We start from the raw sequence: 57,671 nt of genomic DNA, 5'->3' as shown, positions 1-57,671 counted from the left end.
TTGTATTAGGATTAGCTCAAGGTGATTCTGTTGTAGAAAAAGTAAAAGATTTTGCAGCTAATTTTTCAGCGTTAACCAGAAGTTTGTCTAATCGTTATCCAGAAAGTAAATTTAATGCCACGTTCGGTTTTAGCTCAAATGCTTGGGATATCTTATTTCCAGAACAATCAAAGCCTCAAGAATTAGAAACATTTCAAGAAATCAAAGGTCCAAAGTACACGGCCGTTTCAACACCAGGTGATTTATTCTTTCATATTCGTGCTGATCGACAAGCTCTCTGCTATGAATTGGGAAGTATTATCAATGAACAGTTGGGTAAAGTGACTTATCCAATTGATGAAGTACATGGTTTTCGTTATTTCGATGGTCGTGCAATTATTGGCTTTGTAGATGGAACAGAAAATCCTGAACCTGTAATTGCAGCGCAGTGGGCTCTAGTGGGTAGTGAAGATCCCGAATTTATTGGGGGAAGTTATGCATTTATTCAAAAATATACCCATGATATGGGAAAATGGCGTGCTTTAAGTGATGAAGAACAAGAAAAAGTAATTGGTCGTAAGAAGTTTAATGATATTGAACTCGGTGATGATGAAAAGCCTTTAACAGCTCATAATGTGGTAAGTAAAGCGCATGATGCGGAAGGTAATGAGCTAAAAATTATGCGTGCCAATATGCCTTTTTCTAACCCTTCAAAAAATGAATATGGGACTTTCTTTATTGGATACTCGCGTAAATTTAGTACAACCCGTCAAATGCTTGAAAATATGTTCTTAGGAAATGAGCAAGGTCATCTTGACCGCTTACTTGACTTTAGTACTGCCCAAACAGGTACTTTATTTTTCGTACCGACAGTAGATTTTCTAGATGACTTGGGTGACGAGTAGGCATTAAAAAAATAAACTTAGATGGTAGAGGTGAGTAGATTACCTCTACTATATAAATTGAAACTAATAAGATGTGATGAAATGTTTAAAAAGTTAAGCCAGCTTTTTCAAGGCTCGAAAGAGTCACCAGAGCAATTATATTTACAGGAGAATCAGCTCAGTTTTGATTCAGAGCGTGGTCCGGTTATTAAAGATGTCGTGATTAATGAAAAGTGGTCAGAGCACCTTGAATATTTTTCAAATCGTAAATTACAGAACTTTGATGATTTACGTAAGTTATTCCAAATCACACCACAAATTAATGAAAAAATTGATTTAGAAATTGCAAATCAACGCTATGTCGAAAGGTTAGGTAATACTCAAGAAAAGTTGCTTGAACTTAAAGCAATCATACAAATATTGAACCAATATTATGTGATGTTTCTACGTGATAAATAAGTTCAAACATTTGTTTAAGAACTATAAAAAAGTATCGTAAAGTAGTAGCTTGATTTCAGAAAAATAACTCAATTCAATAAAAACATCATGCTACTATTAACCTCATACCTTTTTAGCTCATAAAAGCCATATACATGTTTCAACAAGAAATCTCTCAATTGAATTTGCAACAACTCAAGGCCGGTGAAAAGCGTTGGGTGGGGTCATTATTAGGTTCATCAGCAGCTTTATTGCTTAAAGAAATTGCGAATCAGCATTCTTCTTTATTGGTATTAGTTGCTAGAAACAACCAACATGTTGCTCAATTAGAAAGTGAACTTGAATTTTATGGAGTAAAGCCGACAATTTTTCCCGATTGGGAAATTTTGCCTTATGATCGGTTATCTCCGCATCAGGATATTGTCTCGGAACGTCTTGCGATTTTATCGAATATGCCGCAGCAAGGCGTATTACTCATTTCAGCAAGTACTTTGGCTCAACGGGTTGCGCCTTACTCATGGGTTTTGGGTAAGCACTTTGATATAAGAGTGGGGCAAAAATTTGATTTAGAACAGCAAAAACTAAGATTGGTTCAGGCTGGCTACCATTTAGTAGATACAGTTTATGATCATGGAGAATTTGCTGTACGCGGCAGTATTATGGATATTTTTGGATCTGGGCAAGAAGCTCCTATCCGCATAGACCTATTTGATGACGAAATTGATTCGTTAAAATTCTTTGACCCTGAAACCCAGAGAACAACCACAACGTTAAAAAGTTTTACTGTTCTACCCGCTAAAGAGTTTCCATTAAAAAAAGGACGGTCAGTTTTTAGAGATCGTTATTCTGAGTTTTTCCCGACAGCAAATCCTAAGAAAAATCCAATTTATCAAGATGTTTTAGATGGCATAGCATCTCCTGGAATTGAATTTTATTTACCGTTATTTTTTAATAAAGAACAGATGCAATCGCAAAGTATGTTTACAACGTACTTGCCAAAGAATTGCATTGTAATTACAACTAATGATGTTGATACCGATTTAACTAGCTTCTGGAAAGAAGTTATGCGTCGTTATGAAGATCGACGTCATAATATTGATCAACCTATTCTTGCTCCTGAAGAGTTATTTATTTCTCCAAATAATTTGCTGAGTGCTTTAAATCAGTTTCCGCGTATGCTTGTAAGTGCAGAAACTATTGAAGAAAAAGCTGGTGCACTTAACCTTAAAACTGAGCAACCCCCTAAATTACCGGTCGATCCAAAAAAAGAGAAACCATTTGCAGCTGTAAAAAAATATATTGATGAAGCAAACCATCCTGTTCTATTGGTTGCAGAAAGTGCAGGGCGCCGAGAAAGTTTAAAAGATGCATTGCGTTCAAGTTTGGGTGAAATTCCGAATGTAGAGAATTTTGAGCAATTCAAAACCAGTCAATTTGCAATTGCGATTACCAATGCACCTTTAGACCGTGGCTTACTTATAACTGATCAATTAACAGTTATTTCAGAAAATCAGCTTTATGAACACCGAGTTGTACAGCGTCGTCGTAAGCGTCAACAAGAAGTTTCTGAAGAGTTTCTAATTCGAAGCTTAACTGAGCTAAGTATTGGTGCTCCTGTCGTACATATTGATCATGGTGTGGGACGTTATGCTGGCTTAATTACACTTGCTATCGAAGGTCAAGACTATGAGTTCTTGCAACTAGATTATGCTGAAGATGCCAAAGTTTATGTCCCAGTAACGAACTTACATCTGATTAGCCGTTATAGTGGCGGCGACCCAGATTTAGCACCGTTACATAAAATTGGTACTGATGCTTGGAGTAAAGCAAAACGTAAAGCATTAGAGCAAATTCATGATGTTGCAGCCGAGCTTTTGCATATTCAGGCACGTCGTCAGTCAAAACCTGGTTTTGCTTTTGAATTGGATCAGTCGCTTTATATGCAATTTGCAAGTGGCTTTGCGTATGAAGAAACACTTGATCAGGCCAATGCAATTGAAGCTACGTTGTATGATATGCAGCAAGCAAAACCAATGGATAGATTGGTATGTGGTGATGTAGGTTTTGGTAAAACCGAAGTGGCCATGCGAGCAGCATTTGTTGCAGTACAAAATGATAAACAAGTTGCAGTTTTAGTTCCTACCACGTTACTTGCCCAACAGCATTATGAGTCTTTTAAAGATCGTTTTGCTGATTGGCCTGTTCGTATTGAAGTGTTATCACGATTTGGTTCGAACAAAACTCATTTAAAAAATATTGAAGACTTGGCGGATGGTAAAGTCGATATTGTGGTAGGCACACACAAGTTATTACAAGAGAATGTTCAGTTTAAAGATCTAGGCTTAATGGTCGTGGATGAGGAACATCGCTTTGGCGTACGTGACAAAGAGCGAATTAAGGCTTTGCGTGCTGATGTTGATATGTTGACCCTTACGGCAACTCCAATTCCTCGTACGCTTAATATGGCTTTTTCGGGAATGCGTGATTTATCGATCATTGCCACTCCACCAGCACGTCGTTTAGCAGTAAAAACGTTTGTTCAAGAACATACAGATGCTTCAATCAAAGAGGCGATTTTGCGTGAGTTATTACGTGGTGGACAAGTTTACTTCTTACATAATGAAGTAGATACCATTGAGCGAGCGGCTGAAAATATTCGTATGCTTGTGCCAGAAGCACGCGTGGCGGTAGCACATGGACAAATGCGCGAACGTGAACTTGAGCAAGTTATGCAGCAGTTCTACCACAAAGAATATAATGTGCTGGTGTGTTCAACCATTATTGAAACGGGTATTGATGTTCCAAATGCCAATACAATTTTAATTGAACGTGCAGATAAGCTTGGTTTAGCACAATTGCACCAGTTGCGTGGACGTGTAGGTCGTTCACATCACCAAGCTTATGCTTACTTATTGGTGCCTTCAATCAAGCACTTGAAAGGTGATGCTGAAAAACGTCTTGATGCAATTCAACGAGCTTCTATATTAGGCGCAGGCTTTATGCTCGCTACGGAAGATTTAGAAATTCGTGGTGCTGGTGAATTGTTGGGTGAGCAACAAAGCGGTTCAATGCAGGCGATCGGATATAGCTTGTATATGGAAATGCTTGAGAAAGCGACTAAAGCAATTCAACAGGGTAAAACACCGAATTTCGATGCACCATTGTCGTTAACTGCAGAAATTAACTTACATATTCCAGCACTTATTCCGGATGATTACTTAGGTGATGTTCATCAACGTTTATTATTCTATAAACGTATTAGTAATACAGATACTCAAGAAAAACTGGATAATATTCGCATGGAGCTTATTGACCGTTTTGGTGTTCCACCGCAATCAGTTAAACACTTGTTTAGCGTGCATCAGATCCGCTTAAAAGCGGAGCATTTGGGTATTACAAAAATTGATATTAATACTCAAGGCGGCAACATTGAATTTTCACCAGATACTCCAGTTCAGGCGATTAGTATTATTCAACTCATGCAAAAGAACCCGACCTATTATCGTATGGAAGGTGGACAGCGCTTGAAAGTGATGGTGCAGCTTGAAGACTATGAAAAACGAATTCAATTTATCAATGATTTACTACAAAAATTGATGAGTGAATTACATGCCTGAGTCCAGTTTTTTGAATAAGCCATAACTGATCAGGGCATTTGTCTTGTTGTGATTGGATTTTATGTACTTTTTTATACCTTGAGATATGAATAAGTGCATAAAATCATTGTTATTTGTAAGTAAACGGACTACTAATAATATTCACATCAAAACTGATGTGATAGTATTAGCCATTATTGTTTATTGTCATTTATAAAAGATATGTTTAGTTTGCATCCACAACTTGCTCAAGATACTTTTTTTGTAGGCGATTTCCCGCTTTCAACATGTCGTTTAATGAATGATATGCAATTTCCTTGGTTGATTTTAGTACCTCGTGTACCAGGAATCACGGAATTATACGAATTAAGTCAAGCTGACCAAGAACAGTTTTTACGTGAATCAAGCTGGTTATCTAGCCAGTTATCTCGCGTTTTTCGTGCTGACAAAATGAATGTTGCAGCTTTAGGTAATATGGTACCTCAATTACATTTCCACCATGTTGTCCGCTATCAAAATGACGTAGCTTGGCCTAAACCAGTGTGGGGTACACCAGCTGTACCATACACAAGTGATGTTTTAGCTCACATGCGTCAGACCCTTATGCTTGCTTTACGTGGTCAGGGTGATATGCCTTTTGATTGGCGCATGGATTAAATCAATGTCATGCCACATGTGAGTGTGGCTACATTGAAATGTGGAGGATAGGGTGCAATTAGAGAGGTTTATAGATCGGGAACCTAAGCAGTTTGCATATTTTCATCGTTTGATGGGGTATTCAATTCTGTCATTGATTTTAGTGATCTATGCCTTTACCTCACCAAATACTAATTATCAAATCTATATTCCTCCTTTCTTTCTTTTTTTACTTTTTGTTAGTTCTAAATTAGAGCACTGGTTACAGTACCAATTTGATAAGAAAACCCAAAAAAGTGTTTTCTTTGCGATAGATGCAATTGTGGTGGCGGTTACTCTAGCAGGCGTACATCTCAATCTTGTTCCTACATTTATTGCGCTTTTTGCATTATTTTACTCAGCAATTAATAGTCGTATTTCGTTTGCAGTGATTTGTTTAACGAGTCTGCTTGGTGCGATTATTTTTTATTTAAGTACTTTTTTTCTATTTGGTTTTCATCCATATTTTGAAGCCACAAGCCAAGAATTAACGGTAATTACCTTACTTGGTTTAGTGATGTTCATCACTATTGGAAATTACTACCAACATCGCTGGGTTAAAAAAATTAGTCAGCAACGCCAGCATTATTATGACCAAATGACGCGTTATATCGCTTTTGCTAATCAGTTAAGCCGCTATGCTCCATTACAATTATGGCAGTCGATTATGCGTGGAGAGGCTGAAGCAAAAATTGAATATAAACGTAAAAAAATGACCGTATTCTTTTCTGATATTCAAGGTTTTACTGAATTGTCAGAAACCTTAATTCCAGATGACTTGGCCTTCTTGCTTAATGACTATTTAAGTCATATGACTGAAATTGCGAAGCAATATGAGGCGACTGTCGATAAATTTATGGGAGATGCAATCCTCATCTTTTTTGGAGATCCAAATTCACAAGGTGTTGAACAAGATGCCAAATCTTGTGTAGAAATGGCAATTGCTATGCGTCAGCAAATGAAGTTGCTGCGCGAGCGTTGGAAGAAAATGGGATATTCAGCCTTACATATCCGTATGGGTATTAGTACGGGTTATTGCCACGTTGGGAACTATGGGGCAACACATCGTATGGCTTATACAATTGTAGGTCGTGATGTAAATTTGGCGGCGCGTTTACAGTATGCTGCTGAAATTGATGAAATACTCATTTCTGATGATACTTATCAACTCATTAAAAGTGATTTTCTATGTGCACCGAAAACCCCAATCTATTTAAAGGGAATTCAAGGTGCAGTAAAAACATGGCAAGTCATGGAAAAATACACAGGAAATAAATCAGATCATCAACAATGGTTTGATTATGAATATAAAGGTTTCCATTTAGTCTTGAATTTAGAAGAAGTACAGAACTACGAATACCCTGAGTTGGTTGAAGTGCTTGAAAAGATGATTCAACGTATTAAAGTTCAACAAACTTTAATTAATACTCAAGGTGTTGCTCAGCTTAGACTTGAGGATGAAGTTAAGCCAATAAATATTGATCAAGAGCAAGATCAGGTATAAATCATATAAATAAAAAAAGCTGCTTAAGCAGCTTTTTTTAACATTATATTTTAATGATTTTCTGAAGCATGATTAATTGTGTATTTCGGAATCTCAATTTCAAGATCTTCGTCTACAATTTTAACCTGACATGAAAGACGAGAGTCAGGTTCTAATCCCCAAGCACGATCTAAAAGATCGGCTTCAACATCGTTCATCTCTTCTAAGCTATCAAAACCTTTGCGGACAATCACGTGGCAAGTTGTACATGCACAAGACATATCACAAGCATGTTCAATTTTGATACCTTTATTGAGCAAACTTTGGCAAAGATTTGCATTTTGTTCAACCTCAAATTCTGCACCTTCAGGGCAAATCTGAGCATGAGGAAGTACTTTAATACGTGGCATATTGATCACCTATACCTTTTAGTTTGATTTTGACCAATCGTCGAGCTTTGTGCCTTTTAAGGCATGGTCAATATGTCGGTTCATTCGTAATGCTGCAAAAGCGTCACTATGTACTTTAAGCTGTTGAACAGCATGTTCAATTGCTTGAATATCACTACCTTCGAGCTGAACTTTTAATGACTCTTTTGAAGAATTGAGTTCCGCAAGTTGCTTTTTATCAAGTAAATCAGCATCTACTTTTAAGGCTTGCTCTAGAGCTTCAAGTTCACGCTCTGCTTCAACTTTGGTTTCTTTTAAGTGGCGAAGATTTTTGTCTTCTTCGGCATGTTGGAAACCTTCAATTAATAAGCGTTCTGTATCTGCCTCAGATAAACCATACGATGGTTTGATATCGATATGAGCTTGTACACCAGAAGTTGCTTCACGAGCAGAAACAGTAAGTAAGCCATCAGCATCAACTTGGAAAGTGACTTCAATACGGGCTTGACCGGCAGTCATTGGCGGAATACCATGGAGTACAAATCTACCTAATGAGCGGCAATGTTCAACTAAATCACGTTCACCTTGAACCACATGAATTAACATGGCAGTTTGGCCATCTTGATAAGTTGTGAACTCTTGACGACGTGCAACAGGAATAGCTGTATTACGAGAGATCAGGCGCTCAACGAGTCCTCCCATTGTTTCTAAACCAAGAGAAAGAGGAGTGACATCTAGAAGAAGTGAGCCATCTTGGCTATTACCAATTAACTGGTTTGCTGTAATTGAAGCACCGATTGCTACAACTTCATCTGGGTTAATTGTGCAAAGAGGTTCTTGATCAAAAACTTCACGTACAGCTTTTTGAACTGCATAAGAGCGGGTAGAGCCACCCACTAAAACTACATTTTGAATGTCAGTCAAATCAAGCTTTGCATCACGCAATACACGCTTACAAACACTGATGGTTTTATCTAAAGCAACTTGAATAATACTTTCAAATGTAGGTCGGTCTAGTGTAAGAGTTCTATCAAGCAGTTTTAATTCAACTGAATCTTGAGTAGATAATTGCTCTTTAGCTTGACGTGCTGCAACTATAAATACTGCATAGTCTTCATTACTTAATACATCAATATTAAGCTGCTTTTTTGCCCATTTCACAATGAGGCGGTCTAAGTCATCACCACCTAAAGCGGTATGGCCGCCGGTCGCTAAAACTTCAAATACGCCTTGTGAAAAACGTAAGATTGACACATCAAAAGTACCACCGCCCAAATCGTAAATTACATAATTACGGTCGGTCTCTAAATTACTTTCTTGATCTAATCCATAAGCTACTGCGGCAGCTGTAGGTTCATTTAATAAACGTAATACGTTTAAGCCTGCAAGTTGAGCTGCATCGCGAGTTGCTTGACGCTGAGCTTCGTCAAAATAAGCAGGAACTGTAATCACAGCACCATTAACAGGATTTTGTAAGCTGTCTTCAGCACGATCTTTTAATTGTTTTAAAATTTCGGCTGAAATTTCTACTGGTGTTTTGCGCCCGGCACGTGTTTCAAAAGCAGGCATTTCATTTTCTGAGCCTACTAATTCATAAGGATGCTGAAACTTAATGTCTGCTTTTGAGCGTCCCATAAATCTTTTAACAGATACAATCGTATTTTTGGGATCTGCAATGATAAATGGTTTAGCTTCTTCACCATAATGAGTTGTATTGTTCCCATAATGAACGATAGAAGGAAGTAATCTTCTATTTTGAACATCATTGAGTACTTTAGGTTTGCCTGATAACACTGTCGCAACTAATGAGTGTGTTGTTCCTAGGTCAATACCAATCGCAATGCGATGTTGGTGTGGGGCACTGGATTGACCCGGTTCAGCAATTTGCAAAAGTGCCATGAGTTAAATCCCTTGAAAATAAAGTAGAGAAAGCAAAATTAAAAATCATCGTCTAAATCAAAGCTGTCTTCTTCATCTAACAGTTGATCTTCTGCTTTATCAATATCGTTTAAAACACGTTGAAAGAAACGCAACTTACGTACGGTATCACGTGCTTCAGCCCAATCTTCTTCGTTGTAATCAATTTTGAATTCACGAACCAAGCCATCAATCCATTGTTGTACTTCCAATCTTAACGTACGTAAATGTTCAGGTGATGTCGCTTCATCAAGTTGTTCACGAAGTTCTAATGCAGATTGTAGAAATTCAAAATCACTAATAGATTGGTCAAGATGATGATCTTGCTTTTTAAGAGCTAAAAGGTAGGCAGCGCGGCTATCAACTTGTGAAAGCGTTTTAAAAGCTTGATTGATTTCACTTGATTTGATCAATGCTTGATCTTTATCTGCGGCTTTATCTGGATGATATTGTTGTTGCAAACTCAAGAAATTTGATTTTAAGCTTGCCAAATCGATATCGAGTGCCACAGGTAAATTGAACAACTCAAAATGATTCATTAGAAATGGGGTCCACGTTAATTAAATACATTAAAACAGTGCTGTTGAAAGACACTGTTTTAATGAGAAAAAGGAAAGGAGAGGATTAAACAGTGAAAGACTCACCACAACCACATTCACCCTTTTTATTAGGATTGTTAAATTCGAACCCTTCGTTAAGGCCATTTTTAACATAGTCCATTTCTAAGCCTTCTAAGTAAACTAAGCTTTTAGGATCTACAAAAACCTTAACACCGAATTGTTCGAAAACTTGATCATGTTCATCGATATCGTCTACAAATTCGAGAACATAAGCCAACCCAGAACAACCAGAAGTTTTCACACCAACGCGAATGCCTTCACCCTTACCTCGGTTTTTAAGGTAATTGCTAATATGAGTCGCAGCATTTTCAGTTAAATGAATCATGAAAACTCCAACGTTTATAATGGTAACAAATTAAGCTTTTGACTTTTTACTACGATAATCTTCAATCGCAGCTTTAATCGCGTCTTCAGCTAAAACAGAGCAGTGAACTTTTACTGGCGGAAGAGCTAACTCAGTCGCAATATCAATATTTTTGATTGCTTGAGCTTCATCAAGTGTTTTACCTTTTAACCATTCAGTTACAAGTGAACTTGATGCAATTGCAGAACCACAACCGTAAGTTTTAAAGCGTGCTTCTTCGATTACGCCACTGTCATTTACTTGAATCTGTAAACGCATCACGTCGCCACATGCAGGTGCACCCACCATGCCTGTACCCACATTTTCAGAGTTTTTATCTAAAACACCAACATTACGTGGATTTTCGTAATGATCAATTACCTTTTCGCTATAAGCCATTTTGCTTCTCCAAACCTCGGGGTCAGCCTAATATTAATATGAGGGTTAAAACACTAATTTCAATAATTAGTGTTCTGCCCATTCAACTGTAGAAAGATCGATACCTTCTTTGTACATATCCCAAAGCGGAGAAAGTTCACGTAATTTCTCAACAGCGGCTTTGGTAATTGTAAGCACGTGGTCAATATCTTCTTCAGTCGTGTATTTACCAAAACTAAAGCGAATTGAGCTGTGTGCTAGCTCATCAGATAAACCTAATGCGCGAAGAACATATGAAGGCTCTAAAGTTGCAGACGTACAAGCAGAACCACTTGATACAGCAGCATCTTTAAGCGACATCATTAAAGACTCACCTTCAACAAAGTTGAAGCTGACATTTAAATAATTAGCAACGTTTTGAGTCGGGTGACCGTTTAAGAACACTTGTTCAAGGTCTTGTAAACCGTTCCAAAGTTTGTCACGAAGTTTACGAATACGCTCTTGTTCAGCATGCATTGTTTTGCCTGCAATTTCAAAAGCTTCACCCATACCAACGATTTGGTGAGTTGCCAAAGTACCAGAACGCATACCGCGCTCATGACCACCACCATGAATTTGTGCTTTTAAGCGAACACGTGGGCTACGACGTACATATAATGCGCCGATACCTTTTGGACCATAAATTTTATGAGCAGAGAAACTCATAAGATCAATTTTCATAGTAGATAAGTCGATATCAACTTTACCAGCTGCTTGTGCTGCATCTACATGGAAAAATGTTTTGTTGGCACGTGTTAATTCACCAATCGCCGCTACATCTGTAACCGTACCAATTTCGTTGTTTACCATCATAAGAGAAACAAGAATAGTATCTGGGCGAAGGGCAGCTTTAACCATCTCAGGAGTAATTAAACCTGTTTGTGGCTCTGGCTCTAAGTAAGTAATTTCAAAACCTTGTTCTTCTAATTCACGACAAGGGTCTAGAACAGCTTTGTGTTCAATTTTACTTGTAATGATATGTTTGCCTTTAGATGCATAGAATTGAGCAACACCTTTAAGAGCAAGGTTATCTGACTCAGTTGCACCAGAAGTCCAAACAATTTCACGTGGGTCAGCTTTAATTAAATTTGCGACTTGCTCACGTGCATATTCAACTTTTTCTTCTGCCTGCCAGCCATAAGCATGGGAACGAGATGCAGCATTACCAAAGGTACCGTCGAAAGTTAAACACTCCATCATACGTTCTGCAACTTGCGGATCTACTGGAGTGGTTGCTGCGTAATCAAGATAAATTGGACGTTTCATATCAAATACCTGTACCCGATAAAAGAGCTGAATCTGTGCCAGTCACATTTTGGCGTAATGCAACAGTTTGAACGTTGTCTCGGCTAATGAGGTCGGCAAGAGTGATTTTAGCTAAATAGTCGGCAATATGATGAGAGAGTTCTTGCCATAAATCGTGAGTAAGACACATTGCACCATTTTGGCAGTTACCTTTATGGTCACAACGTGTTGCATCAACAGTTTCATTTACGGCTTCAATAATTTCTAACACAGTAATTTCATCAGCGTTTCGAGCCAAATGGTAACCACCATTTGCACCGCGAACACTAGAAACTAACCCATGACGCTTAAGTTTTGCGAACAACTGCTCTAAATAAGCAACTGAAATAGATTGACGTGCGGCAATTTCGGCGAGCGTGATCGTTTGTTCAGTTGGCTGCAAAGCTAAATCAAGTAGAGCAGTCACTGCGTAGCGACCGCGAGTTGTAAGGCGCATGATTCGATACACATGTTAAGACTAGATAATAGGATTTTATGAATCCCGACTAAAATAGTCAAGTTTTTTTATTTTTAATTCAAGTGCAGGATCAAGATAGAAAAAATAAGTTAAGCTACCCACAAATTATATATGAAATAAGCAATAAATATTAGGCTAATTATACCAAAGCACAAGTTAATGTTGCGTTGGCGCTGCTGTAAACGTGAAATTCGATTTTGATACTGCTTAATTTCGACATTCAAAGAATTTATCTCTGAACGCTGTTGATCAATTTTTTCAAGTAAGGGGGCAATTTTTTTACGTGAAGCAAGTGCTTCGGCTTCATCATCTGGAGTATTGAACCATTGCTTCCAGTCAGCTAGAAGCTTAGGTAAAGTGAGATGTGAAATTAAATCGATGAGTTCTTTTTTAGTTTCTGCATCTCCATCAATTCGCATATTGTTTAAACTACGTTGATTTGAAAAAGCAAAAATTTTGATAAGGTCGATGAGAGTACTATTAATTTCTAAGTCAATACGACGATCATAAGAATGAATATCAAATAACAAACCTTTTTCCGTAAATTGCACATAGAAGTTGAAAAATGGCAAGTAGCTATTAATACGGATTGTGATTTTATTTGCGATAAACTTTTTCGCCTGCAAGCGAAGAACACCATCGTGGGTGAGAATAAATGAGAAAAAAGTTTCTAAAATAATTAGAACAATGTTCAGCAACAGACGTGGGTGTTTTTGTCTTTGTTGCGTTTCACTCATAAAAGTTTATCCTTAAATATTAGAGATTAATTAAGAGAATGAGACATCCTATCTCAAACTTAACACATTGTCCTGTTAAATATATTTACATGACATGATTGTTTTGTAGAACAGTTTCATAAATGTATCAAGTCTTGACTTTGTTATTATAAGAATATTTTGTGGTTAAATAAGACTTCATCTGTCTCATCCGATCAGGAGCTTAGGTCAATGGATAATGCAAATATAGAAACACCATCAGAAGAGCAAGGAGATAAAAACAAATTAAAATCAAAAAGTTCTAGAAAGTCTGCATTGGATTTTAGAAAGTATACCAAGCAAATATGGTTAGCTGGTTTAGGTGCTTTCTCTCGTGCAGAAGAAGAAGGCAATAAACTATTTGACTCACTAGTCAAAGTAGGGGAAGAACTTGAGTCTAAAACTGGTGATTTAGCCGATACAACTGTTGGCAAAGTAACCGAAAAGGCGAAAGAGTCAGTGTCTGATACAAAAGACAAGGTCGAAAAAATTTTAGATACCAGTGTAAATCATTCTTTAAATCGAATTGGTTTAGTTACTCCGAAGGACTTACAGCACATTGAACAACTGTTAGTTCAATTGCATATAAAGGTTGATGCTCTTATTGAAGAAAATCAAAAATTGAAGGCAAAATTGAATGAAAAGTAAAAAAATGTAGGGATTTAGCAAATATATAACAGTTTTTTAGCATTTATTTTTGCTAAAAGCTCTGCTCTAGTATTGCGTTTTCCCCCAAAGCATTGCTATAAAGGCGTCATGGCCTTTTAAACTATAGCCTTGGACCTTAAACAAACGATATTAAGAGGATGTTTTATTCATGAATAAATCAGAATTAATCGATGCAATTGCTGAAAAAGGGGGAGTATCTAAGACTGATGCAGGCAAGGCACTCGATGCGACAATTGCGTCAATTACTGAAGCACTTAAAAAAGGTGACACAGTAACTTTAGTTGGTTTTGGTACTTTCAGTGTTAAAGAGCGTGCTGCACGTACTGGTCGTAACCCTAAAACTGGTGAAGAGCTTCAAATTAAAGCAACAAAAGTACCTAGCTTTAAAGCTGGTAAAGGTCTTAAAGATTCAGTTGCTTAATCTTTTAAGATGATTAAACGCGCCGATATAGGCGCGTTTTTTATTAAAAATCTGAATTGACCAATATTGCTCATTCATTCATTGTGGTTTTTCAGTTAAAATTCTCCTCGAAATAAAATATTGGAATACTTATGGAATCGTTTCGTACAGTCATTAAGGGTTGGCTCGGCAAAGTCCTTTTAATTTTGTTTTTGACCCCTTTAGCGCTTGTAGGTATTAATGGATATTTTAATAGGGGAAACAAGGCAGATGTCGCAAAAACTGTAAATGGACAGGACATATCAAAAAAAGACCTTGAAACTTTAACGCAAAGGTATAAAGAACAATATTTAGCTGCTGTAAAAGGTGATGAAAGTTTACTTAATTTACCGGTTATTCAAGCAAAAGCTCTCGATATATTGGTATCTCGTAATTTACTCATTCAGCAAGCTGAAAAATTGGGTATTTCTTTGAGCGATGCTCAAATCGAGCAAATGTTAGCTCAGCAGCCAAGTTTGCAAGAAAATGGTCAGTTTTCACAAAAATTATATGAAAATTATTTGCGTTCGATTGGTATGACAAGCCAAGCCTTAATTGCGAGCTTGCGTCAAGATCACGCTTTGAAAATGTTGACTTCAACTTTTTCTGATTATGCTTTAGTGAGTAAAGTTGATGTAATGCAAATTGCGAATTTGCAAACTGAACAGCGTACATTACATTTAGCTAGTATTAAGTTAGATACCTATAAAACGGGTTTAACAGCATCTAATCAAGAAGCGACTGACTACTACAATAAACATCAAAACGAGTTTAAACAGCCTGCTTCTGTTGATGTAGATTATGTTGTTTTATCTCCGTCCTTAATGGCGAAACCTGCACCAGCAACAGATGCGGAACTCAAACAAGCCTATGCTAAATTTGTAGAAACTCAGCAAAAAAATGCTAAACGTGTTGTGAAGCATATTCTTATTACCACAGATGCTCGTGATGATGCGGCAGCTCAAAAGCTTGCTAATGAGGTATATGCAAAAATTCAAGGCGGTCTTTCATTTGCTCAAGCAGCAGCTCAGTTCTCAGAAGATCCAACTTCAAAAACGAAAGGTGGTTTAGTAGAGGCGTATGCACCTGGTGTTTTCTCTGATGCATTTGATAAAACTGTTTCAAGTCTGAAAAATGGTCAAGTTTCGCAGCCAGTAAAAACACAATATGGTTACCATATTATTGAAGCAGAGACTCCAGCGAATCAAATTCCTTCGTTTGAAGCTGAGAAGGCGCGTTTAACTGCCGAAGTTGAAAAGAATAAGGTTGCTACTGTTTATTCAGATACAGTAAATAGTTTGAATGAAACAATTGTAGGTAATGATTCTCTAGATGCAGTTGTACAGCAAGTTAAAGGTACAAAAATTGAATCATTAAATGGTGTAACTTTAGCTACTCAAAATCCACAACTAAGCGATCCAAACGTAAAAATTAAATTGTTTAATGATGATGTGAAAAATGGCGATCGTAACGCTTCATCAAATATTCAATTAGCGAATGGTGATACTGTTTGGGTTAAGGTGCGTGATTATCATGCTGCTGGCGTTAAACCACTTGCTCAAGCAATGAACGAAGCAAAAGCTAAAGTAATTGATGAGAAAGCACGCAAAGCAGCTCAAGCAAAAATTGCTACCATGTTGACTGAATTCAAAACTCAGCCAGCTGAACAAGTCGTTGCGAAAAATAAAGTATCTTTTGAATCTGCAGGTGTATTTACTCGTTCACAAGGTTTAAAACGTGCAATTGAGCGTGCAGCATTTAGTGTTCCTGCACCGAAACCTGGTATGTGGTCTGTTACAACAGCGAACTTACCTAATGAATTGGTTGTCGTTGCCGTTTCTAATGTAAATTCAGCTGCGGTAAATGCTATGCCAGCGGATCAGTTAAAGCAATTACAACAGCTTTATCGTCAATCTCGTGGTCAGCAAATACTCGAAGATTACAGCGAATACTTAAAGTCACACGCTAAAATCAAATAAAACTTATGTAATAAAAAAAGCGCTTCGGCGCTTTTTTTATTACTGATCTCTACTACCTATATAATTTTGTCTATATTGTTTAGGCGATAAATCAAATACTCTTTTAAATGCCTGACTAAATGCTGTTTCTGACGAATAGCCCACTTTATTTGAAATTTGTTGAATTGATAAATTACTTGTACGCAGATATTGGCTTGCTAAACGAAAGCGATAATGCTGTAAATAAGTGAGAGGAGGTTCCCCAATAATACTATTAAAAAGATTGGCAAACTTAGAACGTGACATGCAGCATTGTTCAGCTAATGATTCAACAGTCCAGCTTGCTTCAGGTTGGCTATGAATTGCAGATAGAGCATTACTTAACTCGGGATGAGTTAATGCTCCTAACCAGTTTTGTTGATCAGACATTTGTTGAATATGATCTCGAATACATTCAATTAAAAGAATACTAACTAAGTGATCAATAATTTTGTCATGACCAGGTTGGATTTTTTGTGTTTCGACCGCTAGAAAATAAAGCCCTATTTGCAACCATTCAGGTGGAGTTGTTTGGTTTTCATGTTGAATATGCATAATAGAGGGTAATGCATTAATAAGTGGCCCAGCCATATACGTATCAACTTGACAGCGTAGGCAGAGCAATAATGTATTTTCAGATGCTGATGAACCTAGTTCAATTGGATCGTGACGATGCCCATTAAATAACGGAGTAATATCGACAGGATCTACAAGTTTACTCGCAGTAGCTTTTGAGTCTGTAGCATGGTGAGCTTTTCCAGAGGGTATTAAAATAATATCTCCAGCTTTTGCAATTATTTTTTCGACAGTATTTATTTGAATATATACAGAACCCGTTAAAACGATATAAGCAAGTAAAGCAGATTGATCTTGTGTTTTAAAGGCCCATTCACCTTGTGCTTTTATATAGATATATTCAGACTTATTTAAGTGGATATCATCAAAAAATTTACTTAGTGCATCCATATTTATGTGATCAATCATTATTTTAATAAAATTATAGTGAGCTATAAGAATAGATCAACATGTGTTTTTAGGACAAAAAAGTGGAAGAAAATGCCAAAGACTTTGAAATAGGTTTTTTGGACAGTTACAACTGTTAAGCAAATGGTATTTCTTTAACTATATAGATATATAGAAAAAGGAAATATGACTATGAATGCACCAGTAAATGTTCAGCAAGAACTTATGCCAGTGCCAGCGTCTATGCGTGAGATAGATCGTAAGCGCTATTTATGGATGATTAGTCCGGCTCTACCTGTAATTGGTTTAGGTATTTTAGCTGGTTACCATTTTGGTCCACGCCCATTAAAGAAAGTATTTGCTTTAGGTGGCCCACTTTTATTACACGTTGTGATTCCTGCAATTGATACGATCATTGGTAAAGATGCACGTAATCCAACCGATGAAGAAATTAAACTTCTTGAGAAAGATCCATATTATTCTCGTTTAGTGAAAAGCTTTATTCCATTGCAATATGCGGCAAATGTTTATGCATGTTATTTAACAAGCCGTAAAGATACTTCATTTATTGACAAAATTTTGCTTGGTATTTCCATGGGTGCCATTAATGGTATTGCAATTAATACAGCCCATGAACTAAGCCATAAACATGATCGTATCGACCATATTTTATCTCATCTTGCTTTAGTACCTACTGGTTATAACCATTTCCGTATTGAGCATCCATATGGCCATCATAAGCGTGCAGCTACGCCTGAAGATCCCGCATCTTCACGTATGGGTGAAACATTCTATGAATTTTGGCCACGTACAGTTATTGGTTCTTTTAAATCAGCAATTGAAATTGAAAAAAATCGTTTAAAACGTAAAGGTAAAGAGTTTTGGTCACTCGATAACGAATTACTGCAAGGCTGGGGTATGAGTGCTGCTTTCCATGCTTCTATGGTAGAAATTTTTGGTAAAGGTACGATTCCTTATTTAGCAACACAAGCATTTTACGGGATTAGTCTCTTCGAAATTATTAACTATATTGAACATTATGGCTTATTGCGCCAGAAAAAAGAAAATGGTCAATATGAACGTACAATGCCAGAGCATAGCTGGAATAATAACAATGTAGTGACCAACTTATTCTTATATCAGTTACAGCGTCACTCAGATCATCATGCTTATCCAACTCGTCCATTCCAAGCATTACGTCATTTTGATGAAGCACCCGAGCTACCAAGTGGTTATGCAAGTATGTTGCTACCAGCATTAATTCCTTCATTATGGTTTAAAATGATGGATAAGCGCGTATTTGATCACTACAAAGGTGATTTAAATAAAGCGAATATTTCACCAAAACGTCGTGCAAAAATCTTCAAAAAATTTGGTGTAGTCGATAAGTCATTAGAAACTACACAAGCTGAATAAATAAAAAATATATTCCTGAAATACCGAACCCTCTACTCATGTGATTAGAGGGTTTTATTTTACCCATAAGTTATAATGCTAAGAAGCAAGGAGGTTAAACCTCCTTGCAATATTTTTATTTTAGTTCGCTTGAAGATTTTCCAAGCTCACGTCGAGCAATAATAAGTTGCTGGATTTGTTGAGTACCTTCAAAAATATCAAGAATTTTTGAATCACGTGCCCACTTTTGAAGTAGTTCATCTTCGTTATAGCCAACACTTGCTGCTAATTCGACACACTTCAAAGTGATTTCGTTGCCTACACGACCTGCTTTTGCTTTAGCGATGGAAGCTTCTTTGGAGTTTGGTTTTTTGTTGTCTGCCATCCAGGTGGCTTTCAGCATAAGTAACCGTGCAGCTTCCCATTCGGCTTCCATGCGATAAATTTGTGCGGCAAGGTTGGAAGTTTGCAAATATGGAGTCGAGTAATTGGGATCTAATTGGTCTTTAAAAATTTCTTTAATACGTTCTAAAGAAGCTTTGGCACAGCCAATTGCCATTGCGGCAACTAATGGTCGTGTATTGTCAAAGGTTTCCATTACACCGGCAAAACCTTTTGCAACATCAATTTCAGGATTACCAAGCAAGTTTTCAGCCGGAACACGACAGTCAGTAAAACTAATAACGGCTGTATCTGAAGCTTTGATGCCTAACTTATGTTCAAGTCGTTCAACTTTCATTCCGGGAGTACCTTTAGGCACTACAAATGATTTGATGGCTGCACGTCCAAGTTTTCGGTCAAGTGTAGCCCATACAACCACCGAGTCCGCACGTTCACCAGAAGTTACGAAAATCTTTTCACCATTTAAAATATAGTCATTGCCATCTTTAGTTGCCGTAGTACGGATCGCAGCAGAGTCAGAACCACAGCCTGGTTCAGTAATCGCCATAGCTGCCCATGTTCCTTTAAAACGTTCTAGTTGCTCATCATTTGCGACCGCGGCAATTGCAGAGTTTCCTAAACCTTGACGTGGCATACTGAGTAATAGCCCAGTATCGCCATAGCACATTTCAATGATGCCTAACGCTGTTGACATGTTAGTTCCGTTACGGATACCTTCATTATCAGATTCACCACGTTTTCCAGCACCGGCAGCACCAGCATTGATACCTTCACCACCTTCATTCATACCATCAATGAGTGAAGCAAGCATATCCAGCTCTTTCGGATAAGCATGTTCTGCTTTATCGTATTTACGGGAAATAGGGCGTAATACATTGATCGCAACATCATGTGCCTGATCAATCATCATTTTGAATTTTTTTGGATTTTGTAAATTCATGAAAATATCCTCTGATTGACCTTAAGCATGTAAGCCAGAATGTAAAATTGCGGTTGCGCGTAAATCACGATACCAACGTTCAACAGGGTGTTCTTTTGTAAACCCATGTCCACCTAAAATTTGTACGCCATCTGTTCCTATTTTCATGGATTTTTCTGCGCAAAGAAGACGAGCTAAATATGCTTCACGATGGAAAGGTTTACCTGCTTCGGCAAGACTTGCGGCATTTAAAATCAGCATGCGCATAGCATCAATTTCAATTGCCATATCTGCAATCATGAATGCGACACTTTGACGATGTGAAATTGGTTCTCCGAAAGCAGTTCGTTCATTGGCATATTTAATACAATATGCTTTTACAGCTTCACAGGTTCCTACAGCCATTGCACACCACATTAAGTTGCCTAAATCTAAAAAGGCGGTGTAATCAAAATCTGTTGTGCCTAATCGTAGAGCAGGTGTATGGCTGAATTTTAAAGTAGCTGTCTCTGTTGCTTTGAGACCCATAGCAGGGGTACTTTTAATGGAAATGGTATCGCCCGCTTGTACTACAAACACATCCGGCTTACCATTAAAATCTGCACTCACCAAGAACACATCAGCTAAATCACCTAAAATGACTAAGGTTTTTTCACCTTCTATAAAATATTGATTATTTTCAAGAGAAGCTTTTGTTTTTAAGATATATGGGTTAAATGCCGGAGTAGCTTCTTGTACAGCGAAAGTGGCGGTAATGTCTGAGTCTTCTGCAAAGCAAGGTAAATACATTGACTGAACTTCAGTAGAACCCCAACGTGTAATAGCATTAATAACGCTAAACGTACTTAAAAGTCCTGCTGTAAGACTAAAATCACCTTCAGCTAGTTTTTCAGCAATCAATAGATTACTTACAATATTTTGTTCAGCGGCGACACCACCTAGTGCTTCTGGAAGAGCATAATAATTTAGTCCTAAATCTTCTACATATTGCCAAAGGCTTTCTGGAAATTGACCTGCCTGATCAGCATCATGAGCTAATCCTAATAAAACTTCTTGAGCAAATTGAGACATTGCATCAGAAGTCATTTGTTGTTCTTCAGTGAGGCTTAAGTCAAATAGGTTTTTCTTCTGTTGAGGTAGACGCTGTTGGGGGATTTGCTTAGGTTTAAATGCTTTCTGAGTCTGACTTAATGCTCTAAATCCAGCTTTTGAACCCTGATAAAGAGACTTTTCAAGAAATTTACGTAGTTTGAGTTGATCAAGTACATCGCTTCCAGCTAATTTCGTGATCAGCGATAAACCCAACCCTTGGGCTTTATTGATCATATTTGTCATGATTGTGGTGTCCTAACACATTGTTATTGTTTTATGCTGACACGCTGTATAAGAAAAAACTATGTCGTTGCTGACATTCAAAAAATGAGCAGATAAATGGTAAAAGCAAAATAAGTTTTAATACATATTATTGATTTTATAAAAGAAAAAATTTTTTTTAAAAGAACTATTTTGTTTGGATTGACTAGAATGACACTGAATCATTCTAGTCTTAATAATATTAAGCAAAGTTACGAATCATACGTCGTACATTTGTTTTGGCATCAATCACAGTCATAAATGTATATGCGCCAATAAACTTACGGCTAATAAACATAAATTCTTTTGGAGGAACCGAGAAATATCGAGACGCCATTGATTTGCTTGCTTGCTGCATAACACGACTATGTAACTGGCTCTTTTTCCAGTCATAACGTTCATGTTCATCCATTAGGCCCACTGGCATATCTGGATTATTTGCAGGGGTACTGAATGCTTCTGTCGCAAGTAAAAAGACATCAGCCATACCAGGTTTAATACTTTCAGGCATTGCATCAAAGAACTCATATCCAGTCATAGCTTGGACCATTGCATCTTTATCGTGCTGATAACCCGCTTGTATAAGATTACGCGCGACTGAGAGTAAATGTTCATCGAACTGACGGATCGCACCAAAGTCTAGTAGTACGATTTTATCCTGAATATCTTGGCCATTACCTAAACGAACAAGGTAGTTACCAAAGTTAGGGTCAGTTTGCATTTCGCCCCATTCAAAAATTTCACGAACTGCAATTTCTAGTGAAGCTTCACCGAGCTGATTGCGACGTTCTTGAGGAAGTGAGAGCATGACTGGACTATTAATAGGTACGCCACGTTCAAAGGTCATACATAAGACCTGATCGGTACAATATTCATCTACAATCGTAGGGACAATGTAGCGTTCATCATCCTTTAAACGCTCAGCAAAGCGACGTGTTGTGGCTGCCTCTACGTGATAATTGACTTCACGATGCATCATTTCACGTACTTCATCAAACCACTGATCAAACTCACGTGTTTGAGGGACCATGCGTGTAAGCTTAAGCATGTTTTTAAATAGGCTCATATCGGAGTCAATTGCACTCGCAACACCAGGGTATTGAATTTTTAAAACTAATTCTAAACCGTCTGATTTACGTGTTGCGCGATGAACTTGTGCCAGAGAGGCTGTACCGATAGGCTCATGATCAATTGTTAGATCATTTAATTTAGAACCTAATTGTTCTTGCAAATGAGGTTTAATTGCTGGCCAGTCTAAAGCAACAGTTTGGTTATTTAAGGTATTTAAAGCTTGAGTAATTTCTTCTGGTAAAAAATGTTCACCATAAAGCGCCATCATTTGGCCAATCTTGACAATAGAACCTTTAAGTTTGCCAATTTCAGAGACAAGATAATTAGCTTGTTCGCTCATTGCCTTTTTACGTTTCTTCTCTTTTTCTTCTTCACTAGAAAAGAGGGAAGAGGCACTTGCAGTAGCCCAACGTGTTCCTGCCAGTAAAGAAGCTTTCGCGATTGATAAGCGTCGATCCATGGAAGAAGTTTTTAAACTCTTAAGCTTATCGTTCTGATTTGACATGAAAATAGAATCCTATGCGCATCATGCAGCCAAACGCTGGTGATCTAAAATTGTAACGAATATTACATGTTTTGAACGTATTAAAATAGTTCCCTCAGACTGAATGGTGAGTTGAAAGTCTCATTTGGGATTTTAATTTTCTAAAAATAGCCTAAGCATTAATAAGAAAATCAAAATATCCGCCATTCAGAAAAAATAAACTACTATAAAACGCCGTATCAGATACTAACCTGCAAATTACATTTTAAACTGAATTTTCAATTCAGCCTTTTGCATTAAGTGCATACGATTAGCTTGAATATGCTGAATAACCATTTGCTTGACGGAATCATGCATAAAACCAAGGGCATGAGCCTTTACAATAACGATGCTAGGCAGTGTATAGAAAAAGTACTTAACATCATCAAAAGTCGCATTATTAAAAATGCCTTGTTCGATTAAGGTCTGCTGTAAAAATTGCTTTTCATTTAATACATGATCTGAAGCCTCATCCCAAAAACGGTGACGCATTGCCATCAGATTATTGTGTTTGTAACTCATAAATTCGCCAGTTCAGACTTTAAATCTCAACTAAATATATTGTAGTCATCTACCCAATATCAAGTTTAGATTGTTTTTTGTTCGGTGTTCGTTTGATTTTTCATGTAAAGGATGTAAATAGCCTAAGTAAATTTTAAACTTTTTTTAAAATAAATATAATCAAGCTCATTTCATTAAAATCTAAAATCCTATGACACCTGCATGTAGACTGTTAAAAAGTAATAAGATCGAATTTTCTGTTCATGAATATGAACATGATACAAACGCCAAAAGTTTTGGCTTAGAAGCCGCAGAAAAATTAAACCTTGATGTAAATGAGGTGTTTAAAACACTACTTGTTACCGATGAGAAAAATTATTTTGTTGCGGTTATACCAGTTAATCATCAACTCAATTTGAAAAAGGTAGCTACGGCAGTTGGGTGTAAAAAATTGCAGATGGCAAATCCTAAAGATGCCGAACGTTTAACAGGGTACTTAGTGGGTGGAATTAGTCCATTAGGTCAAAAGAAACGCTTAAAGACAGTGATTGATGCCTCTGCACAAGATTTAAGCAAAATTTATGTAAGTGGTGGTAAAAGAGGATTAGATATTGGTTTAAATCCTAAAGACTTGGCACACATATTAACGGCGCAATTTGCAGATGTACTTGATTGATTAAAAAAAGGGCATAGCAAGTTGACACACTAAATGAAAATGATTATCATTATTATATATTGTTTGGTTCTACCAGAAAATAACAAAAATTATATGAGTTTCTGGTATTGGTAGACCTGCAAGACATAATAAAAAATGCAGGTTTGTTAGCAGTAAATGGACCTAAGAAAAACAAACATGATCAGCGCATAAAAAGAAGAAGCAAAGGTAGCAAGCGAGGAAGGCTTGCTACCTTTGTACTTAAACTCAGTTTCAGAATTATCTATATTGTTCAACCTTTTTGAGCATTTAACTCTTCTCAGTAACAGATTTCTTATATTTATGATTAAAAAATAACCACTAATGTTTCATTTATTATCATCCTGCCTTTTTAAGCAATTTTTTGTATACCCTGAATAAAACATGATCAAAAAAAGAGGTAAAAACGTGCTTATTTTTCATGGAAAACCTGTTCATGGAGCTATCTTTGATATGGATGGGACAATGTTTGATACTGAACGGTTACGGTTTCAAACATTGCAACAGGCATCTCAAGAACTCATTGGACAGGAGTTTTCACAAGAATATTTAATGCAATGTTTGGGGTTAAGCGCGACAACGGCGGAAAAGCTTGCACAACGTTTATACGGAGTAGATGTTCCATATAAGGAAATTCGAAAACGTGCCGATGAGATGGAACTAGAACATATTCGAAAACACGGTGTGCCTATTAAAAAAGGTTTGGTTCAAGTTCTAGAGCGTTTAAGAAAATCGGGTCTAAGAATGGCTGTGGCTACATCAAGCCGTAGAGCAATTGCCGAAGAATATTTGATTAATGCGAATGTTTATAAATTTTTTGATGTCATTACTTGTGGAGATGAAGTAGAACAAGGGAAGCCACATCCAGAAATTTTTCTCAAAGCGGCTAGTCAACTTCATTTAGACGCCAACCAATGTTTAATGTTTGAAGATTCAGAAAATGGTTTAACCTCGGCTCACACCTCAAAAGGTTTAACAATTTTATTAAAAGATATTAAAGAACCTAATGATGAAATGCTGGAAAAAGCGCATTTTTATTATGACCAGATGTATGATTTTTTAACTGACCTCGACCAATTTATTCCTGTTATGGATATGCCAGAGATACAGGAACCTTTTCCGCAAAGTCTGAATCAGCTTACTGTTGGAATACATGGTTTCGGTGCTATTGGCGGTGGTTATATAGCGCAGATCTTGTCACATTGGGATGGATACACAAAGCCAAAGAGAATCATTGCGTCAACAAGAAATAGTCTTTTCCGCGAAGCTGTAAATGCGTTTGGAACCTATAGTATTCGCTATGGACAATTTTCTTACGATGAACGTATTGAGAATATGACCATTGTTGACTCTGACAATAAACAACAAATGTTAGAGATGTACACTCATTCAAGCTTGATTGCATTATGTTTGCCTGAGCAAGCAATTGAAACTGAAGCACAGATAATCGCAAAAGGGTTATATGCACGTTTTAATTCACAACTTGAAACATGTATAGAACCCTTAACCTTTCTAATTATTTTAAATAAGGTGGGTGCGAAATATTTGGTGATGAAGCATCTTAAAGAAGCTCTACTCGAGTTAACTAACGATGAAGATGTTACCGAGCATATTTTAAAAGAGCATTATTTTTGCGATACCGTAGTTAATCGTATGGTTTCAAAACTTTCTAATCAGAATTTATATCGTCAACTTCGTATTAAGCATAATTTTCTTGAACAGCATTTAGAAGATGTTGAACAAGAAGACCAAATCGAAATTGAAGACTGTAATAAACTGACTCAAGATCAGCAAAATCAGGCTTCTATCTATGTTGATAATATGCGCCGTAATTTTCAGCCGGGACATATCTTACAAAGCATGGATTTAATCTTGTTCCATAGTGAAACAGATATGCCAATTTATGTAGAGAAAGGCAGCCCTTTACTTGAAAAGTTGCGTCAGGTGGTGTTGGTTGACCAAATTACTGACATTCAACTCATTAAAAACCGTTTATGGAATGGTATACATGCGATGCTTGCTTGGTATGCATCTTTAATGGGTTATGAATCTATTGGTGTTGCCATGAGTGATCATTCAGTTAAAGCATTTGCAGAGAATTTAATTGCAGAAGTGAAGCAGGGACTTGCAATTGTATTACCTAACTATGCAAAAGATCTGGATCGAATGTCACAAAGTTTTCTAGACTCATGTGAATATGCATTTAAAGATCCTTGTCAACGCGTAGCTAGAGATCCACTACGCAAACTCCATCACAATGAACGTGTTATGGCATCAATTGCAGTGAATATTCGTCATGATTTACCTTATAAAAATTTATTAAAAGGTGCTGCTTTAGGTTATGCCTATGCGATTCAATTTTTAGAAATTGAAGAGACTAAAGCAGTTGAACATCTGCAACAGCAAATTCAGAACTTAGAATTGAATACAAATCAAAGAAGACAGCTTGAAGTTGAGTTGGTTCAACTTATTCAATATTTATTTTCTGAACAAGGTAAACAACCTTTGGACATTAAGTTGAACAATGCCAAAACTACACTCACTTAATATGTTTAAATGTGCTTAATGAATTAACCTCAACAATTGAAAGGCAAACATGTTTTAATACGAAATTTGTATGATTTTGAATTAAAACTGTGCTGTTAAAACCCTCCACACTCATGGTGCCGACGTCTATGCGGGATTATCCCGAATGGTACCTTGGGCGTCAAAATTACGCTTTATGGTATCTAGAAATTAATGATCAGAAATTAGTTCATTATCTGGATCAATTGCGTGCGCATTTTTCAGAATTTCTAGTAGAGCCTAATCACCGTCAATATCATGTCACGCTGTTTATATGCGGTTTCTTGACTCATGAAACTAAAGTTCACTGTGATGATTTTAGTTTGACTGAGTTTAAGCAGCATAAGAAAGTTCTAATACAAGAAAATTTTGCTCCATTTCAATTAAAAATTGGTTCGGTTGATAGTTTTAGTAGTGCTTTATTTGTAGAAATTCAGGATAAAGAAAATATCTTATCGTTCATACGTCAAAAATTAGGCTCAATTTCTAATGAAATTGCCGCTTTAGATTACTATCCGCACATTACATTGGGTTTGTATAAAAAAGACTATAGTAGTGATTTGATTTTACAAAAAATTTCTCAATTACCTGTACAATACGATCAGGCTGAATTTGATCTTAAAGTTGAGCATTTAACCTTTGGTTATTATGAGGCTCAAATTTTACAAGGGCAGCTGTATCCGTATCAGCATTTGTTTTTAGGTGAGCTATGTTGCAATTGATTTTAGGTGGTGCTCGTTCTGGTAAAAGCCGACTGGCTGAACAAACGGCCATATCTATGCAATTAGCTGTCACTTATGTGGCGACGGCGCAAGCACTTGACTCTGAAATGCAAAGCCGGATTGCCCATCATCAAAATCATCGTCCTGCTCACTGGTCTTTGGTTGAAGAACCATTATTTTTAACAAAAACTCTGCAAGAAATTGATAGACCTAACCAAATTATTCTGGTGGATTGTTTAACACTTTGGCTAACCAATTTGTTACTTTTAGAAGATAAAAACGTTCAACAATTTGAGTGTGAACAGCTGTTAAAAGTTTTACCCACACTCCAGTCAGAAATCATTTTAGTAAGTAATGAAACGGGTTTAGGCGTTGTGCCACTCGGTGAAATAAGCCGCCGTTTTGTCGACGAAGCAGGAAGGCTACATCAAGCCTTAGGGCAAATTGCAGATAAGGTTGTGTTTTGTGTGGCGGGTTTTCCAATGATTTTAAAAGGTGAGAAATAAAAATGAACTGGTGGTTAGAATCTGTACAGAAACCTAATCTGGACGCAAAACAACAAGCTGAGCAACATCAACTCCAACTTACCAAACCTACAGGTGCCTTAGGTGATTTAGAGCAGATTGCAATTACACTTGCCAGTTTACAGTCAAATGCACATCCACAAGTTAACCATCCATGGATTACAATTTTTGCAGGTGATCATGGTGTAGTTGAAGAAAATATCTCTGCATATCCCCAAGCTGTTACCCGTCAAATGCTGCAAAATTTCACAACTGGCGGTGCGGCAATTAGTGTTATTGCTAAATATCATCAAGCCCATTTACAAGTCATTGACTGTGGCACAGTAGGTGAACCGTACCAATATGCAGGTGTTGAACGTCACTGTATTCGTGCCGGCACAGCAAATTTTGCCAAACAAGCTGCAATGAATGCTGATGAGTGCCGTGCTGCCTTAGAGTTAGGGAAAAAAAGTGTAGATACTGCTAAAGCGAATGGTGCAGATATTTATATTGCGGGTGAAATGGGTATTGGAAATACCTGTTCAGCTTCTGCGTTAGCCTGTCTTTTACTAAATGATACGGCTGAGCAATTAACGGGAGTTGGTACAGGAATTGGTGCCGATCAGTTAAGACATAAAATTGAAGTAATTGAAAAGGCAATTGAACTTCACCATAAACATGTCATTGGTGATGTCTTTAAAACACTATGTGCTGTAGGTGGTTTGGAAATTGCGGCAATTACAGGTGCTTATATTCGCTGTGCGCAAGTGGGTTTACCTGTGATTGTGGATGGTTTTATTAGTTCTGTAGCCGCTTTATGTGCAGTGCGAATGAACCCTAAAGTACGTGGCTGGATGTTATTTGGTCATCAATCGGCTGAATATGGACACCTACGTATTTTACAAGAACTTAATGCTGACCCGATTTTAAAGATGAACTTGCGTTTAGGCGAAGGTAGTGGGGCTGGTACTGCCTTGGCATTAGTTAACATGGCATGTGTCTTACATAACCAAATGGCTACTTTTGCTCAAGCTGCTGTAAGCGGGGATAAAATTGGGTAAATTTAGGATCGATTTGCTCAGACATGGTGAAAGTCAGTATAGCCATACTTTACGTGGGCATTTAGATGATGAGTTAACAGCAAAAGGTTGGCAGCAAATGCAGTCAACCATTGAGCAAGTCACAGACCAGACATGGGATGTTATTGTAAGTTCCTCATTAAAACGATGTGCTTGTTTTGCTGAGGAACTTTCCAAAACAGCAGAACTCCCTTTACTTATAAATCATGACTTAAAAGAAATGTATTTTGGGGAGTGGGAAGGTATCTCAACTCAGCAAATTTATGAAACTTCACCTGAATTACTTGCAAACTTTTGGCAAAAACCAAGTCAATATTGTCCACCTCGCGCTGAAACATTAAACCAGTTTCAAAAAAGGATTCTGAAAGGCTTGCAGGATTTGCTTACGCATATGCAAAAACATAATTTACAGCATGCGTTAGTTGTTACTCATGGGGGGGTGATTAAGCTATTGGCTTGTTTAGCCGAGCAGCAACCTTTAGATGACTTACTTAAAATGTCGGCAGAGCTTGGGAAATTATATTCTTTTGAATTTTCTGAAGCAGATGGTCAATTAACTTTTATGTTGAGATAGATGAATTTTATATTTTTATACACTTGTAAGTTATTATTTTTATAAAGATATTTTAAACTATGTAATAGAACTGTCATTACTAAAAATTAAGCTATTGGCATTTATTAATTAATTACTTATTTGGCTTATGAATATTTTATTTAAAACTAGTGTGCTTGCAGCCTCATTATTGCTCGTGGCTTGTAATAATAATGATGATCAAGAAGTTCAAACTCCACCATCTACAAATTCATCAAAATATTATCAAACCAAAACACCTTATCAACCACAGCAAGATCTAAAAAATTATGAGCAAGCTCCAAATGGGTTCCAGCCAGTTTTTACAGAATTGGTTGCGCGACACGGTTCGAGAGGACTATCAAGTCTTAAATATGATTTAGCACTTTATAATTTATGGAAACAGGCGAAAACAGAAAATGCTTTAACGCCTTTGGGTGAGCAATTAGGTGCTGACTTGGAAGCCATGATGAAAGCCAATATTTTATTGGGCTATGGGGTTGAAGGTATTCGCCAATACGGTTATGGAAATGAAACCATGACCGGTATTTTAGAACACCGCGGGATTGCCGATCGCCTATTACAGCGCTTGCCAACACTTGTAAACTCTCAAGCATCTATATTGGTACAAAGTTCTGGGGTAGATCGTGCGGTGGATAGTGCTAAATTCTTCACTGCTGAACTGATAAAACAACAGCCTCAGCTGAAAGATAAAATTGTTCCTGTGTCTTATACCAATTTATCGAGTTCAAGTGTTCCTAGTCTTGTAGACGGGGGTGTTGATCGTTTTAAACTTTATTTTCATAGTCTAAATGCGACTGAAGATTTAACTCAACCACTTAGTGCTAGCCAACAAAAAATTTATGATGCGAGTCAGGCCTATCAAGATTTCGAAGCAAACAATAAAGATTTAGCCCAAAAGTTGAGTGAGTTATCCAAGAATACTCAAGCAGAAAAAATTGCCCAGTCCGTACTCACTCCGATTTTTAAAGCAGACTTTATTAAAAAACTTGGTACGACAGGTTATAGTTTTAGCAATAATGGTTCTTTTACAGTAACTTCACCAAAAGGTGAGCAAATTACAGAAAAAGGTAAGGGTAAAAATACCATTGCTAGTGCAGTAGATGCTGCGGCTTATGTTTATGAGCTTTATTCAATTTCTGGTGGTATGAAAGATGAGTTAAAAGGTGTTGATTTTGATAAATATATGCCTTTGGAAGCCGCAAAATTTTATGCTGAGTTTAATGATGCCAATGATTTTTATGAAAAAGGTCCAAGTTTCACAGAGTCGAACCAAGTTACAAGTGAAATTGCTCAAGGACTCAAACAAGATTTATTCCAACAAGTTGATGCTGTTGTAAATAAAGCTCAACCATATAAAGCAGTTTTACGTTTTGCCCATGCTGAAATTATTATTCCTCTGGCAACTAGCTTGGATTTGCATAATATGATGCAGCCTTTACCACTACGCCAGACTTATAACTATTCAACAAGTACATGGCGTGGTGAAGTAGTTTCACCTATGGCAGCCAACATACAGTGGGATGTTTATCAAAATAGTCAAGGCTCGACTTTAGTGAAGATGCTTTATAACGAAAAAGAGACTTTATTTAAATCTGCGTGTAACTATGCGCGTTACACACCAACTAGTTTTTACTACGACTACATCAAATTAAAGCAGTGCTATCAAATACAGTAGTTTTTCACAGTTTTTGAAGTGTTTAATGGGAATAGGGATTGCTATTCCCATTTTTATTTCCTCATAATTCAGTTTGTTTTTATATATAGATCAGTTAGAGAGTGGGATATGGCACCTTTTTGGATTGCATTGCAATTTTTAACTGTTCTACCTATTGAGTTAAAGACTACACCAACGGCGCAACAAAATGGTCGGGCTATTTTGTTTTATCCACTGGTTGGGCTGATTATTGGTGGCATACTTTTTCTTGTTGCCTGTCTTTTAGCCAAATTACCCGTTGTTTTACTTGCCGCAATTATACTTACTTTATGGATTTGGCTGACTGGGGGATTGCATCTAGATGGACTGGCCGACACAGCTGACGCTTGGGTAGGTGGCTTTGGGGATAAACAACGTACTTTACAAATCATGAAAGATCCGAGCTGCGGCCCAATTGGAGTGCTGAGCTTAGTTATCATTTGTTTGCTCAAGTTTGCTTTGGTCTTTGTATTGATTGAACAATATCAAACGCTATTCTTAGTATTTGTTCCTGCACTTGGACGTGTGGTGCCATCTATTTTGTTTTTAACTACACCATATGTTCGCGAAAAAGGCTTAGGTCGTTCTTTGACAGACCATTTGCCTAAAACTGTTTCATGGATAGTAGCTGCATTAATTTTACTGTTACCTTTGTATTGGGAATGGCAAGGACTGATAGCTGTAATTGGTTTTTTAATAAGCCTGATTTATTTAAGATATCTGTTTATAAAACGAATTGATGGCATTACGGGAGATACCGTGGGCGCTACAATTGAAATTAGTGAAACCGTTCTGCTTTTTACTTTTGTCTTAAGTTGTTTTTATTTATAGTTAAATTAATCGTTTGTGGCCAGCTGTGACCACAAACTTAAATTTACTTAATTACCAAAATGATAGCGTAGACCTATTAAATATGTACGTGGAGCTGCCGGTGTATAGCTCACTTCATTATTACTAAAAGAAGTGCTTTCAGCATAATGTGTATCTGCCACATTTAAAATCTGACCATATATTTCATAGGCCTTTTTACGATAGTTTGCACGCAGGTTGAGTACCGTATGACCATCATATTTTTGAGTATTGGCGTCATTAATCCAATATGAACCTACATATACACCTTCTGCTGAAAGTAATAATTCGGGGATTGGCTTAATTTGATATTCAAGCGTACCAAAAGTTTTTGGTGCGCTCGGCATATCATTTCCACTGTAATCAATAGTAGCTGACGGCTGGAATTGTTCATAATGATGACGAGCCCAGCTACCAGAAATTTTCAATTTTTGGTCAAGCTGATCGGAAATTTGCCAAGTTCCACCGACTTCAATACCTTCATGAAGAGTTTTACCTGCATTACGTGGTTCACGGGTATTATCGGGTTTAGTATAACTAATGACTTCATCTTCGCCATTTAAACGATAAAGCGTAATTTCACCATCCAATCGGTTATTGAATGTTTTAAAACGGATACCTGCATCAATATTGGTAAAAGTTGCTTCAGTTAAATTCGGCGTAACTAAATTTGCGCCGTAAAGGCTACTGACCTCTGGTGGAACAAAGCCTTGTGACCAGTTTGTATAGAAGTCGATTTGAGGAGTAATATTCCAAATTGCTCCTAATTTTGGACTAGCCTTATGAAAATTTCTTGTTTCATCTGGAGCGCCAGTAACATTAGAAGGAGTTAAATTATTTTGATAGTCATAACGAATCCAGTCATAACGTGTGCCGCCGACTAAGTTTAAGTTAGGCAAAGCTTGCCAATTCACTTGAGCATAGATCGCTTCATTATCAACGTCGACATCAAAATCACGTAAAAGCTTTCGCTGTTTAAAACTCGTATAAATACGTGTAACAGGATCTCGAAAAACTTCAATATCATTAGTTCTGCCCTGAGTCGGTGAGTGCTCAGCCATACTACCCACGACTAACTTGAATTGGCCTAAAGTTGCTGAGTGTTGTAGGTTGACTCCATAGGACTGAAAACTATTATAAGTGGTTTGCCCGCTGTAAGTTCCTGTTGCAACTCCATCTTTCTTGTCAGTTTTTATGTTATAGCTTGGATTTTGCTCGGTTGTATTATCCCGATAATATAAAGTGATTTGACTTTGCTGTTGATCATTCCAGTCATGACTTAGTTGGGAGGATATACGTGTTGCATCTACTTCCCGGTAAGTAAATGTCTGATAGCTATAGCCAGGCCGTTGACTATAATCTTCAGAATTTAAGCTACCCGTCATATCTGCATATAAGTGGTTATAGGTAAATATATTTTTCAGTTTAGTTGAATCAGAAATTTGCCAGTCATGACGTACTGTAATGCTTTGTTTATCCGCTTCGGCATGATCTTGCCAGCTATCACCACGATCACTGGCATAGGCAGAAACTCTTAACCCATGGGTGCCAGTACGAGTATCAAAGGTATCAGAAGCTCCCACGTCAACACGGCGATAACCTTCACTACTTGCGCTCAGATCAATATCTGCTGTTGGTGTGGCACTCGGCGCCTTGGTTAAAAAGTTGAGGGTTCCGCCAATTGCATTACTTCCATAAACACTACTTGCTGGTCCACGTAAAATTTCAATATTGTCTACACCCGCCATATTCATCTCATACAGGGCATTATGGTTAAACACACCTACAGGTCGAATTGAAAGGCCATCTTCTAGATATTGATAAACAGCAGCAGTAGTCATGGGTTGGCGTATAGACATCATGTGCTGTTCATTACCAAGATCATTCATCAAGACTCCTGGTGTTTGGTTTACAAGTTGTCCAATAAAAGTGGCATGTTTATTTTCTATTTGCTCACTATTGATTTGGCTAATTGCAGCTGGAGTTTTATTCAGTATTTCACCTTCGCGACTTGCCGTGACCACAATCGTTGCTAAGGTTTTTGTGTCATTGTTTGCTGGTGTTAAGTCTTCAGCAAAAACTAGAGAGCTAGTTGAAGCAGATAAGCATGCTGCGCTTAAAACAGATAAGCGAAATTTGAGGGATGACATAGAATGACCCTATAAAAAGCAATAAATTTTGAATCCCTGAAAATAGGGATGAGAAAAGTTATGGTTTTATAGAGCAGTTGGTGGGGCGTGTTTAATCGGTAAAATATAGAAAGTAAGGGGGCGTTCTAGTTGTATGGTCCACGTATGACACAGACATCGTACACGGCTAAACCAACGTAAAATTAAAACAAAAATCAAAGCAATGAGTGGAATTAAAATTGCTGCATCTAGGCCATGCGTACATAACGGGCAATGCTTCATGATTTGAGTAGCTAGAGCAAAGACTTCTTGAGCATGCGAACTATGAAATTTATCTTGAACAGATTCCATATGATGATGAGCATGTGAAGCGTGATGCTGCTCCATATTAAAATTTTGTTGGTGGGCTGAATGCTCTAATACAACTGGTTGGCAGTGACTAGGCATAGTATACAACTCAGGTACGATGCCAATTTGCACAAGAGTAGGCAAAAAAATGTGCCATAGTAAACACAGCAAAGTGATAGCACTTAAAAGCGTGCGCCACTTCAGCAAATGTTGACGGAAACTCAGCACCATATTTTAGGCGGTCGTAGTGGAAAAACTCGTCGAAGTATAATCAAAAACGAATAGCTGTCATAGCTGAATTCTGACCAAACAAAATAAAAAAAACCCTCAAAAATGAGGGTTTAATCTTCAATCTTTAAAAGATGAATTAACGGTTAGGTAAAACATCTTTTAGAGCTTCATGCATTTCAAGCAATGTCTTTTCGGTAGTTTCCCAATCAATACAACCATCAGTGACTGATTTACCATATTCAAGGTCGCAAAGATTTTCAGGAATATCTTGGCGGCCGCCTTTTAAGTGGCTTTCGACCATAATACCTACGATAGACTTATTACCATCTAAAATTTGTTCAGTAATATTTTTAAGAACAAGCGGTTGTAAGTATGGGTCTTTATTTGAGTTTGCGTGGCTCGCATCGATCATGATTTTGTTGCTAACTTTTGCTTTTGCTAAAGCATTTTCTGCTTCTGCAACAGAGCCAGCATCATAGTTTGGCTTACCATTACCGCCACGTAATACTACGTGTGCATAAGGATTACCATTTGTATTAATAATTGAAACCTGACCGTCTTCGTTAAGACCTAAGAAACTGTGACCATATTTAACAGACTGCATGGCATTGGTTGCGACAGTTAAACCACCGTCTGTACCATTTTTAAAACCTACTGGTGATGATAAGCCAGAAGACATTTCACGGTGAGTTTGGCTCTCGGTTGTACGTGCACCAATCGCAGACCATGAAATTAAATCTTGGTAGTACTGTGGAGAGTTAGGGTCAAGTGCTTCAGTTGCACAAGGTAAACCTTTTTCATTTAACTCAAGTAAAAGTTTACGACCAATACGTAGACCTTTCTCAATGTTAAATGAGTCATTCATATCTGGATCGTTAATTAAGCCTTTCCAGCCAATTGTTGTACGTGGTTTTTCAAAATAAACACGCATAACTAGATATAGAGTATCTTTAACCTTTTCGCTTAGCGCTTTTAAGCGGTCAGCATATTCGTGAGCAGCTTTTGGATCATGAATAGAGCAAGGACCAATAACGACAAATAAACGTTTATCTGAACCATCTAAAATATTACGAATAGTTTCGCGACCTTTTAGGACAGTTTGTGAAGCAACATCAGATAAAGGAAGTTCTGACTTAAGCTCGGCAGGTGTTACAAGAGTTTGGATGCTTTTAATATTAACGTCGTCGATATCTGGCTTGGAAACGGAATTTGAATGTGTAGTCATTGCTGTCACTGGTTCGATCATACTAAAGGTTGTTTTGTGTACTGAATATACCATGAAATAATTATGAAAATGCTACATCTCATGGTATTTCAGTTTGGAAAAATCCTATTGATTTTACTATCTTTCAGTCGAGTTGCTTGTTTTTTCAGCAACTACTGCTTGTTGTTGTACCACAGCTGCTTTTGGTTTGGCTTTGACTGGGTGAACCATAAAGTTAACACCGAGGGCAAATAGGGTAATCCCTAGAATTTTTCGGATTAAGCGTTCCGGCATACGAGAGCTAATTAATGTCCCAATGATAATTGCCGGAATAGAACCCACTAATAACCACATAAGTAGCATAAAGTCGACGTTACCCGCACTCATATGTCCAAGACCAGCAACTAGGGTAAGTAATACGGCGTGTACTACATCTGACCCAATAATTCGAATCATTGGTAAGTTCGGGAACATAATCACAAGTGCCATAATGCCAAAGGCACCAGCACCAACAGACGATAAGGTTACGAATACACCTAAAATGATACCCATAATGACAATATAGGTACGCTTGTTTTGAACAGCTAATTGCTCATTTTCAGTTTGGGTATTCTCTTTATTTCGGAATTTACTGAAGAACTTTTCAATACGAGAACGGAAAATAATAGAAACACCAGTCAAAGTCAGCATAAAGCCTAAAACCATTGTTAAAACGGCTTTATAGTGTGTTGACTGACTTAAATAATGTTCCAATACCCACGTAGTACCGAAAGATGCAGGAATACTACCGACTGCTAGCCATAAAACGATAGGCCACACGATATTGAGTTTTTTTGCGTGAACCATTGATCCACAAAACTTTGAAATTGCGGCATAAAGTAAATCGGTACCAATTGCGATATGCGGTTCAATTCTAAAAAGACCAATTAAAATTGGTGTCATTAATGACCCACCACCAACTCCTGTAATCCCTACACAGAAACCAACTAACATACCCGCTAAGATAAATTCAAAAGCACCAGACATCTTTATCGCCACTTATCACGAAACGCAGATATCTTATTCCTTTTAGAGATAAACAGTTGTCATGAATAATGATTTACTTATGCAAAAAAACGCTAAGCAATCAAAAATATGCCTATTTTGATGAAATTTTATTCAAATTCATGACTTAGATGATGATTTCAAAGCTCTTAAGGGGTTAAGCCAAAGTATGAGTAAAAAGGTAAGGGGTGTTGCAAAGATCCACCAGCTGACAAAACCAATTGAAAAACCATATTTTTTGATGAGAATAAACCCGCTCAACGCAAATAGTAAAAAGGCCAATATCCTTAACAATGGATAATATTTTTGAGCTAAAGATTTGAAATGACCAGTTGATTTCGATGAGCGATACTTTTCAGTCGATATGAATAGTAAATACATGCCTAGTAAAGTCAGGATAAATACAAAGAACATCATGAATTCACCTCAATATTTAACTTATTCAGCTTTTTTTGAATTTTTTCTACGGCTTTATGTTGAATCGGTTTAATTTTAAAAAATATGAAAAGGGCTAAGGCTGCAAATAACCAGAAAAAAATATCTATGCGTGCAAAATCCCAATAAGCGTTAAAGTTTTGGTCATAATGATTTTTTAGCAAATAACTTATATTTAAGAGAGGGAGTGCTATACAAAGCAAAATGAAGATGCCAAGTTGAGTTCGCCACAAATATTGTTTTTTAGTGATGAGCGCAATAATCAAGCTTATTAACCACACCAAGAAGAAGCTATAAATTTCATAATTGATAGTAGTTGTCGTGACTGTAAACAATCGATTTGCATATAAATAAGCAAGTGTTGCACAAGGCAAACCTATAAATGTAGCAACATTTAAACGATCAACTAAATAATGCCCAAAATGAAACTTACTATTTTTCTTTTGAAGTTGGCGTTTTAGGCTCCAAAGTAACAAGCCAGATGCAATCATTACACATCCTAAAATACCAGAGAAAAACAACCCTAAGCGAAGTAAAGGCTGAGCAAAAGTTGCCATGTGTAAGCCATATACTCCAGCATAAAGTGTAGCAATAGGACTATGATTACATGTATCACCCAAGACGTTGCCAGTTGACGCGTCTAGTGTGATTTGTGCTTGATTACGGGTAATAGAACGGTCTTCTTGCTGAATAAATGTAATTTGAGCCTGATTCGTATTTGGGTTTTTAACACTCATGGTTGATAAAGTTTGATTTCCCCAACGTTGCTGAACTTGACTCAATAACTTCTCAATAGCTAAGTTTTGAGCAGGTTGAATCGATTGGTTCTCAGAGACCGTCTTTGTGCGAATTTCGGTAAAATATTGATAGGGATTATCTGGATAGAGTTTTTGCATTCCCCAAGGAAGATATAAATAGAAGAAAATAGCCAAGCCTGTAAAAGTAATAGTCAAAAAGAAGGGCAGTGCAATAACAGATGAAACATTATGAAAATCTAACCATGAACGCTGAGACTTAAAGGTCCGTAAAGTAAAAAAGTCGCTAAAGATTTTTTTATGGGTAATAATGCCTGAGATTAAGGCAATTAACATAATAAAAGCTGCTAAAGATACAACGAGCCGTCCAATTAATATCGGAATACCAAAAAGTTGATAGTGAAAACGATAGAAGAAGTCACCACCTTCAGTTGCTGAAAGTTTTAGTTCTTGACCAGTATTTGCATCAAGTGTTGCATTTCCATAACCACCGTCTGGTTTTTCCCAATACATGGTGTTAGCAGGACTTTCTGCGGTAGCAACAGTTAAATACCAAGATTTGGCATCTGGAGCGTTTTTTTGTAAGTACTGATATGCTGTTTTAATGGCCACATCTTGTTTTATTTCGTACTGTGCAAGTGCTGGTTGCATCCATAAATTAATTTCATGGCGGTAATACGACAAACTCCCCATTAAAAAAATAGTAAATACGAGCCATCCAAAAATTAATCCAGTCCATGAATGCAGCCATGCCATAGATTGGCGTATACCTTTATGCATAACTCACCATCCGTGTCACAATAAAGAAAAGGGTAAATAGCACGATTGATAGCCCAGTCACTTTCCATAATGATTGAATGCAAAAACCTACCATCACAAAAAATACATAAAACAAAATAGAGATAAATGCTGCCAAATAAATGGCTTCAGGTTTATCTAGAGTCAAATAGAAGATACCAGTAAGCCCAAGACTTAAATAAGCCATACAGACATAACCCATAGCGAAAACGACTAAAAATCGATAGAAAACTTTTATACGATATGACATAGGGAGATTTAATGTTTTGGACATCTTTACTGGCACATAAAAAATAAAAGAAAGCCAACACCTAAAGTGGAGTTGGCTACGCGTTTAATATTTAAACTTTACAGCAACCGTATAGTTGGCTGAGGGTCCATAAAAGCCTTGACCATTAGGGAAACTATACAAATATTTCTTATCGAAAATATTATTTCCATTGGCTTGGAGCGTAATGTGATCATTCACTTCATAGCTCGCCATTAAATTTACTAAGGCATAAGCATCTTGCTTGATGGTGCTGTTTGCTGTCGAGTCGTATAGCTTCACGGCATCTTGCCATTGTAGCCCTGCGCCAACTTTCAGCTTAGGTAAAACTGATGGTGTATAGGTAGTCAGCAAATTAAGGGTTTGGTTTGGATTATACTTTCTCGCTTCGCCACCATTTTTTATATCTTTAATACTAAATTGAGCATAGCCAAAAGCAAGATTGACGTTATCAGTGATTTGACCAGATAACCCGACTTCGACACCTTGTGATTCTAAATCACTGGTTGGCACTTTTCGATTAAGTGGATTTCCGTCCGAGTTACGTAGTGGGTAATTGTTTTGTTCGGTTTTAAATACTGAAAGCGTCCCAGTTAAACGGTTATCTAGCCATGAGCTTTTTACACCCATTTCATAGCTTTTACCTTCAATTGGTTTTAAAGCTTGATTGGTATCTTGATCAATACCAGTTTGTGGACGGAAAATTGAAGTATAGCTCATATAACCTGTATATTCAGGTGTAAAGTTATAAGTTAAGCCCGCATACGGTGAAACTTTACTTTCACTATATTCCATAGGCGAACCATAGCTTTCGCCTTTACTCTCGGCTTTCACATAGTTTGCGCCAAGCAACAGTTTTAAATCTTCGTTGAGATGTAAGCGGGTAGCAGCATAAATTGAATCTATATTTTGCGTATAGTTCGCTGCTTCAGAGAAATCTGACCACGTTATAGATTGAGGTGTCCAACTTGCCCAGTTTGTGGTGGTCGAATTGATAACATTACTATCGTTAATTGTTCCCGTAGATTGTTTATCGTGTTGACGACTACGTACATAGTTATAACCTAACGTTGCTTCATGCTCTTGGTTAAAGAGCTTATAAGTTCCCTCAAGGTTAAAATCTACAGCATGTTGTTCTTGATGCTCTTGGCCACCCCATGGTGTCAAAGACACTCCTGAACCATCAGCTTTTGGGTAACCATAATAGTAAAGGAGGCGACTGTTATGCTTACTATCAAGATAGTTATAAGTTAGCTTAGCTGCCCATTGATCATTAATTTTCTGTTTTAATTCAACAAAAGCATTCTGTGTTTCATTATCCCAATGTGCCCAGTTAGGGTTTGGGTTATAGGAGCGATCATAAGAAATTTGTTTGCCGTTGGCATCAAGCAAGGGTAGAGCACCCCAGTTGTTTGCATTCGGTTTATTTTTTTCTTGGCTATAACCTAGGGTAAGTAATGTTGTATCTGTTAAATCAGCTTCAACAATACCAGCGAAACCATTTTTTTCTGAAGAATATCGGTCAAGGTATGAGTCACCAGTTTGCTCATAGCCCATAATGCGACCACGGACTTTTCCACTTGGTAGAATTGAGCCAGATACGTCAGCCTCATAACGCTGAGTATCCCAAGACCCGTAACTTATACCGCCGCTTGCTTGAAATTCTTGGGTTGGGCGTTTTCGAATATTATTGATGGTTGCACTTGGGTCACCAAATGCATTCGTTAAAGAGTCAGCACCTTTAACGACTTCTACACGATCATAAAAATAAGTATCAGGATTAGTATTGTTATAGTTATAACCTGAGAGGGGAAAACCTACGCCGTCAGTTAAAATATTTGAAATTTCAAAACCACGAGCCATATAAGTAGTTCGCTCGGTTTCCTGATTGGTTACTGTGACCCCAGGTGTATTGTTTAGAACATCTCGGGTGCTAGTAAGCCCAAAATCTTCAATTTGTTGACGAGTAACGACATTAATAGTTTGAGGCGTTTCTTTAGCCTCAATGTTAAGCTTAGTTGCACTGCTAGAGTTCTTAACATTATAGGCTTTGGTTTGTTCAGAAGACTGCTCTGTACTTGTAGCTTTAACTTGAATCGTCTGCAAAGCTTGTATATTTGCATCTTGAGCATAAGTGAGATTTGCATAACAAATCGCGCAGGCGATTACAGAAAGTTTAAATGGTCGAGGTGGGATGGTCATAATAGTAAAGATAATGTAAATAATTCTCATTTATTTTATTGTTTGTAAATGTAAGCTACAATTCAAATCGCATTGTTAATTTTGATTAAAAGATAGTGCATGAGTGTAATTTTAGATTGTGGTGTGCTTCTGCTGGCTTTAGCCATATATATTTAGCAAGTTCAAGATTAATAAGCCTCTATGCTAGAATGCATTATTTCAAATTTTTGGGTAAATCGCCTTGGCAAATCGAAAACTTAAAATAGGCATTGTAGTTGGGGAAGTTTCTGGAGATACACTGGGTGTGAAACTTATGCGTAGTTTCCGTGAACAAGGAATCGATGCTGAGTTTGAAGGAATCGGTGGACCCCAAATGATTGCTGAGGGTTTTAACAGTTATTATCCAATGGAAACTTTATCTGTAATGGGGATTGTTGAGGTATTAAAAGATTTAAAAAAACTATTTGCCGTGCGAGATGGTTTAATTAACCAATGGACTCAGCAACCGGTTGATATTTTTATTGGTATTGATGCACCCGATTTTAACCTCAGACTTTCTAAAAGTATTAAAGAAAAGAATCTTCTGATCAAAACAGTTCAATACGTGAGTCCATCTGTTTGGGCGTGGCGCCAAGGACGTGTACATGGCATTAAACAGAGTATAGATTTAGTACTTTGTTTATTTCCGTTTGAAAAAGTCTTTTATGAGCGCTATGAAGTTCCAGCGGCCTTTGTAGGTCATCCACTAGCAAAACAATTACCACTCGAAAATCCAATTCAAATTGCTAAACAGCAATTGGGTCTTAATGAAAATCAGAAGTATATTGCTTTATTACCAGGTAGCCGAAAAGGTGAAGTAGAGCGACTTCTTCCTATGTTACTGGGTGCTGCTAATATTTTGCATACCAAATATCCAGATATCCAATTCTTGATTCCGGCCATTAATGATGCCCGTAAGCAACAGATTGAGCAGGGTGTTCAACAACTAGCACCTCATTTAAAGGCTTGCATTAATATTTTAGAAAATACAGATAGCGAATCGAAAATTGGCCGTATGGTCATGAATGCAAGTGATATTATTGCTTTAGCTTCTGGGACTGCGACATTAGAAGCAATGTTAATGCATAGACCGATGGTCACTTTCTATAAATTGCATTGGCTGACCTATATAATTGCTAAGCTTTTGGTCAAAATTCCTTATTATTCTTTACCGAATATTATTGCGGGTAAAAAAGTTATTGAAGAGCTGATTCAGGCAGATGCTACGCCAGAAAATTTAGCAGCTGAAATAGAAAAACTAATGAATGTTGAAACGGCGCAAATTCAAGTAATGCAACATTTAACCATGCATAAACAACTTATTTCTGGAAATACGGAAGATCCTGTTCAGGCTATTTTGAAATGTCTGAATAGCTAACCTTTAGGATTTTGATTGGCTAATTGCTTTTAATCCTGCTAATGAAAATTTTTTGAAATGTTCAATTAAATCATGCAATGGCATCTGAGCAATATTTTTAAGAGGCTCAGGTGCTTGAGTATTTGGTCCAGCAATAATGAGCATCATACAAGGTGTCATCACGCTTAAAATACATGGTAAAACCGCTGGATCATTTTCCTCTAAACCTGCAACTTGACTAATTAACTTACGAATAAGAAAAAATTTTCTCATACCTGTAAGTTCAATAAAACTTAATAAATGCTCAGAAGGTGAAAACAGTTCACGAATAAAAACTTTGCCATGCCAGACATCTTTTTCTGTCAATTTATGCAGTAAAGTTTCAAGTAGTAAACTCAATTTTTCTTCAGGAGAGTAAGTGCTTTCGACAAGTTCTAGTAAGTATTGTTCATCTAGATAGTGGGCATGTGCTTCCACCAAAACTGCTTGATATAAACCATCTCGACCATCAAAGTGATAGTTAATTGCAGCTAAATCGACATTAGCAGCGTTAGCAATTGTTTTGTTCGCTGTTTTTGCAAAACCATACTGGGCAATTAATGGTCCTGCTGCCTCAATAATTTTAGTCTTTGTTAAGTCACCATCACTTCGTCTAGATCTGGACATGTTTAAACCTAATTTTCATTCACCATAAAAGTATATCTTTTATTCAAAGATTGGAGTAATTTAAATTTAAATTGAATTTAAACTAAGAAAATTTGAATTTAATAAAGGATAATAAGATGAATAAAAAAGTGATTGCCATAGTCCTAGTTATTATAGCTCTGGTTGTCATCGGTTTTTGGGTGTGGGGATATAAGACTAAGAATCAAGAAGATAGTAATTTGACTCTATATGGAAACGTGGATATACGCCAAGTTTCACTTGCATTTGAACAGTCGGGCCGTATTGAAAAACTCTTAGTTCAAGAGGGCGATAAAGTTAAAGCCGGTCAAGTATTAGCAACTCTGAATACTAATGCATTACAAATTCAGGCAAAGCAAGCCCAAGCACAACTCAAAGCTCAACAAGAAGCTATCGTTAAACAACAAGTCGGAGCTCGCCCTGAAGAAATCACCCAAGCAAAAGCACAACTCGCTTCTGCTCAAGCTGATTTAGATAAAGCCAGTAAAAACCTGCAAAGGTTACAAATATTGGTGAGTAGTACGGATGGTCGGGCAATTAGCCAACAAGAACTCGACTATGCCAAAAGTAATCAACATAGTGCTGAAGCAGCGGTCCGTGAAAGACAAGCTAATTTAGAATTGGTCATTAAAGGCGCTAGACAAGAGGATCGAGAAGCAACCAAAGCACAATATGACGCAACCAAAGCGAATTTAGATCTAATCAACTATAACCTTACTCAAGCTGTACTAAAGTCTCCTGTAAATGCAGTTGTGAGAGCGCGACTACAAGAAGTTGGAGATATGACCACTGCGCAAAAGGCAGTTTATACATTGGCCTTGACCGATCCAAAATGGGTTCGTGTATATGCAAATGAAAAAGATTTGAGTTCCATTCATATGGGTGGTACGGCACAGGTCATTCGAGATGCTGATCCGAATCAACCTATCAATGGAAAAATTGGCTATATATCTTCTGTGGCTGAGTTCACGCCTAAAACTGTACAGACTGATGAGATAAGAACAACTCTAGTTTATGAAGTTCGAGTTTACGTAAATGACGCGAATGATCAATTGAAAATGGGTCAACCAGTGACTGTAAAAGTACCACTTGTTTCAGGTGAGAAAGCTCATGACTGATAATAATGTAGTGGTTCAAGCCCATCATTTATCGATGACTTTTAAAAGTGAAAATAAAAAGTTAGCAGATACTAAGGCAATTGATGATTTGGATATGCAAATCAATAAAGGAGAACTTACTGCTTTAGTTGGCCCAGATGGTGCAGGAAAAACAACTTTATTAAGATTAGTTGCTGGACTATATAAAGCTACTTCAGGTTCTCTGAATGTGCTTGGGTTTGATATCGATAAAAATCCTCAAGCTGTGCAAGACCGTATTAGTTATATGCCACAACGTTTCGGTCTATATGAAGACTTAAGTGTACAAGAAAATTTAAATTTATATGCCGATTTACATGGCGTTCCCAAAGATGTACGCAGTCAAAGATTTAAACGGTTATTAGAAATAACGGATCTTACTCAATTCATTCAACGCCCAGCAGGGAAACTTTCTGGTGGAATGAAACAAAAGCTAGGACTGGCATGTACGTTAGTTCGTTCCCCAGAATTACTATTGCTTGATGAGCCTAGTGTTGGAGTAGATCCTTTATCAAGAAGAGATTTATGGACTATTATTGAACAGCTTGTTCAAGAAGAAAATTTAAGCGTTATTATAAGTACTGCTTATATGGATGAAGCAGAAAAGTATGACTATGTATATATCATGTATGAGGGCAAAATTTTAAAGCAAGGCTCACCTGAGCAATTAAAAGAAATAGCACATGGACAAACATGGAAAGTAAAACTTTCAGAGCAAATTAAGGCACGGACTTTACAAGCCCAATTGCTTGGAAATTCTGTTGACATTATTGATGCTGTTCCAAAGGGTGAACAGGTAAACTTTATCAGTCGCCAAAAAGAATTATCAACAGATATTTTACCTCAGGGGCTAGTCGCTCATAGGCGATCAGCCGAACTTGAAGATGCGTTTATGATGTTGTTGCAGCAGACTCAAAAGCAAAGAAAACATGTATCTGTTCCTGAGCAGAATTTTCATTTAGAACAAAACAATAATTTAAAATCACAACAACCCGTCATTGTTGTTAAAGATTTAGTCAGAACCTTTGGCGATTTTACTGCCGTTGCCAATACATCCTTTGATGTAAAGCGAGGCGAAATATTTGGATTACTTGGCCCAAATGGTGCGGGTAAAACCACAACATTTCGGATGTTATGTGGATTGTTACCAGCAAGTAGTGGTTATCTAGAAGTTGCTGGTAAAAACTTACGCACAGCTCGTGCTGAGGCACGAGGCAAAGTGGGGTATGTCTCTCAGAAATTTGCACTGTATAGCAATTTAACTGTTTTAGAAAATTTGAAGTTTTTTGGTGGGGCCTATGGTCTAACAGGCAAAAAACTAAATCAACAAATTGATAATGCATTAGAGCAATACGATTTAAAACCTCATATTAAAAGTGGTGATTTACCCGGTGGTTATAAACAACGACTATCTATGGCTGCAGCACTGTTGCATGAACCAGAAATTTTATTTTTAGATGAACCTACGAGCGGGATAGATCCTCTTGCACGGCGTTCATTTTGGTACAGCATTGGCGAGCTAGCAAATCAGGGAATTACCATCATTATTACGACTCATTTTATGGAGGAGGCGGAATATTGTGACCGCATCGCCATACAAGATGCTGGAAAATTATTGGCCTTAGGCTCACCCCAACAAGTACGCGATTTAGCCAGCCGAGATAGGCATATTGGTGATATGAATGAGGCTTTTATAGCAATTGTAGAGCAAGCCCGTGCTTTAAAGCATGCTGTTTAGGAGGTCTACAATGAGCTTTGGATTTTGGAATCGATTGACAGCGTTAGTAAGGAAAGAAACTAAGCAGCTCATTCGTGACAAAAGCAGCCTCGGGATTGGTCTGGTTTTGCCTGTTATTTTAATTTTATTGTTTGGTTATGGACTTTCCTTTGACTTAAATCAGGCACGAGTTGGTGTCGTAGTTGATCAGTCCTCACCACAGATCAATCAGATTTTAGCGGGTTTAAAGGGTTCGCGATATTTAGCAAGTCAAGAGTTTCCTAGTTTACCTAAAGCAGGACAGGCCATTCGAGATGGAGAAATTGATGCCATTTTGCACTTTCCTTCAGATTTTACGAGTCAGACACAACAAGGTAATGCAAAGGCTCAACTACTATTAAATGGTACATCCACCACCATAGCAACAGCTTTGGAGGGCTATATTACAGGGGCTTTGGCTACCGCGGCGTCTATACAAGTTGATCGTGGTCAAATATTAGCAACGTCAAGTGCCATTAATGTTGAACAACGAATATGGTTTAACGAATCTGCTAATAGTACTTGGTTTTTAGTCCCTGGCTTAATGGTATTAATTTTAACTTTAATCGGTGCATTTTTAACTGGTTTACTTATTGCTCGTGAAAGGGAGCGGGGAACACTAGAGGCCTTATTTGTCACACCTGTAAGACCATTTGAAATTGTATTAGCAAAGCTCATTCCTTATGTTGTTGTCGGCATGATTGATATCGTAATCTGTATTATTGCTGCCTATTTTATTTTTGAAGTACCCATGCGCGGTTCATTATTCTCAGTTTTATCGGCTTCATTTCTCTATTTAGTTGTTTCTTTATTACTTGGTTTAACCATATCGGGTTTTGCTCAAAGTCAGTTTCAGGCAAGTCAAATTGCTTTATTGGCAAGTTTTATGCCCGCACTTATGCTTTCAGGATTTGTTTTCGATACACGTAACTTACCTTTAGTGGTGCAAATTATTAGCCAGTTACTGCCAGCTACACATTTTATGATTTTAATTAAAACCTTATTTATGGGAGGTGATGACTGGAAGTTATGGCTTAAAGAATGCGGTTTTTTACTGGGATATATTGTTGTTTTGATATGTGCCGTGAACTTTTCACTAAAAAAACGGTTGAGATAAAGTTATGTGGCAAAAATTAATCACGTGGCTGAAGCATTTAAGTTTTTTAGTCAAAAAAGAATTCTTAACTATTTTTAGTGACCCTGCAAATAGAGTCATTCTATTTGTACCAGCACTGATGCAAGCACTTTTGTTTGGTTACGCTGCAACTTATGATGTTAACCGTGTGGATTATGCAATTCTAGATCAGAGCAATGGCCAAGTCTCACATGAACTCATCTCAAAATTAGATGGCTCTGGTATTTTTAAGCGTGTTGCAACACTTCAATATACCGAACAAATCAAACAGGTGATTGATAACCGTCAGGTATTGCTTGTAATCACGATTCCTTCAGACTTCGAGAGTAAATTAAATAATAACCAAAACTCTCCTATACAGGTGATTGTTGACGGCAGGAATTCATCAACCGCAGTCGTAGCAGGTTCATATCTAAACAAAATAGTTGGACAGTTTAATCAGCAAAAATTTAATTCAGCTTTACCTATTAGCCTTGAAACAAGAACATGGTATAACCCAAATCAAGAGTCTCGATGGAGCTTAATGCCTTCATTAATTGCGGCATTAAGTATGATGCAGACACTACTTTTATCTGCTTTGTCAGTCGCACGTGAACGTGAGCAGGGAACATTTGATCAGTTATTAGTAACACCGTATACGCCATTACAAATTATGATTGGTAAAGCTTTGCCGCCAATTTTTGTAGGACTGATGCAGTCAACTATTATTTTATTGATTATTTTGTTCTGGTTTAAAATTCCCATGAATGGCTCTATTGGGCTGCTTTATTTTGGGTTATTGAGTTTTAACGTGGCTATAGTTGGAGTGGGCTTATCAATTTCTGCATTATCATTAAATATGCAACAAGCCATGCTATTTACGTTTCTACTAATTATGCCTTTGATGTTGCTTTCAGGCTTACTGACACCTGTAGAAAATATGCCAAAAGCACTTGAAATAGCAACTTACGCAAATCCTTTAAGGTTTGGAATTAATTTGGTACAACGGGTGTATTTGGAAGGAGCAAACTTTACACAAGTTCAATTTAATTTTATTCCAATGATCATACTTGGACTGATCACTTTACCTTTAGCAGCTTGGCTATTTAGGAATAGATTATCTTAATCGTATTAATGAAAAGCCCCATTTTAGGGGCTTTTTAAATTTACTTATGCACGTACGATCAGTTCGTAACCCGTATATTTACGAATGTTGATAACACCAATATCAAAAATTAAATATTGGCCTTTGATACCTTGTAATAAACCACGAATTTTTGGTGTTTTATCTAAGTTTAGAGACTTAATTTTTTCAGGATATTGTTCAACAGGATAAACAAACTCACGCGGTAACTCATTTTCTAGTAATTCAACTGTCTCGTTAAATTCAAGATTTTGGCTAAACTCTTCACGTATAGTTTGAATTTTAGGTGCAAACTCTTCAATTAATTGATCACGTTGTTCAACCATATTTAGAGGTTCAGCTTCGCCTTTGAGAAGTTTACGCCAGTCAGTTTTATCAGCAATTAGGGAACCAAACATGGTTTCAAGTTGACCAGATAAACGACGTGATCCAACTTTTAAAATAGGTAAAGCCTGAGTTGCTCCCTGATCTAGCCAGCGACCTGGCATATGGCTAACACGGGTAATTCCTACTTTTAAAGCACTTGAATTTGCCAAATACACAATATGTGGTTGGAAGCATACACTGTGGGCAAAGTCATCTTCACGACATGTACCTAAATGATAGTGACATGTTTCAGGTTTCATAATGCAAAGATCACACTCAGCTTTCGTTTTAAAACATTTAAAACAGTGACCTTGAGAATAGGACTTCGGTGTTTTGGCGCCACAAGATGTGCAATAAATATTACCTGTCCATTCGATTTCTAGTTCTTGTCCTAAATTAAAAGGAAGATCAATTTCTGAACGGTCTAATACAAATTTGTATTCAACATTTGCCTTGGTTGTCTGTTGATCAGTTACACTAGCATCTTTTAGGCCTGCATGCATTTTATGGCAAATGCCTTGTAGTTCCATAAAGTTTAAACTCACATCTTTCAATTAAGGGTTGCAGTTATGGCTGAACAAAATGTCATCACTTCTATGCTAGACGATTTATCAAACGAACAGCCCATTCATACTGCACTTTGTATTGGCCAGAAAATTGACCAGAATAACGCAATTCAATGGCACTATTTTACCGTAACTGAGCTTTTAAGTCTGCCTTTTACTCAGCGTTATGATTTAGGTTTTGTATTGTTTGATACAGATGAAATGCAAAGCGTTAGCGATGTACATAAATCACAATTATTAGTGAAGTTAAGAGATTTATTAGCAAAACGAATTGTTGTGGTAAGCAAACGCAGTGATGAACAGCTATTACGTTCTTTGGGGTTCACGCAACTCATCGATAAAACTTCACATGATAGTGATTTCGCTTTATGGCAATTTAATATCTTGACCTATAAACATGTTCCAGACTGGTTTAATTCAAAATTTTGGGCAAACCCGGAAAATTGGAATAAATTCCGCTGGTAAAAGGCTATTTAATCTCTTTCAAAATTTAACAATTTCGCTTTTGCTGTCTTAACAAAAAAACGCGTATGCTCCTGTATAAACCATACATAAGAGTTACTCATGACAAATTTAAGCAACATTGTAGAAGTTTTGGCTCAGCAAGCTTTAGGCGGGAACCAGCAAGCATCAGGTCAAGGTGGTTTAGGTGGAATTTTAGGTTCTGTATTGGGACAAATGGGTGGTAATACTTCTTCTGGTGGTCTAGGTGGTGTATTAGGTTCGGTATTAGGCCAAGTGACTGGAAATAACAATACACCTCAAGCTGGTGGCAGTGTACAAAGTTTATTAATTGCTGTAGTACCTTTAATCTTAGGCTGGGTTCAACAACAAGGTGGTTTACAGGCTGCTTTAGAAAAGTTAAAAGGTGCCGGTTTAGGTAGTCAAGTTCAAAGTTGGGTTGATCCAAATCAAAGTAATAGTGAAGTTCCAACTCAGCAACTGCAAAGCTTATTTAACCCTGCAGATGTTGAACAAGTTGCCCAGCAGACTCAAGCGCCAAAAGAGCAAGTTTACGGCGCGATCGCGTCTGTGTTACCTCAGGTTATTGATTCTTTAACACCACAGGGTGAAAGTACAGATCATCAAGAAGCGAATCAAGACATTCAAAACGTGATGAATCTTGTGAGCAGTTTCTTAAAATAAGATTGAGATTAAAAAAAGCCGATATAAAAATTATCGGCTTTTTTGTTGGTACAATAAAATAAAAGGGCATAAGCCCTTTTATTTTATGCAAGATGGTTAATAACTTAGAAGTTATATTCCATACCAGCACCTACAACAGTACGTTTGTCATCTTGAGCAAGCCAGTCACGTTTTTGTTGAGCAACAATACCGTAGAAACGTGCTTGTTTATTAATTTTGTAGTCTAAGCCCACACCGTATTGATCAATTTTACGATCTTGTTGACCATCTACAGAAGCTTTAGATGATTGGTATTGACCTTTTACTACAAAAGGTGTTTCACCAATTCTGTAAGTTACAGCACCAACCCATGCATCTTCTTGTAAGCCTTTATATTTAGTTAGCTCATCAGTTGGTTCAGCATGTTGCCATAAACCACCTAATACAAGTCCAGTTGCGCCAAGTTTACTAAAATCGTAAGAACCAGTTACACGGTAAGCATCAGAGAAAATATTGCTAAGGCCATAGGCATTATATTTACCTTGTACGCTGTAGTTAGCAGCAGCAGCTAATGCTAAACCAATATCTTTGTTTTCGTAGCCGATAGAACCTGAAACTGAGTCACCAAAACCGTTACGTTTGTCATCGTTACCAGATGTACCAGGTGTTGGATCAGCAGGAGTTTCACCTTGTTGGAACATTACATTGAATGTTACACCAGCAAGAAGTTTAGGATCAGATTCAAAACCAATAACGTTATTTAGACGTTCTTCACCATACATTGTGTTGGTAATATCTAAAATAGTGTGGTCGTTATAGATGTCTTGGTAGTTGCCAGCAGCATTTTTAAAGTAAGAGTCAAATTTACCAACTTTTAATGTACCAACATTATTTGATTTGATACCGATATAACGGTTACGTTGACCAAGATCTGTACCATCACCATCAGCATTAATTTGCCATTCAGCTAAATAAACTGCTGATAAATTATCAGTCAATTTCTCTTCGCCTTTTACCCCAATACGAGACGCGTTAGAGTTAACTTCGGTAACGTCACTTTTACCATCGAAATTTTTGTTGTCAACTTGGTCAATGGTAACATTGAGTTTACCGTACAAAGTTGGCGCTGCTTGCACCGCGTTTACGCTTAGAGTTGCAACTGCGGCAGCGAGAAGCAATTTCTTCATTGAGATTTCTCCAAAAGGTATTTTTAAATGGCGTATGCCTAGCTAACTTTTATTTTTTAGTTGGCTTATGTACAAAAAGTTACAGAAGCTCACCAACTTGCTAAGAAGTATCTGTAAACTTTGTGACAGTGGAGTGAAGAAGAAATGACAGTTTTATGACAAATAAAAATTAGAAATACTTTATTTTCTTTTGATTTTATTACACTTTTTAAATAAAAAAGCGGAGCCTAAGCTCCGCTTTTATCTCTTCAAATCAAAGAGCTGCTTTAATTTTTTCAGCTAAGGCCTTGATTTTATCTTGATCTCCCAATTGCGCAGCATGTTTACCAAGTTGGTGAACATTTGTTGGAATTAGGTGAAAATGAACATGAGGGACGGTTTGTCCAGCAGCGGCGCCAGATAATTGCATAAGAACAATTCCATCAAGATTTAATGCTGTTTCCATTGCTTTCGCAATTTTTTGCACGATCTGAATGGTATAGGCTGCCGCTTCAGGCGGTAAATCAAGTAAAGTTACTGCAGGAGTTTTTGGAATAACTAATGCATGACCATCGGCTTGGGGCATAATATCCATAAAAGCTAGAACTTGATCATCTTCATAGAGTTTTATCGCTGGAAGTTCTCCACGTAAAATTTTTGCGAAGATATTTTGATCATCATATGCCATGTATTATTCCTTTAAATACTATTTACACTTCAATTCTTTTTGACGTTCTTTAATTGCATCTAGACGTTGCTGCTCTTTATCAGAGAATTTTGGCTTAGTCGTATGACAATTTTCATTACCATATTTTTCTTTAGCATCTTGGTCTTTAAAACAAAAACCTTTTGATGCATAAATTAAATTGTAATCGTCTTGCAATTTTTGACATTCTTGCTCAGGTGTTGCAGCTTGAGCACTGAAACCGGCAAGGGTTACCATTCCAGTGAATACTGCAACCAATAATTTATTCATGAGCTTTTCCTCAGTTAAAGGTATGAACCTGTACTCAATATAAGGTTTATTCCCAATATTTCAATGACTATTAATTACTCAAGTGTTATTAAAAATCACATTTGATCTTATAATACAAAAAAGCTTTAGATATCAATATCTTTTTTTAAATTTATTTTAAATCAATTGGTTAGGTTTTATTTTAAATTAAACAATAAAAATATGTACATAATCAATATTTAAAGTCATTATGAAAATTTCATAGTGATGAATTAAATACATTATATGACTAACATTGGTTCTTGTTTATGTAATCAAGTAAAATTCTCTATAACTCGTGAAATAAAAACGGTTTATTACTGTCATTGCAGTTTATGCCGAAAACAAACGGGTACAGGAGCGAATGCGGCTACTTTGGTCAAAGAAAGCCAATTTAACTGGCTATTTGGAAGTGAACATGTTTCTACCTATAAAAAAGAGACTGGTTTTACCTCATCGTTTTGTAATAAATGTGGTTCACCCGTACCCAATAAAATTAATGGTACAAATTATATATGGATACCATTAGGGCTTTTGGAACACTCATTTAATCCAGACTTAAAGCTTAATTTTTGTATAGAGTCAAAACATGAATGGGTCGTGCTAGAAGATGCTCATAAAAGTTTTGTCCATTTACCTGTTCTTGAAGAGTTCTTAAAATACTTTGAATAACAGCCTTTAGTTTTTATATCTTTAATACTTATTAAGTGTTCTTTACATAAATGCTGTGTGTTCACTGTTGAATATATCTGTCATTTAATTAAGCATGAAGTGATATAACTTAAAAAGGATGAATCACATGATAGATGAAGAAAAGCCTTTAAATTTTGAAGATGATGACGAGCCTCTTGATTTTGAAGATGAAGAATTCACAGATGATAAAAAAGAGGATGAAATGTATAACTCGATCACTAAGGATGGATCTAGTGTTGATCCTGCTGATGATGGCACACGACATATTCGTCCAGAAGATGGTGATCCGATAGAACTTGATGAATAAGTGCATCAGTTTAAAAAAGATTAGTCTTTTTAATCTTTAAGTATAAGTGTAATATCCGAGCGCTGTCACAAACAGCAAAAAAGTCCTGAATGATCAGCGCAAAAAATCAAAAGGGTAAAGCCTGCTTACAAAGCGGGCTTTTTTATTTTTATAAAATTTTAGATAACTAAACTTGATTTATGGGTGCTGTAAGAACTTATTATTTTAAACAAAAATATTTAGATATCTTTGATGAATGACTAATCAATGCTCCTATTGTTTGTAATGAGCATTTAAAAGAAGCACAAACGTAAATAATAAAAATAAAAAAAATAGAAAGATCATGAGTTGAAACATATCGTTAAATTATTTAGGTATTTTACACAATTTAACATTTTATGCAAATTAGTTTACATTTCATTAAGTTTTGTTAAAGCTTTGATTGAGGCTTAATCGTTTTGAAAATGTGACAATTGAAGGATAATTTGTTAGATTGTTTGATTTTTATTATAACAGGTGAGCCAGATGAAGAAATTTTTATTTGTCCTTATTGCTGGATTTGGGATAGAAGGTTGCACATCATTGACGCAAAAAGCTGATGAAAATTATATTACCAAGTCTCCCATTACGCCGGTTAATACTGCATTTAATGGGACAAAAGTACTTGAGCATGGAATTTTTACTGAGCAGGATATTGCTGATATGCCTGAGCATTCAAATATCAATTCACGTTACAAAATATCATTTTAAGTCACTACTTAAAAATTAAAATTGAATAGTTAGGCTAAACAATCGAGTAAATTAGCTGAAATATAAAGTTTACTAAGATTGTATTTAATAATGGCTATTCAATATAAACTATCAGCTTGGTAGTTTTTAAAAAGATAAAATGTTAAATTTTAATCATTGAAAAAATTGGTTTTATAAATGAAAAATATCATTATTTTAACTTCAATATTGTTATTAACTGGGTGTGCTATTAACTCTAAATCATTATCGCCAGTGAAAAGCGGTGATGATAAAACTATTGTAGAGGCTGAAAAATATAAGCAACAATATCAAAAAAAGATATTTAAAATTTGGGATGTCCCACCATCTTCTGTAGGTATGAGCGCTAGCGTTAAAGTGTTTTTAAGTGATAGTGGTGAGATTGAGCAAATTATTTTTCTAGATAAAGAAGATCCAAAGTTCAAATCAAGTATTGAAAAGGCAATATGGCGTGCAAGCCCATTTGTTTTGCCTTCTAATCCTGAGGTAAGAAAACAGGTAAGAAAGTTCAACATCAAGTTTGTGGCAAAGTAAATTTTAAGAACACAAATTTGACTTTTTATTTATAGAAAACCACCAATTGGTGGTTTTCTATATTTGGGATGTGAAATTATAAACAAGATAACTATTAACCAATCTCACTTTAATTACTGTATCCGCATATTCTTTAAAAGATAAATTTATAACTTTATTTTATTGATTATTTAAAAACTAATCATTATTTTTTATTTACTTTTTCTTTTATGGTTGATTCATCAAAGAAGAGGAATGAGCCATGTTGAATCAACATGAGATAAATTTAAAACAGTATCAAAATAAATCTTTAAGTTATTTGAACAGCACAGCTCACTCTGAAGGGATTGAGTTTGATAAGTTTATTAAAGAGATTAAGAAATATTCAAATGCTGTCGTTTTAGATTTAGGTTGTGGTGGTGGCCATGTGGCTTATAACGTTGCTAATCATGCCGATTTAGTTTTTGCTTACGACTTATCTCATGAAATGCTTGATACTGTCTCAAAAGCTGCCAATGATCGAAAAATAAAAAATATTTTTGTACAACAAGGTATAGCCGAAGATATGCCGTTTACTGATGAACAGTTTGATGTAGTGATTAGCCGCTATTCTGCCCATCACTGGCAACATGTACCAACGGCGATGAAAGAAATAAATCGTGTTTTAAAACCTAATGGTACCGTTATTTTTGTTGATATTATCAGCTCAAGTTTTCCCATTTTAGATACGTTTTTACAGACTATAGAGGTTATTCGAGATCCAAGTCATGTAAGAAACTATAGTATTAAAGAATGGGTTTACTTTATAGAAGATTCTGGTTTTGAGTTAACTACCTTAGATAAACAGTCACTCATGCTAGATTTTGATAGCTGGGTGCAGCGTATGAGAACTCCCGAAGACCAAATAAAAACACTTAAGTATCTACAAGAGAATGCATCAGATGTGGTCAAAAAATATTTTAATATTCAAAAAGACGGGAGTTTTGAAAGCAAAGTAGGATACTTCGTATTTAAAAAAATATCTTTCTAGTCTGCTTTTAGGGTCAATGTTTAAAACATTACAAATCTTCAAAACTAATCAAAATCTTATTTATATTTTAAAACTAAGTATAAAAAAGCCCTTTATGTAAGGGCTTTTTCCTTTTTAAAGCTCAAATTTTTGTTGAACGTTCACTTAGCCATGCTTCTAACTTTGGCCAAAACTCTTGAGAACTTGCTTGGCTTGAAATTAGTCCCAAATGACCACCTGGAATAAGAGTAAATGTAACATCTTGGCTACTGGTTAAATGGCTTAATGGTTGAGCTGCATCCGCCGTAACCAATTGATCGCTACGACCCGCACCAACCAAGAGAGAACAGTCGATATTTTTTAACTCAATTTTTTTATCTTTTAATAAAATAGAACCTTGCTTCAACGGATTTTGTAGCCAAACATTGAATAACATGTCCTGATTAATCCCTCCTGGATAATCAATCATATTATTTAAAAAACTACTTAAAGTGGCATGTTCTTGTACAAACTGAAGGTCATCAAGGTTTTTCAGTAATTGAACATGACCATCGAGCCAACCTTTAGGGTCAAGAATTTTAAATCCTAGAGAATTTAAAATCCCAGGTGTATGAATCAAACGCTTCGGTAATCCTGAGTAGATACGTTCCTGTAGCTTCTTATTGCGAGCAATAGTGTTATTTATAGTTCGGTAGAGTTTTCCAATATAACCAGAAGCATAACTATCAATTGGGCTACCTAATACTATAAGGTTTTTGACATAATTTGGATGATTATACGCTGTATATAAAGTAACGAATATACCTGCCATACTCCATCCGTGTAGAGAAATTTGGTCACTACCTGAATGGGTGCGAACAAGTTCTATAGCTTTAGGAATAAAATCTTCTATAAATGATAAAAAGTTAAGATGTCTATCTTTAAAGCTCAAACGTCCCCAATCGACTAGATATACGTCAAAACCTGCATTTTGAAAATATTTTACAAGCGAACGATAAGGATATAAATCATAGATCGCCATATTAATTGCTAGCGGAGCAACAAATACTAATGGTTCTTTAAAACGCTTCTGGGTAGCCGCATAGTAACGAACACGGGTTTGATTGAATTCACCAATTACTTCAAACGGAGTGCTTTGTGACAATACTAATGTTTGAGGATGAAATAGTCGGGTAGAGAGGTGCTTGATTTGACTTTGTTCTGGGACAAGGGACTTTAAGCGTTTCATCTTATTTTACCAACTATACTAAAGATTGATTGAAGTCTAAGCGATAATTTTCAGGTTTACCTTGACCTTAAATACCTTAGACACTCAAAATGATGATAGTTTTTTAGTACATGACCAGTAAAGGCGCACATTTAATGAACCAGT

General features: G+C 36.7%; 57 protein-coding genes (2 of these 57 cut by a window edge). 30 read left to right on the top strand and 27 right to left on the bottom strand.

Annotation, left to right across the window (positions count from 1 at the left end; translation table 11 throughout):
* The 5 genes from J582_RS06810 to J582_RS06790 all read left to right on the top strand — a co-directional run.
* Positions 1 to 884, top strand: the 3' portion of a protein-coding gene (locus J582_RS06810; protein ID WP_080961333.1) for a Dyp-type peroxidase. Its footprint begins 49 nt before the window's first position; the window shows 884 of its 933 coding nt (coding positions 50–933); the start codon falls outside the window, past its left edge; it ends in the stop codon at positions 882 to 884.
* Between the two features lie 81 nt (positions 885 to 965).
* Positions 966 to 1,322, top strand: a complete 357-nt coding sequence (locus tag J582_RS06805; RefSeq protein WP_004709057.1) for a hypothetical protein — start codon at positions 966 to 968, stop codon at positions 1,320 to 1,322.
* A gap of 134 nt (positions 1,323 to 1,456) precedes the next feature.
* Positions 1,457 to 4,918, top strand: a complete 3,462-nt coding sequence (gene mfd / locus J582_RS06800; RefSeq protein ID WP_032047561.1) for a transcription-repair coupling factor — start codon at positions 1,457 to 1,459, stop codon at positions 4,916 to 4,918.
* A 201-nt stretch (positions 4,919 to 5,119) separates the two neighbouring features.
* Positions 5,120 to 5,554 (top strand): HIT domain-containing protein, encoded by a 435-nt coding sequence (locus J582_RS06795; RefSeq protein WP_000492048.1) that lies wholly within the window; start codon positions 5,120 to 5,122, stop codon positions 5,552 to 5,554.
* Positions 5,555 to 5,606: 52 nt separating this feature from the next.
* On the top strand, positions 5,607 to 7,076 hold the full coding sequence (locus J582_RS06790) for an adenylate/guanylate cyclase domain-containing protein (RefSeq protein WP_002050106.1): 1,470 nt from the start codon (positions 5,607 to 5,609) through the stop codon (positions 7,074 to 7,076).
* A gap of 50 nt (positions 7,077 to 7,126) precedes the next feature.
* On the opposite strand, the gene fdx is transcribed toward J582_RS06790, so the two are convergent.
* The 8 genes from fdx to J582_RS06750 all read right to left on the bottom strand — a co-directional run bounded on the left by fdx (position 7,127) and on the right by J582_RS06750 (position 13,240).
* Complete coding sequence (gene fdx / locus J582_RS06785; RefSeq protein WP_002049779.1) at positions 7,127 to 7,465, bottom strand: ISC system 2Fe-2S type ferredoxin; 339 nt, start codon at positions 7,463 to 7,465, stop codon at positions 7,127 to 7,129.
* 18 nt (positions 7,466 to 7,483) lie between these two features.
* Positions 7,484 to 9,343, bottom strand: a complete 1,860-nt coding sequence (gene hscA, locus J582_RS06780; RefSeq protein WP_032047560.1) for a Fe-S protein assembly chaperone HscA — start codon at positions 9,341 to 9,343, stop codon at positions 7,484 to 7,486.
* A gap of 38 nt (positions 9,344 to 9,381) precedes the next feature.
* Positions 9,382 to 9,900 (bottom strand): Fe-S protein assembly co-chaperone HscB, encoded by a 519-nt coding sequence (hscB, locus tag J582_RS06775; protein ID WP_004709049.1) that lies wholly within the window; start codon positions 9,898 to 9,900, stop codon positions 9,382 to 9,384.
* Positions 9,901 to 9,985: 85 nt separating this feature from the next.
* Positions 9,986 to 10,306, bottom strand: coding sequence for an iron-sulfur cluster assembly protein IscA (gene iscA / locus J582_RS06770; protein WP_002050042.1), 321 nt, complete (start codon positions 10,304 to 10,306; stop codon positions 9,986 to 9,988).
* Positions 10,307 to 10,336: 30 nt separating this feature from the next.
* Positions 10,337 to 10,723, bottom strand: coding sequence for a Fe-S cluster assembly scaffold IscU (gene iscU / locus J582_RS06765; protein WP_002049835.1), 387 nt, complete (start codon positions 10,721 to 10,723; stop codon positions 10,337 to 10,339).
* A 66-nt stretch (positions 10,724 to 10,789) separates the two neighbouring features.
* A complete protein-coding gene (locus J582_RS06760; protein WP_002050229.1) occupies positions 10,790 to 12,007 on the bottom strand; it encodes an IscS subfamily cysteine desulfurase in 1,218 nt (405 codons plus the stop codon).
* 1 nt (position 12,008) lies between these two features.
* Positions 12,009 to 12,482, bottom strand: coding sequence for an Rrf2 family transcriptional regulator (locus J582_RS06755; RefSeq protein WP_002050146.1), 474 nt, complete (start codon positions 12,480 to 12,482; stop codon positions 12,009 to 12,011).
* A 110-nt stretch (positions 12,483 to 12,592) separates the two neighbouring features.
* Positions 12,593 to 13,240 (bottom strand): hypothetical protein, encoded by a 648-nt coding sequence (locus J582_RS06750; RefSeq protein WP_002050024.1) that lies wholly within the window; start codon positions 13,238 to 13,240, stop codon positions 12,593 to 12,595.
* A 210-nt stretch (positions 13,241 to 13,450) separates the two neighbouring features.
* Between J582_RS06750 and J582_RS06745 the strand changes: the two genes are divergently transcribed.
* The 3 genes from J582_RS06745 (at position 13,451) to J582_RS06735 (ending at position 16,345) form a co-directional block, all read left to right on the top strand.
* Positions 13,451 to 13,906 carry a phasin family protein gene (locus J582_RS06745; RefSeq protein WP_032047559.1) on the top strand — a complete coding sequence of 152 codons (456 nt, stop codon included), beginning with the start codon at positions 13,451 to 13,453 and terminating at the stop codon, positions 13,904 to 13,906.
* A gap of 169 nt (positions 13,907 to 14,075) precedes the next feature.
* The gene (locus J582_RS06740) at positions 14,076 to 14,348 is read left to right on the top strand and encodes an HU family DNA-binding protein (RefSeq protein WP_001043034.1); all 273 of its coding nucleotides are present in this window, start codon (positions 14,076 to 14,078) and stop codon (positions 14,346 to 14,348) included.
* Between the two features lie 131 nt (positions 14,349 to 14,479).
* A complete protein-coding gene (locus tag J582_RS06735; protein ID WP_004709041.1) occupies positions 14,480 to 16,345 on the top strand; it encodes a SurA N-terminal domain-containing protein in 1,866 nt (621 codons plus the stop codon).
* A 39-nt stretch (positions 16,346 to 16,384) separates the two neighbouring features.
* Here the strand turns inward: J582_RS06735 and J582_RS06730 are convergent, their stop codons facing one another.
* Positions 16,385 to 17,329, bottom strand: coding sequence for an AraC family transcriptional regulator (locus tag J582_RS06730; RefSeq protein WP_032047558.1), 945 nt, complete (start codon positions 17,327 to 17,329; stop codon positions 16,385 to 16,387).
* Positions 17,330 to 17,518: 189 nt separating this feature from the next.
* Here J582_RS06730 and J582_RS06725 point away from each other — a divergent pair, with 189 nt between their 5' ends.
* Positions 17,519 to 18,742, top strand: a complete 1,224-nt coding sequence (locus J582_RS06725) for an alkane 1-monooxygenase (RefSeq protein ID WP_032047557.1) — start codon at positions 17,519 to 17,521, stop codon at positions 18,740 to 18,742.
* Positions 18,743 to 18,857: 115 nt separating this feature from the next.
* Here J582_RS06725 and J582_RS06720 read toward each other — a convergent pair whose 3' ends face one another.
* The 4 genes from J582_RS06720 to J582_RS06705 all read right to left on the bottom strand — a co-directional run bounded on the left by J582_RS06720 (position 18,858) and on the right by J582_RS06705 (position 23,511).
* A complete protein-coding gene (locus tag J582_RS06720; RefSeq protein WP_032047556.1) occupies positions 18,858 to 20,063 on the bottom strand; it encodes an acyl-CoA dehydrogenase family protein in 1,206 nt (401 codons plus the stop codon).
* A 21-nt stretch (positions 20,064 to 20,084) separates the two neighbouring features.
* Complete coding sequence (locus J582_RS06715; protein WP_171073036.1) at positions 20,085 to 21,368, bottom strand: acyl-CoA dehydrogenase family protein; 1,284 nt, start codon at positions 21,366 to 21,368, stop codon at positions 20,085 to 20,087.
* A gap of 229 nt (positions 21,369 to 21,597) precedes the next feature.
* Positions 21,598 to 22,971 carry an ABC1 kinase family protein gene (locus J582_RS06710; protein WP_002047354.1) on the bottom strand — a complete coding sequence of 458 codons (1,374 nt, stop codon included), beginning with the start codon at positions 22,969 to 22,971 and terminating at the stop codon, positions 21,598 to 21,600.
* A gap of 237 nt (positions 22,972 to 23,208) precedes the next feature.
* Complete coding sequence (locus tag J582_RS06705) at positions 23,209 to 23,511, bottom strand: hypothetical protein (RefSeq protein ID WP_004709029.1); 303 nt, start codon at positions 23,509 to 23,511, stop codon at positions 23,209 to 23,211.
* Between the two features lie 190 nt (positions 23,512 to 23,701).
* Here J582_RS06705 and ybaK point away from each other — a divergent pair, with 190 nt between their 5' ends.
* The 8 genes from ybaK to J582_RS06670 all read left to right on the top strand — a co-directional run bounded on the left by ybaK (position 23,702) and on the right by J582_RS06670 (position 32,172).
* The gene (ybaK, locus tag J582_RS06700) at positions 23,702 to 24,166 is read left to right on the top strand and encodes a Cys-tRNA(Pro) deacylase (protein WP_032047554.1); all 465 of its coding nucleotides are present in this window, start codon (positions 23,702 to 23,704) and stop codon (positions 24,164 to 24,166) included.
* Positions 24,167 to 24,592: 426 nt separating this feature from the next.
* Positions 24,593 to 26,731, top strand: a complete 2,139-nt coding sequence (gene mtlD, locus J582_RS06695; RefSeq protein ID WP_032047553.1) for a bifunctional mannitol-1-phosphate dehydrogenase/phosphatase — start codon at positions 24,593 to 24,595, stop codon at positions 26,729 to 26,731.
* 113 nt (positions 26,732 to 26,844) lie between these two features.
* Positions 26,845 to 27,471, top strand: coding sequence for a 2'-5' RNA ligase family protein (locus J582_RS0104355; RefSeq protein WP_032047552.1), 627 nt, complete (start codon positions 26,845 to 26,847; stop codon positions 27,469 to 27,471).
* Positions 27,459 to 27,977, top strand: coding sequence for a bifunctional adenosylcobinamide kinase/adenosylcobinamide-phosphate guanylyltransferase (gene cobU, locus J582_RS06690; protein ID WP_032047551.1), 519 nt, complete (start codon positions 27,459 to 27,461; stop codon positions 27,975 to 27,977). The genes J582_RS0104355 and cobU overlap by 13 nt, the downstream gene beginning before the upstream one ends.
* 2 nt (positions 27,978 to 27,979) lie before the next feature.
* Positions 27,980 to 29,035: a nicotinate-nucleotide--dimethylbenzimidazole phosphoribosyltransferase gene (gene cobT / locus J582_RS06685; RefSeq protein ID WP_032047550.1), complete on the top strand. Its 1,056-nt coding sequence runs from the start codon at positions 27,980 to 27,982 to the stop codon at positions 29,033 to 29,035.
* A complete protein-coding gene (locus J582_RS06680) occupies positions 29,028 to 29,627 on the top strand; it encodes a histidine phosphatase family protein (RefSeq protein WP_032047549.1) in 600 nt (199 codons plus the stop codon). The genes cobT and J582_RS06680 overlap by 8 nt, the downstream gene beginning before the upstream one ends.
* 127 nt (positions 29,628 to 29,754) lie before the next feature.
* Positions 29,755 to 31,323, top strand: a complete 1,569-nt coding sequence (locus J582_RS06675; protein WP_017392824.1) for a histidine-type phosphatase — start codon at positions 29,755 to 29,757, stop codon at positions 31,321 to 31,323.
* A gap of 108 nt (positions 31,324 to 31,431) precedes the next feature.
* On the top strand, positions 31,432 to 32,172 hold the full coding sequence (locus tag J582_RS06670; protein WP_032047548.1) for an adenosylcobinamide-GDP ribazoletransferase: 741 nt from the start codon (positions 31,432 to 31,434) through the stop codon (positions 32,170 to 32,172).
* A gap of 47 nt (positions 32,173 to 32,219) precedes the next feature.
* Here J582_RS06670 and J582_RS06665 read toward each other — a convergent pair whose 3' ends face one another.
* From J582_RS06665 to J582_RS06640, 8 genes are all read right to left on the bottom strand, one after another.
* Positions 32,220 to 34,340, bottom strand: coding sequence for a TonB-dependent receptor (locus J582_RS06665; protein ID WP_032047547.1), 2,121 nt, complete (start codon positions 34,338 to 34,340; stop codon positions 32,220 to 32,222).
* 66 nt (positions 34,341 to 34,406) lie between these two features.
* Positions 34,407 to 34,898: a hypothetical protein gene (locus J582_RS0104350; protein ID WP_032047546.1), complete on the bottom strand. Its 492-nt coding sequence runs from the start codon at positions 34,896 to 34,898 to the stop codon at positions 34,407 to 34,409.
* A 136-nt stretch (positions 34,899 to 35,034) separates the two neighbouring features.
* The gene (locus tag J582_RS06660) at positions 35,035 to 36,144 is read right to left on the bottom strand and encodes a 3-deoxy-7-phosphoheptulonate synthase (protein ID WP_016805781.1); all 1,110 of its coding nucleotides are present in this window, start codon (positions 36,142 to 36,144) and stop codon (positions 35,035 to 35,037) included.
* Between the two features lie 96 nt (positions 36,145 to 36,240).
* The gene (locus tag J582_RS06655; protein ID WP_032047545.1) at positions 36,241 to 37,128 is read right to left on the bottom strand and encodes a sulfite exporter TauE/SafE family protein; all 888 of its coding nucleotides are present in this window, start codon (positions 37,126 to 37,128) and stop codon (positions 36,241 to 36,243) included.
* A gap of 138 nt (positions 37,129 to 37,266) precedes the next feature.
* Positions 37,267 to 37,563, bottom strand: a complete 297-nt coding sequence (locus J582_RS0104345; protein ID WP_032047544.1) for a hypothetical protein — start codon at positions 37,561 to 37,563, stop codon at positions 37,267 to 37,269.
* Entirely contained in the window at positions 37,560 to 39,116 is a 1,557-nt protein-coding gene (locus J582_RS06650; RefSeq protein ID WP_032047543.1) for a PepSY-associated TM helix domain-containing protein, read from the bottom strand. The genes J582_RS0104345 and J582_RS06650 overlap by 4 nt, the downstream gene beginning before the upstream one ends.
* On the bottom strand, positions 39,109 to 39,408 hold the full coding sequence (locus J582_RS06645; RefSeq protein WP_212750366.1) for a hypothetical protein: 300 nt from the start codon (positions 39,406 to 39,408) through the stop codon (positions 39,109 to 39,111). The genes J582_RS06650 and J582_RS06645 overlap by 8 nt, the downstream gene beginning before the upstream one ends.
* Positions 39,409 to 39,468: 60 nt before the next feature.
* Positions 39,469 to 41,604 carry a TonB-dependent siderophore receptor gene (locus J582_RS06640; RefSeq protein ID WP_032047542.1) on the bottom strand — a complete coding sequence of 712 codons (2,136 nt, stop codon included), beginning with the start codon at positions 41,602 to 41,604 and terminating at the stop codon, positions 39,469 to 39,471.
* Positions 41,605 to 41,824: 220 nt separating this feature from the next.
* Between J582_RS06640 and lpxB the strand changes: the two genes are divergently transcribed.
* Positions 41,825 to 43,000, top strand: coding sequence for a lipid-A-disaccharide synthase (gene lpxB / locus J582_RS06635; RefSeq protein WP_032047541.1), 1,176 nt, complete (start codon positions 41,825 to 41,827; stop codon positions 42,998 to 43,000).
* A gap of 3 nt (positions 43,001 to 43,003) precedes the next feature.
* Here lpxB and J582_RS06630 read toward each other — a convergent pair whose 3' ends face one another.
* Positions 43,004 to 43,645 carry a CerR family C-terminal domain-containing protein gene (locus J582_RS06630; RefSeq protein WP_032047540.1) on the bottom strand — a complete coding sequence of 214 codons (642 nt, stop codon included), beginning with the start codon at positions 43,643 to 43,645 and terminating at the stop codon, positions 43,004 to 43,006.
* A 116-nt stretch (positions 43,646 to 43,761) separates the two neighbouring features.
* On the opposite strand from J582_RS06630, the gene J582_RS06625 reads away from it, so the two are divergent.
* From J582_RS06625 to J582_RS06610, 4 genes are read left to right on the top strand one after another with little or no spacing between them, the layout of a single operon-like run.
* The gene (locus J582_RS06625) at positions 43,762 to 44,781 is read left to right on the top strand and encodes an HlyD family efflux transporter periplasmic adaptor subunit (RefSeq protein WP_032047539.1); all 1,020 of its coding nucleotides are present in this window, start codon (positions 43,762 to 43,764) and stop codon (positions 44,779 to 44,781) included.
* A complete protein-coding gene (locus J582_RS06620; RefSeq protein WP_032047538.1) occupies positions 44,774 to 46,537 on the top strand; it encodes an ATP-binding cassette domain-containing protein in 1,764 nt (587 codons plus the stop codon). Before J582_RS06625 ends, J582_RS06620 begins: the two co-directional genes overlap by 8 nt.
* Positions 46,538 to 46,547: 10 nt before the next feature.
* Complete coding sequence (locus tag J582_RS06615; RefSeq protein WP_032047537.1) at positions 46,548 to 47,672, top strand: ABC transporter permease; 1,125 nt, start codon at positions 46,548 to 46,550, stop codon at positions 47,670 to 47,672.
* A 4-nt stretch (positions 47,673 to 47,676) separates the two neighbouring features.
* Positions 47,677 to 48,795 (top strand): ABC transporter permease, encoded by a 1,119-nt coding sequence (locus J582_RS06610; protein ID WP_032047536.1) that lies wholly within the window; start codon positions 47,677 to 47,679, stop codon positions 48,793 to 48,795.
* A 44-nt stretch (positions 48,796 to 48,839) separates the two neighbouring features.
* Here J582_RS06610 and J582_RS06605 read toward each other — a convergent pair whose 3' ends face one another.
* Complete coding sequence (locus J582_RS06605; RefSeq protein ID WP_022574615.1) at positions 48,840 to 49,709, bottom strand: DUF2797 domain-containing protein; 870 nt, start codon at positions 49,707 to 49,709, stop codon at positions 48,840 to 48,842.
* Positions 49,710 to 49,748: 39 nt separating this feature from the next.
* On the opposite strand from J582_RS06605, the gene J582_RS06600 reads away from it, so the two are divergent.
* Both J582_RS06600 and J582_RS06595 read left to right on the top strand, forming a co-directional pair.
* Complete coding sequence (locus tag J582_RS06600) at positions 49,749 to 50,210, top strand: DUF6231 family protein (RefSeq protein WP_002049924.1); 462 nt, start codon at positions 49,749 to 49,751, stop codon at positions 50,208 to 50,210.
* A gap of 99 nt (positions 50,211 to 50,309) precedes the next feature.
* A complete protein-coding gene (locus J582_RS06595; RefSeq protein ID WP_032047535.1) occupies positions 50,310 to 50,891 on the top strand; it encodes a YidB family protein in 582 nt (193 codons plus the stop codon).
* A gap of 104 nt (positions 50,892 to 50,995) precedes the next feature.
* Here the strand turns inward: J582_RS06595 and J582_RS06590 are convergent, their stop codons facing one another.
* The 3 genes from J582_RS06590 to J582_RS06580 form a co-directional block, all read right to left on the bottom strand.
* The gene (locus J582_RS06590; RefSeq protein WP_002050241.1) at positions 50,996 to 52,057 is read right to left on the bottom strand and encodes a porin; all 1,062 of its coding nucleotides are present in this window, start codon (positions 52,055 to 52,057) and stop codon (positions 50,996 to 50,998) included.
* A 253-nt stretch (positions 52,058 to 52,310) separates the two neighbouring features.
* Positions 52,311 to 52,724, bottom strand: a complete 414-nt coding sequence (locus J582_RS06585) for an HIT family protein (protein WP_000312749.1) — start codon at positions 52,722 to 52,724, stop codon at positions 52,311 to 52,313.
* 18 nt (positions 52,725 to 52,742) lie between these two features.
* Positions 52,743 to 53,012, bottom strand: a complete 270-nt coding sequence (locus J582_RS06580) for a YARHG domain-containing protein (RefSeq protein WP_002049864.1) — start codon at positions 53,010 to 53,012, stop codon at positions 52,743 to 52,745.
* 264 nt (positions 53,013 to 53,276) lie between these two features.
* Between J582_RS06580 and J582_RS06575 the strand changes: the two genes are divergently transcribed.
* The 5 genes from J582_RS06575 to J582_RS06560 all read left to right on the top strand — a co-directional run bounded on the left by J582_RS06575 (position 53,277) and on the right by J582_RS06560 (position 56,320).
* Positions 53,277 to 53,702 (top strand): GFA family protein, encoded by a 426-nt coding sequence (locus J582_RS06575; protein WP_032047534.1) that lies wholly within the window; start codon positions 53,277 to 53,279, stop codon positions 53,700 to 53,702.
* Positions 53,703 to 53,829: 127 nt separating this feature from the next.
* A complete protein-coding gene (locus J582_RS06570) occupies positions 53,830 to 54,030 on the top strand; it encodes a hypothetical protein (RefSeq protein ID WP_002049802.1) in 201 nt (66 codons plus the stop codon).
* Positions 54,031 to 54,534: 504 nt separating this feature from the next.
* A complete protein-coding gene (locus tag J582_RS0104340) occupies positions 54,535 to 54,759 on the top strand; it encodes a hypothetical protein (RefSeq protein WP_002049917.1) in 225 nt (74 codons plus the stop codon).
* Positions 54,760 to 54,936: 177 nt separating this feature from the next.
* Complete coding sequence (locus tag J582_RS06565) at positions 54,937 to 55,311, top strand: TonB C-terminal domain-containing protein (protein ID WP_002050056.1); 375 nt, start codon at positions 54,937 to 54,939, stop codon at positions 55,309 to 55,311.
* Between the two features lie 241 nt (positions 55,312 to 55,552).
* On the top strand, positions 55,553 to 56,320 hold the full coding sequence (locus tag J582_RS06560) for a class I SAM-dependent methyltransferase (RefSeq protein WP_032047533.1): 768 nt from the start codon (positions 55,553 to 55,555) through the stop codon (positions 56,318 to 56,320).
* A gap of 121 nt (positions 56,321 to 56,441) precedes the next feature.
* Here the strand turns inward: J582_RS06560 and J582_RS06555 are convergent, their stop codons facing one another.
* Positions 56,442 to 57,527, bottom strand: a complete 1,086-nt coding sequence (locus J582_RS06555) for an alpha/beta fold hydrolase (protein ID WP_032047532.1) — start codon at positions 57,525 to 57,527, stop codon at positions 56,442 to 56,444.
* Between the two features lie 134 nt (positions 57,528 to 57,661).
* Between J582_RS06555 and J582_RS06550 the strand changes: the two genes are divergently transcribed.
* On the top strand, positions 57,662 to 57,671 hold the 5' portion of the coding sequence (locus J582_RS06550) for an O-succinylhomoserine sulfhydrylase (RefSeq protein ID WP_032047531.1). The gene runs 1,178 nt beyond the window's last position; 10 of the gene's 1,188 nt are visible here — the first part of the coding sequence; the start codon lies at positions 57,662 to 57,664; its stop codon lies beyond the right edge, outside the window.

The sequence above is a fragment of the Acinetobacter sp. 1566109 genome, assembly GCF_000582255.1.
Classification (GTDB): Bacteria; Pseudomonadota; Gammaproteobacteria; order Pseudomonadales; family Moraxellaceae; genus Acinetobacter; species Acinetobacter nosocomialis.
Note: the sequence above shows the minus strand (reverse complement) of the source record. Positions and strands in the feature narration are given on the sequence as shown.

Coding starts and splice junctions, on each gene's coding strand:
- J582_RS06805 (WP_004709057.1), top strand. CDS start 966: ATGTTTAAAAAGTTAAGCCAGCTTTTTCAAGGCTCGAAAGAGTCACCA.
- mfd (WP_032047561.1), top strand. CDS start 1,457: ATGTTTCAACAAGAAATCTCTCAATTGAATTTGCAACAACTCAAGGCC.
- J582_RS06795 (WP_000492048.1), top strand. CDS start 5,120: ATGTTTAGTTTGCATCCACAACTTGCTCAAGATACTTTTTTTGTAGGC.
- fdx (WP_002049779.1), bottom strand. CDS start 7,465: ATGCCACGTATTAAAGTACTTCCTCATGCTCAGATTTGCCCTGAAGGT.
- hscA (WP_032047560.1), bottom strand. CDS start 9,343: ATGGCACTTTTGCAAATTGCTGAACCGGGTCAATCCAGTGCCCCACAC.
- hscB (WP_004709049.1), bottom strand. CDS start 9,900: ATGAATCATTTTGAGTTGTTCAATTTACCTGTGGCACTCGATATCGAT.
- iscA (WP_002050042.1), bottom strand. CDS start 10,306: ATGATTCATTTAACTGAAAATGCTGCGACTCATATTAGCAATTACCTT.
- iscU (WP_002049835.1), bottom strand. CDS start 10,723: ATGGCTTATAGCGAAAAGGTAATTGATCATTACGAAAATCCACGTAAT.
- J582_RS06760 (WP_002050229.1), bottom strand. CDS start 12,007: ATGAAACGTCCAATTTATCTTGATTACGCAGCAACCACTCCAGTAGAT.
- J582_RS06755 (WP_002050146.1), bottom strand. CDS start 12,482: ATGCGCCTTACAACTCGCGGTCGCTACGCAGTGACTGCTCTACTTGAT.
- J582_RS06750 (WP_002050024.1), bottom strand. CDS start 13,240: ATGAGTGAAACGCAACAAAGACAAAAACACCCACGTCTGTTGCTGAAC.
- J582_RS06745 (WP_032047559.1), top strand. CDS start 13,451: ATGGATAATGCAAATATAGAAACACCATCAGAAGAGCAAGGAGATAAA.
- J582_RS06740 (WP_001043034.1), top strand. CDS start 14,076: ATGAATAAATCAGAATTAATCGATGCAATTGCTGAAAAAGGGGGAGTA.
- J582_RS06735 (WP_004709041.1), top strand. CDS start 14,480: ATGGAATCGTTTCGTACAGTCATTAAGGGTTGGCTCGGCAAAGTCCTT.
- J582_RS06730 (WP_032047558.1), bottom strand. CDS start 17,329: ATGGATGCACTAAGTAAATTTTTTGATGATATCCACTTAAATAAGTCT.
- J582_RS06725 (WP_032047557.1), top strand. CDS start 17,519: ATGAATGCACCAGTAAATGTTCAGCAAGAACTTATGCCAGTGCCAGCG.
- J582_RS06720 (WP_032047556.1), bottom strand. CDS start 20,063: ATGAATTTACAAAATCCAAAAAAATTCAAAATGATGATTGATCAGGCA.
- J582_RS06715 (WP_171073036.1), bottom strand. CDS start 21,368: ATGATCAATAAAGCCCAAGGGTTGGGTTTATCGCTGATCACGAAATTA.
- J582_RS06710 (WP_002047354.1), bottom strand. CDS start 22,971: ATGTCAAATCAGAACGATAAGCTTAAGAGTTTAAAAACTTCTTCCATG.
- J582_RS06705 (WP_004709029.1), bottom strand. CDS start 23,511: ATGAGTTACAAACACAATAATCTGATGGCAATGCGTCACCGTTTTTGG.
- ybaK (WP_032047554.1), top strand. CDS start 23,702: ATGACACCTGCATGTAGACTGTTAAAAAGTAATAAGATCGAATTTTCT.
- J582_RS0104355 (WP_032047552.1), top strand. CDS start 26,845: ATGGTGCCGACGTCTATGCGGGATTATCCCGAATGGTACCTTGGGCGT.
- cobU (WP_032047551.1), top strand. CDS start 27,459: ATGTTGCAATTGATTTTAGGTGGTGCTCGTTCTGGTAAAAGCCGACTG.
- cobT (WP_032047550.1), top strand. CDS start 27,980: ATGAACTGGTGGTTAGAATCTGTACAGAAACCTAATCTGGACGCAAAA.
- J582_RS06675 (WP_017392824.1), top strand. CDS start 29,755: ATGAATATTTTATTTAAAACTAGTGTGCTTGCAGCCTCATTATTGCTC.
- J582_RS06670 (WP_032047548.1), top strand. CDS start 31,432: ATGGCACCTTTTTGGATTGCATTGCAATTTTTAACTGTTCTACCTATT.
- J582_RS06665 (WP_032047547.1), bottom strand. CDS start 34,340: ATGTCATCCCTCAAATTTCGCTTATCTGTTTTAAGCGCAGCATGCTTA.
- J582_RS0104350 (WP_032047546.1), bottom strand. CDS start 34,898: ATGGTGCTGAGTTTCCGTCAACATTTGCTGAAGTGGCGCACGCTTTTA.
- J582_RS06660 (WP_016805781.1), bottom strand. CDS start 36,144: ATGATCGAACCAGTGACAGCAATGACTACACATTCAAATTCCGTTTCC.
- J582_RS06655 (WP_032047545.1), bottom strand. CDS start 37,128: ATGTCTGGTGCTTTTGAATTTATCTTAGCGGGTATGTTAGTTGGTTTC.
- J582_RS0104345 (WP_032047544.1), bottom strand. CDS start 37,563: ATGATGTTCTTTGTATTTATCCTGACTTTACTAGGCATGTATTTACTA.
- J582_RS06650 (WP_032047543.1), bottom strand. CDS start 39,116: ATGCATAAAGGTATACGCCAATCTATGGCATGGCTGCATTCATGGACT.
- J582_RS06645 (WP_212750366.1), bottom strand. CDS start 39,408: ATGTCCAAAACATTAAATCTCCCTATGTCATATCGTATAAAAGTTTTC.
- J582_RS06640 (WP_032047542.1), bottom strand. CDS start 41,604: ATGACCATCCCACCTCGACCATTTAAACTTTCTGTAATCGCCTGCGCG.
- J582_RS06630 (WP_032047540.1), bottom strand. CDS start 43,645: ATGTCCAGATCTAGACGAAGTGATGGTGACTTAACAAAGACTAAAATT.
- J582_RS06625 (WP_032047539.1), top strand. CDS start 43,762: ATGAATAAAAAAGTGATTGCCATAGTCCTAGTTATTATAGCTCTGGTT.
- J582_RS06620 (WP_032047538.1), top strand. CDS start 44,774: ATGACTGATAATAATGTAGTGGTTCAAGCCCATCATTTATCGATGACT.
- J582_RS06615 (WP_032047537.1), top strand. CDS start 46,548: ATGAGCTTTGGATTTTGGAATCGATTGACAGCGTTAGTAAGGAAAGAA.
- J582_RS06610 (WP_032047536.1), top strand. CDS start 47,677: ATGTGGCAAAAATTAATCACGTGGCTGAAGCATTTAAGTTTTTTAGTC.
- J582_RS06605 (WP_022574615.1), bottom strand. CDS start 49,709: ATGGAACTACAAGGCATTTGCCATAAAATGCATGCAGGCCTAAAAGAT.
- J582_RS06600 (WP_002049924.1), top strand. CDS start 49,749: ATGGCTGAACAAAATGTCATCACTTCTATGCTAGACGATTTATCAAAC.
- J582_RS06595 (WP_032047535.1), top strand. CDS start 50,310: ATGACAAATTTAAGCAACATTGTAGAAGTTTTGGCTCAGCAAGCTTTA.
- J582_RS06590 (WP_002050241.1), bottom strand. CDS start 52,057: ATGAAGAAATTGCTTCTCGCTGCCGCAGTTGCAACTCTAAGCGTAAAC.
- J582_RS06585 (WP_000312749.1), bottom strand. CDS start 52,724: ATGGCATATGATGATCAAAATATCTTCGCAAAAATTTTACGTGGAGAA.
- J582_RS06580 (WP_002049864.1), bottom strand. CDS start 53,012: ATGAATAAATTATTGGTTGCAGTATTCACTGGAATGGTAACCCTTGCC.
- J582_RS06575 (WP_032047534.1), top strand. CDS start 53,277: ATGACTAACATTGGTTCTTGTTTATGTAATCAAGTAAAATTCTCTATA.
- J582_RS06570 (WP_002049802.1), top strand. CDS start 53,830: ATGATAGATGAAGAAAAGCCTTTAAATTTTGAAGATGATGACGAGCCT.
- J582_RS0104340 (WP_002049917.1), top strand. CDS start 54,535: ATGAAGAAATTTTTATTTGTCCTTATTGCTGGATTTGGGATAGAAGGT.
- J582_RS06565 (WP_002050056.1), top strand. CDS start 54,937: ATGAAAAATATCATTATTTTAACTTCAATATTGTTATTAACTGGGTGT.
- J582_RS06560 (WP_032047533.1), top strand. CDS start 55,553: ATGTTGAATCAACATGAGATAAATTTAAAACAGTATCAAAATAAATCT.
- J582_RS06555 (WP_032047532.1), bottom strand. CDS start 57,527: ATGAAACGCTTAAAGTCCCTTGTCCCAGAACAAAGTCAAATCAAGCAC.